Below are 57,671 nucleotides of genomic sequence, written 5' to 3'. Positions count from 1 at the left end.
ATAATAGTATATTATTAATGCTGCCATTAACAATGTTTTGCCTGTTCCTGTTGCAAGATTAAATAGCAAACTTGTTGGTACGTAATCGCCTTTATGTTCTTTAATAGCCTCTGCTGTTAAGAAATTTTCTAATGCTACTCGTTGCCAATCAAACAGCTCATATCTTAAATTATCTGTAATAAATTCTGGAACTTTAGATTTTGATAAACCCAAATCAAAAGCATCCATTTTTATGGTTTCGTATAGTGCCTTTATATCTGCCATTATTTATTCTTTTTTTGATTTAGTTTTTTAACCATTTTATCAAAGTCTGATTCTATACTTTGCCTTTTATTAAAGGTATCATATTCTTTAAAAGCTTTGTTTTCCGCTTGCTTTTTAGACTTTTTACCTAAACCGTCCAACACTTTATACTCGTTAAATTCTAGAAATTTATTTACACTGTTTGCCAAACCTTCCATTGTAAACGTATTCTCTCTTTCAATTAAGCCTTCTATATAATCGAAATAGCTTGTTACAGTACGTTCTAATTGTTTTATCTCTTTTTCTTCTAGATAGTTTTTTGCAATGTTGGTATCGCTTTTTAAGATTCTGCCTTCAGGTGCGTTTTTCCAAGTTTTTAAGCCCATTGTAGGCTTTTTACTATCCGCTTTTAAATAAATAATTTCGGCAGCTGTTTTACCTGTTATGGCATAATGAAATTTGTTTTGAACAGTAGCGTAAAACTTTTTTGTAATGGATGAATTTTTATCATAATCTATACTACATTCTGCAAAAATATCTGTTACTTGTTGATATATTCTGCGTTCACTTGCACGGATGGAACGAACACGCTCTAATAACTCTTTAAAATAATCTTTACCAAATAATGTTTTCCCTTGTTTTAATCGTTCATCATCTAAAACAAAGCCTTTTATGATATACTCTCGTAAGGTTTTTGTTGCCCAAATACGAAATTGTGTACCTCTATGGGATTTTACACGATAACCTACAGAAATAATAACATCTAAATTGTAAAAGGTTGTTTCATAATCTTTACCATCATTGGCAGTTGTTCGGAATTTCCGAACAACTTGATCTTCTTGTAGTTCACCCTCTTTAAAAACATTGGTAATATGTTCGCTTATAGTTGATTTAGCCCTATCAAATAAGTCTTGCATTGCTTTTTGTGTAAGCCAAACAGTTTCGTTATTTATTAATACTTGCAGTTTCACCTCACCTTCTGGCGTTGTATATAATAAGAAATTGGATTCTTGAGGAATAAGTTTACTACTCATAATTACTCTTTTATTTGATAGAAATTTTTTGTTAAGGCAATATCTTCTTTTGCAATGTTGTGTCTGCTGTCTTCCATTTCACTAACATTTACATAGAGTTGGTTATTGTCTAGCATTTTGCAGAATATTTCTTTTTGCCTTACTAATGGTAATGCTATAAACTTTTCTTCTTTAGACACTACTTCTTTAAATTCTTTTATTTTTAGATTGTAATGTAAAAAGTAGTTTGAATATAAATCGTTAAACAGCTCCATTAGCTGATTATAGTTATTACAGGCAAGTATTTGGTCTTTTGCATTTTGATTGTTTTTAGCTAGTACGAGATAAGTAAATGAACCACCACCTTGCCAGTTTACTTCTTTACTAATCCCACCTTGCTCACTATCAATAACTTTCTGTAATCTTTCTATTGAAACAGTTTCAACGTAATTCATTTGTTCAACACCTATATATTGCCTGTTCATTTTATGAGATACACAAGCAGTAGTGCCAGAACCTAGATGGAAATCTAAAACAATATCATCTTTATTAGTTGTCATATCAATTATTCTATAAAGTAAGTGTTCAGGCTTCTTTGCGTTGCTAAAATCTACACCTCCTTCTAAATATAAATTGTTTAATTTAAAATCATCCCAAACATCACCTAACAAAATACCTATTTCTTTTTTACCAAAAACTTCTTTTACAACCTTTGATAGTTTTAAACCAAATCTTTTTTGATATACATAATAATTAGGGTTATCTTCATAAATATAAAGACCTCCATCAGCATATTTTGGATCATTTTGAACTCTTTTATCAAATTTAGTTTGAAAAATTTTCTCCGAATTTTCTAAAATAAATTCTTTGAAATTTGCATCTTTTAAATCAAATTTCCAGCCCATTTGTTTTATTTTATCTTTAAGTTTTAAAACCTTACATTCTTTTAAATTGTTTAAATCGCCTTCTATAAATAAATCATAGTATTTATCGTATTTATCAATAGATTTATATTGAGGTCTTAATAAAACATTGTTTTTCTTATAGACTAAAATTTGTTCTTTTACTTTTAAAATAGTTTTAGTAGCGTGTGTCGTTTTAATACCATTTGGATTAATTGTTTTCATCATTATGGTATTAACAAAATTTTGAACACTAAAAACTTCATCCATTAAAACCTTCAAATATGCTTGTTCATTATCATCACAATGAATAAAAATTAAACCATCGTCCTTTAACATACTTTTGCTAACAATTAAACGATTATACATAAATGTTAACCAGGTTGAATGATTGAAATTATCATTATATTTAAATTCATCATTACCTGTGTTATAAGGTGGGTCAATGTAAATCAGCTTTACTTTGCCTTTAAATTCTTCTTTTAGGCTGTGTAGTGCTAATAGGTTATTTCCTTTGATAATTAAATTATCTGTAATGGTATCTGCTGGTAAACCCCGTTTTTTGTTAATGGATGCATCTCTAGTAAAGCTTTTAGGTTTGCTTTCACCATTAGCACCATACTTTGTAATGTTGGTAAATGCTTTAGGTTCTAACAAACGGTCTATTTCATCTTTTGCAACTATATTGTTAAAGAATATTTCTTTGCGTTTGGTTTGTTTTTCGTTGTATTGTTGTGGCTTATAGCCTTTTTTAGCATCTGTTTTACTGACTTCTTCATCGTACTCAAAATAGGTATCTAAACCTTCTTCTGTGCTTTGCCCGCCTTCTAAAACACAATCTTTGTAAGGGAAGTCTAATACTACATCTGTATTATCTTTTATAAATTTACCCCCTACAGATAAACCAATACGATTTATATAATTGGTAAAACTGTTATCTATTTTATTTTGCTCTAAAAAGAATTTAAACTCACTGGCTTTAAACACATACACCTCTTTAATTTTAATAAAGAATTGTGTTCTAGAACGTTCATCTTGCAATAAAAGCTCAATTAGTTTTTCGTCTAAATCATCGGTAAAACTTTTTACTTTATTACCCATTAACTCGCCTTCATCGTCCACAAATCGAGCGTCTTGTTTTAGTAAATTTTCTAGGTGTTGTTTGTATGTATTATTAGCCATTTATTTTGATGTTTTTTGATTGTATTTAACTTCTTTTTCAGCCACTTTTAGGATTTCTAGCTTTTGGTCTTCATCACTAATTACTTGATATACTTTGTCTGCCAACCAATATTTTATCATTTCAGATTCACTGACATTAAATAATTCAGATAGTTTAGGTAGGTGATTGCGACTTGCGCTTTTTTCATTACGCTCTATTTTACTAATAAAAGCCGTATCTACTTCAAGGAAAGCAGCTACTTCTCGTTGCAGTAACCCTTTGTTTTCACGTATATTTTTTATGTATTCTCCGAACATAGCATAAGCTCTTTATAAGACTTGTCCAATTTAGGTCTTTTTAAATTATTAATAAAACATTTTTAGATTTATTTATTTTAGAGATTGAGGGATTTGAGGGAAATAAGGAAACTGACTAATTATTGTCCTCACTTCTCTTATTTCCCTCACTTTCTTCTTTCGATGGATTGTAGTAATTACCTTGAGATTCCCTAACTAAAAAGTTTGTTTTACATAGGCTTGTAATGTAGCGTTCTGCTGTTTTTTGAGTAATATTTAGTTTAGTTGCAAAACTAATATAGTCTTGTGTAGTAAAACGTAATGGTAAACTTTCAATAAATTGCTCTCTTTTGTTTTTGTAATTAATAGCTGTTTTATCTTCTGGTAAACTAGAATACACTTTACTACTGTGTTTAATTAATGCTTTTACCATTGTTAGTGTTGTTTGAAAATCTTCATCAGAACAATACAAAGGATTTGAAACATCTCCTGTTTCTAATATTCGCAAAACGGTCAAAATCATACTAATTCTAAACGCTATAATACCCATTCTTTTAATTGATGAATTGTACTCTAATGGATTTACATTTAGATAGTATAAATTAATTTTTGAAAAAAATTGATTAAATACTTCTTGTTGTTCTTCGGTATATGAAAACTGTATTTCCGTATTTGTAATTAATTGCCTGTATAACTCATAAAATTGATTACCTAAATTATCAAAATAATCATTTAAGCCTTTTTTAGTATCAATAGCAAATACATTTTTCCAATTGGTACTTGTTGGCATTTGATAAAACATAAAGCGACTGAATAAGCCATTTTCAGCATTTGGCATTAACGCCAAAACTTGTTTTGGTGTGCCTGTTAAAGCACAAGATAAACAAGGCTCTTCAATCTCTACATACTCTCTATCTGTTCTGCGAAAATATTTTATTGTTTCGTGATGAAACGCATTTCTAAAACCATCAGAATAATCTCCGTAATCTGTTTTAAAGTTTTTAGCCAATGTATCTGCTTCGGTTTCAAATATTAGTCCTCTACCTTTACTATCGTGTAATAATTGAAACATACCAGTTGAGCTATTATTTGCAGGAATAAACAACATTCTAATTGGTGGTTTTGGTGGTTTCTTTAGGTTTTCATCTTTGGCTTTATTCTTATTGTATTGTGCTAATTCTGCATCATATTCGGCTTCCATTAGTTTAGCTTCTTCACGCATAGTTTTGTGAATTTTATATACTAATCGCTTACAAAATTTTAGTTTCCCTTTTCCTGAAGCTGCTGCCGCTGTTATAAATAAATACAAATTAGAATACACTTTATCACCATCATAGATACCATATATTTTAGGCAAACAAGCACTTATAGCTGTTATTGCACCCAATATCATTATATCTTTTTCTTGGTCTGTTTTAGTATATTTAATTACGTGTTGAAGGAATTGAGGTAGTTGAGGAATTAAGGAAGTTGAGAATGTTGGACTATCTGAATACTCTTCTTTTAGTAATTGTCCTTTTACTGTTAACGTTTCTTCTTCAGTAGGTTGTTTGTATGGCTTTATGTTACATTGATGTGCCATATAGTAAAATGTAGAAATGTTTACTCCAGATCCTTTTGCTTTTAAACAGCTCGTGAATTGTTTATCGCATTCTTGATAATTGTATTTTATATAAAACCTACTAATTCTGTGATAATAATCTCTTCCTGATTCTCCGTATTCTTCTGAAATGGCAAAACCTAAATTTCGCCAAGTTTCATAATTGCCTGTAATATCAGTTGCTGTTTGCTCTATTTCAGAGATGTATGCTTCAATATTATTAGTTACTTGATTGGTTTGACTTATAGGATGTACTGTTTCTTTTGGTTTTTTAGTAACTTCAAAAGTATCTGCATTAGGATTGATAAAACAATCTCCATCATAAGACACAAAGCATAAACGACAAATATCACTACCAGAGGTATCAATACCTATATTTAAGGCTTGCTCATAATAATCTACAACTTGTTTGTAGGCTTCTTTATGGTGCTCTTTCGCTGTATTTACTTTTACGATTATTTTTATGCCTTTACCACTAGGACTAACAAATGACGCATAGGTATAAGGTGCTAAACGTGTGGTATTTCTAACGTCTTCTAATTGAGAAACAGACAATTTATCAATATCTAAAATTACATATTGACTATAGGTTTCGACTTTGTCGATACTCCTACCATTGTTGAAAGTTCCTGATACTGTAAAAGCAATTAATTGCTTTTTGAGTTGATCTGCTGCTTCTTTATTATCATTCGACAATAAGGCTCGTATATTGCTTATTTCAGCTTTATAAGCACCTATTTTAATATCATTAAGGATTTTTTCTAAAGGCTTATCCTCAACCTTATTTACAAAGTCTCTAAAGACTGATACGACAGCTTGCATAAGTCCTAGATATTTGTGGTGTAATCTCTTTTATTAGGCTTAAAAGCTTTTTTATAGTTTTTATCTAACAGCTTTTGCACATCGCTCATTCTATAATAGATTTTTGAACCTATTTGTGAAAATGACACAATACCATCATCGCGCCAAGTTTGGGCTGTACGCTTGCTAATATTCATTAGCTGTAAAAATTCTTGATTGTCTAAAAAAGTGTCCTCTGGCGACTTTTGGTTTTCTTCTAGTTTTTTGTTTAGAACATCTAAACGATTTACTAATTCTTTGTACTGTTGTACGCTTAAAATAATTGCTTCCATTTGATAAAAATTTTATGATTATGAAACAAAGGTTGGCATAAAAAGAGGTTAAAAACACTTTAGAAACAAGGGTTTAGAGTAAGGTGTAGAGTGTAGAGTGGTATAAAAAAACAGTTAACCTAAATAAGATTAACTGCTGTTTTTGAATAAAATAATTTAAAATTCTCCTTTAAGTGTAGAGTGTTATTTTAGTTATTTTAGTGTTTTTAATGCAGAATCGATGTTTTTTGAAGTAGCAGGAACTTTTTGAGTTCTTAATTTAGTGCGGTTATATTGCTCTCCGTTTTCTTGAATAAAACAGTTAATAGTTACTGCCCACTGCTGTTGCTTTAAATCTGCAACAAGTTTTAATTCATTATGTAATTGCTTAATGAAATATGAAAGTTCGCTAATATTACCTGTCCAAGTAATTGGATTCTCAATAGCTTCTCCACTAAACACTTTTCTAAAATCTTTTAAGTCTGTATCTGATGCAATTAATTTTTTTCTAATTAAAGAGTCTTTTAGTCCTGTTAAGTTAGATTGACCAGTAAGATTATTAATGTAGGTAAATGATTGATATTTCGATTTTGATTTCGATTTTGGTTTCTCAATTACTTCTTGTTTTTTACCACTACCAATTAAACCATTTTTAAAGTCTTGTAATACATTTTCAACTGCATCTTTAAATAATAGAAAATGACTGGTGTAATGTTTCCAAACGTGTATTACATACTTATTATCATATTCATTTGCCTTATACTCCATTTGGTTTGGATGCCAATAAGTGTCGTGATAAATTCTTTTAAATGCTTCTACTCGTTTTTCTGGTGTGTGTGTTTTAAATTGATTTACCGATAATGTTAGGTATTTATTAATTTCAAAGTCGTTTAAAGGCTTTATTTTTTCATAAATAGACTTTAAAAATATATTGTATAAATCACCAGAAATATATGTATCAAAATACTTGGGGTCAAAAGTATAGGTTTGCCAAAGTTCATCAATTTTGGTTTTATACTCTACTGCTTCATTAGCTAAACGTTTTTCTAATTCTTCCACTAATAACAATTCTTTGAAGTCGTTGTATTGAAATTGGTTGTTTATCATTTCATTAGTATTTACTTCATCGTTAAGTGATTCTAAATATTCTTTTAATTTATCTAAATACTGCATAAAGAAAGATGCTACAAAAGCTGATGAATAATTTGATTTACCAACTTCGTAAACATTAAAATCACTCAACAATAACCTATCTCTTAAAATATTATCATACTCTAGAACAACCTCTTTTGGTTTTGAAAAATTTAAAATATTTTTAAGTCTTTTTACAACAGTCTTTGATGTATCACTATTAAAAAAGTCTTGTATTAATTTAATCTCTTTATTTAATGCTTCCTTTTTGACGTCATCTTCTAATTCATCAAAATCATTTATTGCATTTCTTATTTCAAAATCAATACGTTCATTAAAAAGCTTTTTTTGATGATTTTCAATTTTTTCTATTTGTTCAAACTCTAATTTTAGCTTATATATTTCAGCCCAATGATCTGTTCTTTTATTTCTCCTTAATTCATTAAAAGTTACAGTACAATTCAACCATTTATCTATGTATTCTTTTTTATAGTCGGTTGTAAAAACAATTTCTTGTAAGTAAGTTATTTCTGGCTTTTCAAATATTAAAAAAACGTCATACAATAAAATATCTTGGATATAACTTATTATCGCTGCAAAATATTTATTTAGTGTTGTTGATAATTCTTGTGATTTTAATTTAGAAATATTTAAGTCGTCATTATTTTTTTGTAGACTTTCATCTATTGAAGCCGAAATAAAAGCTAAACCTAATGAAGAAACTTGACTTTGAAGAATTAATGATTCTGTTGGTACAATAATATCTTCATCTAATACCGAATTTATAATACTTAATAATTTGTTATAAATTATTTTAGCTTCAATTTTTGATATTTGTTTCTTCTCTTTTTTATCAAAAGGTGTAATCTTATACCCAACAGATATATAACTTTTGACTGATTCAGCAAAAATACTTAAGTTACTATAGCTTGAAAACAAAAGGTCTTGTGCTTGTTTTAAGCTCCTATCTAATTCAGATTTACTATTTTTTTCGTTCACAACGACATTATTTAAAATCTTCACTTCTTGAAGTGTACTTTTAAAACTATCAAAAACAATTTCTTTCATAAATTAATTGATATATTTATCTACTGCATTATCTAACTCACTACTAATAATTTTTGCATAAACTTGTGTAATACCAATATCTGAATGGTCCATAAGTTTAGAAACGTGTTCTATACGCATACCATTATTTAATGCCCTGGTAGCAAATGTATGTCTGCTAATATGAAAACTTAAATTAAAAGGCAGTTCTAAACGTTTGCCCATTTTTCTTAAATACATATTGCTTAATGCTATGGCTCTTCCGGTTATTAAATTTCTATGTTCTTTATCTGTAAAATAGGTTTTATCAATATTTGCAAAAGGGAAAATTATATCTTCTTGCTTCTGGTCTTTTTGTTGATACTTCTCTAAAATCTCAACTGCTTTTTGACCTATTCTAACACTATGCTGTCTGTTTGTTTTTCTGATTATCTTTGTAATTCTTCCGTTTTTTTTATCGTAATTTTTCCATTTTAGCTCTAACATATCCCCAAACCTTAAACCACCTGCAAAAACTGAAAAAATAAACATATCTTTTATAATCTGTGCTTTATCCTTATTTGAAACTTCTAAATCCATAAAGTCCTGAAACTGTTCAGAAGATAAATAGCGTTTTGTACTCTTATCTTTTTTTACTGTGAATTTGTTAAATGGAAATAAATCCAAAGGTATTAAATCTTCTTTTTGCGCTTCCTTAAACATTATCTTCATAATCTTTAAAGAGAAATTTATAGTCGTATTATTATTACCTAATGTAGAACTGCAATAAGATGCAAAATCTTTTAAGGTTGTAACTGTAATATCTTCAAACATCAATTCTCTATGACCTACAAACTTTTCAAACTTCTTTAAATAGGTTTTGTAATTCTTATACGTTGAATATGCTAAAGTGTCTTTTCGCTTTTCGCAAAGATTATCAGAGTAGTCAAAAAAGTTCGTTAAGGGTTTACCCTTAATGGCCTCTTTTAGTTTTCTTGCTGTTGTAGATTGGTTTCTTCTTTCTAGGTCTGCAATTTCTCCTTTTGCATCTGCTACCTTTTGAGAAATGTAAGCGTTTAGCCTTGTAGAATTACTGTGATTCTTTTTTACTTTTTGCTTATCTTCATCCCATTCATTAGGCTTTAATTTTAGACTTAAAGAAATGAATTTAGTTTTGCGGTCTTTGATAACTCTTAAATAAAGAGGTGCTTCTCCTGCTTTATCTATCTTGTTATTTCTTAAAATTAGTTTTATTGAAGACATAAAGTACTGGTTTTAAAGGTGTGCAAAGCGGTGCAACCGAGTACTAAGGTACAACAATAGGTACAACAAAGCAAGCATTTTACTGCATTTTGTTGCATTATCTTACTTTAGTAAAAACCTGTAAAGCACTGTATTTAAAGGATTTTAATGTATTTAAGTGTAAAATAGTAAAGTACCTATATAACACCGTGTATAATTAATTACTTGGTTCTAGTATACTTACGGAAATTCCTTCGGAATTTTCACGAGTTCGTATATGTTTGCTAACTTAGTTGCCTAACCACGCAACTTTCCATATACAAACACGTTGCCACCAATTTAAAAAAAACGAAATGAATAAAATTTTAGCAATAGGAATCCTATTAATAACGACTCAAAATTTAATTGCTCAAACTGCGCTAGAACTGAACTCTAAAGGAATTGAACTTGCGAAAAAAGGAAAAATAGATAAAGCATTCTCAATTTTTGAAAAGGCAATAAAACTTTATCCCGATTCGCCAGGACCATATTCGAATCGAGGAAACGTATACCGAATGAGAAAACAATATGAATTAGCTATATCTGACTATTCCAAATCTTTAGAATTAAACCCTGACAATTTAAGTGTCCTTTATGCAAGAGCGAACACCTATATGGATAATGCAAATTTTGAAATGGCAATATCTGACTATTCGAAAATAATTGAAGAAAAGCCTTCTTTCTCTGATATTTACTTTGATAGAGCCTACGCAAATATAAGGTTAGAAAAGTATGAGAATGCGAAAACAGATTTAGAATCACAATTAGAAAGAACACCAAAAGATTTCAAATCATTAGCTAATCTGATAAACATAAAAAAGAAATTAGAATTGTTTGATGAGGCATTAGTGGATTATCAAAAAATAGTGACTGAATTTCCAAATCAGCCAAACCTTCATATTCTTTATAACAATTGGGCAAGTCTTTATAGAAAAATTGAGAAACCAAAAGAAGCATTATCAAAAATTAATAAAGCTTTGAAGTTGAAAAAGAACTATGATATTGGACTTTTCAATCGAGCGGGCATTTATTTAGAACTTGGCGAGGAAAAAGTTGCTTGTAAAGATTTTAAGAAAGCACTTAAGTTAGACCTTGAAAAAAATGAGCATTTTGAAGCCGATGAAGATTTTGATAAACTTAAAAAATTATGTGAATAAAAAATGGTGCCAACAATGGCTATAAGTAATTGCTTATTCTAGCCTATTTGCAAAAATCCTTACAGATTTTCTATTCGGTTTTTATTTGCTAAATTAGGTACTTAAACACGCAACAAACCATATATAAACACAACATTAACTAAAAAAAATAATAAAAATGAAAAAAACACTTTTACTTATCTTATTAGTATTACCAATGACTATTATCGCTCAATCAAAATTTAATGCGGAAGCTTATGGAACATCTTTAATGGTTAAAAACGATGCAGGACTTGCCTTTGGAGCAGGATTAGGTTACCAAGCAACAAGCCGTATAAATTTAATTGTTGGTTTTATGAATGGTACTATAGATAGTGATTTAATAAACGATGATTACACTATTCATAAATACTATTTTAACGTGGATTATAGGTTTAATTCAGAAGATTCAAAATTTGGAATAGCCTCAATAATGGGTTTTTCTTATATGGACTTCGATGATAAATTAAATTTAGATGATGGAAGTGGATTTGGTATGGATTTAGGTGCAAGAGCATTTATTTCTCAAACTGATAATTATGAATATGGATTTAGGCTTATTTCAACTTACAATAGCGAATCACCTGGTGCTATATTAGAAGCTGGATTATATTTTAAATATAAATTTTAAAAAAGCATATAAAAATTAAATAGTTTAAGTTTTTTTTAAATATTGACTAATTAACTAATGGCAAAAATCTTTAGGGCATTTCGTAACAAAATGGTAAAAGAAAGTAGATTTCGTAAGTATTTAATATACGCAATGGGAGAGATTATACTTGTTGTTATTGGTATCTTAATTGCGCTTTCTATTAATAAATTAAATAATTCATACCAAAACTCTAAAAAAGAAATAATTATACTATCTGAAATTAGAGAAAATTTAGTGGCTGATACTATTCAAATTAATAGAATTGCAAAATTCCATAAAACCAAGAAAAAAGAAATTTATAGTATTTTACACCTTATTTCTCAAAATAAACCTTCAGAAGAAAACAGGAATACACTTTTAAAATACTTTACAACAGGAACCATTTTTGAAATTAAAGAATTTCATTCAAAAAGTGTAGGTTACGCTAATTTGATTAATTCTGGAAACATAGAACTTATAAAAGAAAGAAAGTTAAGAAACCTAATAACTCAGTATTATTTAAGTACCTCTAAAAATATTGGCGCAATGGAGGTTGCTAAAAATAATACAAGACAGTTTAAAGAATATATTATTCCAAAAACAATAAGTAATTGGTCTCTTAAAAAACTTACAGGACTTGACTTTGAATTAGAGAACCAAGAATACGTTGTTGGTCTTAATAATGATAAAAAAGCGATTAGTAGTTTAATGCAAATGTCTATGCAAATTGATTTTTCAGGAAGTGTATTGTCAGAATTTCAAAAAAACATAAAGGATTTAATAAATAGGATTGATTTAAAAATAAAAACAACAGATAAATAACTACTACTAACAACATATATAATCTATTACTAGTGAGAGCCTACTTGCAAAAATCTTCAAGGATTTTCTATTCGGTTCATTTTTGCTCAATGAGTTGCTTAACCACCAAACTAACTATACACAAAACTTTAAAATCAAGCTAAGCAGCCAATAAAGTACTCTCCATTGGTTCTATCTAACTTAATAGAACATAGCACACCTATACCCTATTTTCAACTAGGACTATGGCTTAAAACTCTTCAAATAAAAACTACACAACTTCTCTTTTTCAGTTTTCCTCTATAAATAAAACAAGAAATTCCCTATATTGTTTACGCTATTAATTAATCAACTTTCTAAAACTTTAAATTTATTTTTAAATCTTTCAATTAATAACTACTTTAACATAAAGTATTATTTAACAACTCATTACATAAAATAAAGCGTTGATAATACACGTATATAAATAAGTTGTGCTTCATTATAACCAACCAGTAACCCATGATAAAATTCTTTAGATTATCAAAACAAAATTTTGAAAAACAAAATCGAATGTCCTGTGAACATTTGGTTGATATAACAGCTTGCAGAAGATTTAAAACCTTAAAACATGATTAAGTTCTTCAGACACATAAGACAACGACTACTCCTAGAAAATAAGTTCGGAAAATATCTAACATATGCTATCGGAGAAATAATTCTTGTCGTTATCGGAATTTTGATTGCGCTTCAAATTAATAATTGGAATGAAGAAAAAAAAGAAAATATAGCTTTACAACACAGCCTATTGATCATAAAAGGTAATATTAAAAGTGATTTAGTATTGCTTGATTCGTTAAAGACACTAAGAGAAAAATGGATACCTAATTATAAAAAAGAACAACTAACATTCTTTAATAATAAATTTAATCCAGCAACTACCATGATGGCTGTCCGATGTTTTGACGCAATTTTATTTAAAGCAAACACAAGCGGATTTGATGCTTTAGAAAAATCACCTTCTCTAAGCTTAATTAATGGTAGCCATTTACATAAATTACTGCTGGAGCAAAAAGCAGCCATAGAAACTCTTTTAATTACTGAAAACGAAACGAATAAAACCATAGACGATTTAGAAGCTAGAATGTCATATGTAAGCGATTTAAATATAGGATACGCTCTGCTTAGTATGGATGAGAATAAATTAAAAGAAGCTAATCTTACTAGGACAGAAACAATAACCTTTTTAAATAAAACACATAGCTCTATCCTGTATAGAAACATTATAGCAAAGGCATCTGTGCGTGACATAACAATTCTTCCACAGTATAATGTCTTAATAAATATTAATAAAAAGGTAATTACTGAAATTGATAAATTAACAAAAGAAGTATTTTAAGTGATTTGACAAAAAATAACGAAACCATATACAAACACGTTGTGCTTTATTATAACCAACCAATAACCCATGATAAAAATCTATAGATTATCGAAACATAATTTTGAAAAGCAAAACCGAATGTCCTGTGGTCATTTGGTTGAGATAGCAGCTTGCAGAAGATTTAATACCCTAAAGCATGATTAAGCTCTTCAGATACATAAGACAACGACTACTCTTAGAAAATAAGTTCGGAAAATATCTAACATACGCTATCGGAGAAATAATTCTTGTCGTTATTGGTATTTTGATTGCGCTTTCAATCAATAATTATAATGACAACAGACAACAACGGAAAATAGAACAGGCTTATCTGTTGTCTCTTCAATCTGAATTTAAAACAAACTTAGAAAAAATAAACAATTGTCTCACCGAAAATCATAATCAAGTCAAAGCAGTTGAGAATATGCTGGCTTTATTTGATGATAATCTTCGTGACACCACAAGTGAAAAAGAAACATCAGATATTATATATTCCGTTTTTAAAGGAGTAGTAACTTATATTCCTTCAAAAGGAGTAGTAACTGATATTATTAGTTCTGGAAACTTAAATTTAATTCAAAATGAAAAACTAAGGCAAAAAATTGCATCTTTTGAGAGTTCATTGGATTTTTTAAAAATACAAGAAGTTTCTACTCACGAAATGAAAAAAGAACTACAAAAACAATTAAATGAAAATGGAAGTGTACGAAAAGTATTAATTAATAAAGGTTTTAATTTTGAACATCAATCGATTTCCGATACTGCAAGCAATAAAAAAGTTTTTGGTTTAATTAAATTTGAAAACACTCTTTTAGATTACTATTTAACAATTAATGCAACCAATGGATCAAGGTTTTTTGGTGGAATAAAAGAGCAAATAGAACAAATTTTAGTTGAGCTTGATTCAGAAATAATAAAATAACGAAAACACAACAAGGTGTATAATTCATTGCTAATAATAGCGTTGTGCTTCATTTTAACCAACTAATAACCAATGATAAAATTCTTCAGATACATAAGACAACGACTACTCTCAGAAAATAAATTCAGTAAATACTTACTGTACGCTATAGGCGAAATTGTGCTTGTTATTATTGGTATTCTTATCGCGCTTCAAATAAATAATAAAAACGAACAGCGAAAAACCGAAAATAAAATTGTTTCTATTTTAAAAGAAGTACAACATGATTTAGGACTAGATATTCAAAAATCGGACGAACTAATGGCCTATTATAAAACAAAAGATTCAATCATCAACTTAATACAAACAGATAAACTAACCTATGATGATTATAAAAATGATCCTCAAAATACTTTAAAATATACTATTATGAACGCTTTTCATATGAAAATTCATGCAAATGGATATACTAACCTCATAGAAAATGTTGATAATGTTCCTAAAAAGCTAAAAGCAGTTATTGAGCCATTAAACGATATATATATTTATAACAAATACGAAATAGATAAGTTCGATAATCGAATGGACTTTATTACAGATAGAGTGATGGACGGGTTAGCCAAAAGTAAAGATTGGTATTACAGATTAGATCAGCCTCAATTAGAAGATGAGATGATTAATTTTTTCCTAAACGACCCTTACTATAAAAACGATGCAGATCTATATCAAAATGCTAGCTGGGTGAATTTGGCATATCATGTTACTGTATTTAGAGAAAACGCAATTAATGCATACAAACAAATTAACGCACTTATTGAAAGTAATGAACCGCTTCCCGATTTTATACCACATAATTTAGTGCATCTCACCACAGCACAACTAAATGAATATGTGGGTACTTTTAAAATTGTAAAGATTGAAGGTTATGATGGCCCAATTCCAGATTTAAACTACAAAATTCAGATACAAGACAATAACCTAGTAGGTGTTATGAATGAAGATCTTGAAGATATGGATTATTTCTATTTTGAAACAGTAGATAAGATATTTGGTCAGGCTGATATTTATCTTAAAGGAGAGTTTGTAAGAGATAGTTTAAATGAGATTACATCTTTAATTATTATGAAAAACGAAATAGTTTTTTACTTAAATAAACTTTAAAGAAATTAATAACGATAGGCTAACATGGCATAAATAAAAATTGCTATTTCCTGCTTAACTAATGTTAGTTGTATTTTTGTTACGTTTAATTTTCCTGCTGAAAATGCTAGCGTTCAAACACGCAACGAACCATCTACTAAATAATAAAAACCTAGTTAAGTAAGGCGTTCTACTTAGCTTAACATATCACAGTAACACACTATACAACAATCCTATACCCTATTTTTAATTAGGCGTATTATTTAAATAAAAAAGAAACACAACAGCTCATTTTTTAGTTTTCATTTATAAATAAAATAAGTAATTTATTATATTAGTTGCGCTATTAATTAATCGACTTTCTAAAACCTTGATATTTTTTTTAGATTGTTACAATTAATAACAGTTTAGTGTAAGGCTATACTAGAAATACAGCTTGAATTATACACGTTGTACATTACTATTATAAACAGCTAACCAATGATAAGATGCTTTAGATTATCGAAACAAAATTTTGTAAAACAAAATAGAATGTCCTCTGAACATTTGTTTGAGATAGCCGCTTACAGAAGATTTAAAACCCTAAAACATGATTAAGTTCTTCAGACACATAAGACAACGACTACTCTCAGAAAATAAGTTCGGAAAATATCTGAAATATGCTATCGGAGAAATTATACTTGTGGTTATAGGTATTGTTATTGCGCTTCAAATCAATAATTGGAATGAGCATAGGAAGAGTAATACCACTTTAAAGAACTACTATAATCAAATATTAAGAGACTTAGCTAAAGACAACAATCGCATCTATTCTGATTTATACTATTTAGAATCAAATTTTGCACTACATAAAGAATTTGTAGAAAACCTACCAACGCAAAAGAGCCCAAAAGCGATTATAATGAGTTCTGAACAACTTAAATACACGACTACTGCATACGAAAAGTTCAATGCCAGTACAATTGAAACCTTACAAGAAACAGGCGACATCAAGCTTATACCTACAAATATTAGAAATAAACTTATTGCATTAAAAAATGATCAAGACATTCTATTTAAAGCAAGTAATGATAGGTATGAAAACTTTTTAAATGAAATAAGCAGAGCAACAGCCTTAGGATATAATCCCGATCTTCTTCAATTTGAAGGCAAAAATAAAATACCAGAGCAACTCTATGAAGATTTAAAAATAGAAGATAACTATTCAAAAATAGCTTTAATAGTAGTAGCATCTTATTTTGCAAAAAATATTGGTGAACAAGATGATTTTAGAATGTTAAAATCTATACAAGAAGATGCAAATAGCCTATTTACAATGATTAATGAAGAATTGGGTAATCCCTATAAAGATATTGAAAGAGTATGGAGCGATTTCAAAACATTCAACACATTGATCTATAAGCGAAAATCAGCTGATGAAATAATTGCGATAATTAAAGAACAAGACAGAGAAAATCCAGATTATGATATATCAGAACCATATATAAACCGTTTAGGTTATTATTATTTAAATACAGTAAAGCAGCAAGAAGATGCCTTAAAAGTTTTTAAACTCAATATAGATTTGTATCCAGAATCTTGGAATCCTTATGATAGCTATGGAGAATGCTTATTGCGTATGGGAGATAAAGAACGTGCAATTAAATACTATAAGAAGTCTTTAGTGCTAAATCCAGAGAATGAGAACGCTATTAAAGTACTTTCAGAACTAACAGTAAAAAATTAAAAGATTAACCACAACTAAAAAGCGTAAAATTAAAACGAAATTGACATACAAAGCATTTTTTTTAATTGGATTAGTTTTTTTTCTAATGGGTCAGATTATTTTGTCTAAAGGAAATGATTTTGTGTATGCTCAAGAACCTATTGATTTTGCACATTGGTTTTTGTTAATTGGAGTGGTATTACTAATTCCTCAAGTGATTTCTTTTCCTAAAAAAATCTTTAGTTTAATTGGTATTCCTTTAACTTTAATAGGGATTACATGTATTATTGGTATGTGTGTATTAGACTTTATATAGTGGAGTTTTCCAAACCAAGAAATGCGTAGTGAATTCACTAATCATATTTCGAAAGTTCCATCCATCTGGAAACCTTTTATGACTATAGGACCAAGCTCTAAAATTTTCAATCTTGGTTTATTGATTTTAAGCTTTAATTACTTGCAAAACAATAAAACAGGAATAGTAATTATATTAATAGCTAATCTTATTTTGTGGCATATCATACCATTACCCTTTCGACTCATTTTAGGATATGCCATAACTTTAATTGGGTTTAGTCTAATTTTTGTTAGAAGTATAAATAAAAAGGTACTACAATAATATTTGTAACATTTAATACCTTAACAGCACTAATACTATTGGTGACTGTATCTACATTATATTAATGATAGAATTAAACACCAAAAAATTAAATAATAAAACCTTTATGAAAACAAATAACAAATTAGCTTTTGGAATTGCTATAGGAGTTGCCATTGGTACTGCTGTTGGTGTTGCAACTCGTAATCTAGGATTATGGCTTAGTGTAGGTATTGCTATTGGAGCCGGAATTGGCACCACACTTAATAAAAAAAATAAAACAGAAGAAAATGATAATTCTTAATACCTTAAAATAACTGTTGCTAACAACGTGTAAAAATTATTGCTAGCGCTCTCCTACTTCCCTAAATCCTCACGTATTTCCTATTCGGTACTTTTTTGCTAAATTGGGTGCTAAATTACGCCACAAAGAAACCATAACTCAAGAAAATTCAGATTAAATATTATGAAATTGAAAAGTTACCTTATTGCATTAATTCTATTTATTTTTAGTATTAATACATTTTCACAAAACGAAATCCCTACAATTGATACCATTGTATTTAATGATGGAACTATTAAAAAAGGTAAACTAAAAATTAATAATTCGCAAACCATAGAATTTAATGGTAAAGTAAAATTATGTAATGAAAATAACAATAAAGATTGTATTACCTATAAAATATCTGATATTGATAGTATCACACAAGCACCACCTGAATTAATTGTAAATCAACTTAAAGAGATTAACAGTAAAAACCCTTCTAAAACTTACCAGAAAATTCTTGAAAAAAGTGATGATCCTGATGAATTTAAAATTGAAACTTATATAAATCGTTATAAGGTCATTTATAATGAAAATGAAGATAAAGGTGGTTTAGCCAAATTAAAATATTCAGGAAAAAATGTTGACTTTTATTATTATGCCAAACCTGGAAAGAGTGGAGGAAAAACGTATTTAACCAAACCAAATTCTAATAAAATAATATTTAGCTTTAATAGTACACAAACTTCTAATAAATTTAGTCTAAAACAACTATCAGAATATTTTAAAGATTGTGACATATTTATTAAAAAAAGTACTGAAAAAAATGCGCACAAAAAGTATAAAATGAAATATTTTTATAAGCTCTCAGATGCGTGTTCAAACTAATGAATGTATATACAGAGAGTGTGTGTGAAATAAAAAAACAAGCTAAGTAGCCAATAAAGTATTCTTTAGTCATTTTATGTAACTTAATAGAACATAGCAAACCTACACCCTATTTCAACTAGACATAGTATTTAAAAACTATTAAAATAAAAAGCAACCCAACTTCTATTTTATTAGTTTTCCAATTTATATAAAATTGAGAAATTTTCTATATTAGTCTCGCTATTAATTCATCGACTTACTAAAACCTTTATATATTTTAGATGCTTTCAATTAATAACTGCTTTAGTATAAAACACCTTTATACAAACGATAATAGAAATAAAGGGTTGATTATACACGTATATAAATAAGTTGTAGCCAATATAAGAAACGCCTATGGGAACTTGGGGAACAGGAATTTCTTCAAATGATATTTACGAAGATATTAACTATGAATTCTTTGAATTATATAATCAAGGAATGGAAGTCTCTGCGATTACCGAAAAGTTAATTAAGGAAAATAAGGAACTGATTGATTCTCACGAAGACCAAAATAACTTTTGGATAACTATCGCAAAATCTCAATGGGAATGTAAATCACTTGACCCAAAAGTTCTTAATCGAATTAAAGATATTGTCGAATCTGGAAAGGATATTGAATTGTGGAAAGAACTTGACGCTTCAACATCTGATTTGACTAAAAGGAAAAAAGTTTTAGATAGTTTTTTAGAGAAAATATCGACCGAAAAAAAGACATCTCGAAAACGAAAGGTAAAAAAAACACGAAATGCAATTTTTGAAAAAGGCGATTGTTTGGCTTTTAAATTAAATGATGGAGATTATTGTGGAGTTTTTGTTTTAGAATCAGAAAAGGAAACAGAATTCGGACTGAATTTAATTGTTGTAACTGACATTAAACAATCAGAAAAACCAACTGAAAAAGATTTCGAAAACGCAAAACTATTATTTAGACTTGAACAACAAATAAACAAAGAGTATAAACCAAAGGAACAAATTAGTTGGTATTATGCTCAACATTTCAAAAAGTCGGAAACGGAATTTGAAAAAATTGGACAATTAAAAGTTAATAAAGATTATTTTTCAAATAAAGATTATCAAAGTTTTTCGAATTGGGACAATCTGAAATTATTTCAAGACGAATTCTATTCTGACTTTGAAAATAATAAGTGTAAAAACAAAGTTAAATTGAGTAGCTTAAGGAAAAAATACTGGCTACAACAACGTATATAATCCATTGCTAGTACTAGCCTACTTACGAAAATCCTCGCGGATTTTCTATTCGGTTTTTATTTGCTAAATTACGTGCTAAACCACGCAACGTATCATATACAAAACCGTTGTGTGCAATTAAAACAAACTTTATGAAAACAAAATTATTTATATCGCTGATGCTTATTTTAGCATCTTGTGGAGCATCTAAAATCACTAACTCTAAACCTATTTTTACTCATATCAATTTATACCAATATGGAAAAATTGAACTCGGAGATGATATAAATAAATTTAATAATCTTATAGAAACAAAAGAAAACCGAATATATCTAAAAGAAAATGTTTTTGGTCGATCGAACTCTATTGAATTAATAAGTAATGCTAATAATGAGCTTACAGAATTTATATTTGATTATGGAAACAATATCTCTCTTGAATCAAAAATCACAGAATATAATTATTTAGGAGTTCCAAAAAGAAAAGACAGCAAAGCAATTTGGAACGATAAAAAAACTGAATTTTCAATTTATCAATTGAATGGAAGTGTCTTCTCAAAAATGAAAAAAATAAACTAATAACTGCACACAATAACGTGTATAATTAATGGCTAGTAAGAGCTTACTTACGAAAATCCTCGCGGATTTTCTATTCGGTTTTTATTTGCTAAATTAGTGACTTATACACGCAACTATTCTTATACAAACACATTACCTGCAAGCTGTCTCAGATTTAAAATCTAAATAAATGATTGAAAAAAACATAGAATTTATAAAAAAGACAATTGAAGAAAAGATACCAATTCATAAATTTTTAGGTCTGGAATTATTGGTACTTGAAAAAGGATTTGTAAAAGTAAGTGTTCCGTTTAGAGATGAAGTCGTTGGAGACATAAGAAGAAATAGATGGCATGGCGGAATAATTGCCACAATAATGGATTCTGTAGGAGGTATAGCAGGTGGAACTCACTTTACATCCTTAAAAGATAAATTAGCTACAATTGATTTAAGAATAGATTATCTAAAAGGAGCAGAAGCATTACCCATAATCGTAGAAGGAAAAATCGTTAGGTTAGGTAATAGAATACTTGTAACAAAAATGAAAGCCTTCCAAAAAAATGAATTAATAGCAGAAGGCAAAGGCGTTTATAATTTTATAAGAATTGATAATTCAGATAAATAACAAAATTGAAATGCCAGAAGATAACAGCGTATATAATTTATTGCTTGGTTCTTATCTACTTTCCAGGATTCCTATAGGATTTTATATGGATAGTTTTTGTTTACTAATTTAGTTACTGAAACACGCAACGAAATCTGAATCCAAAAATTAGAGTATATAAAAATCACATCGGAATTATTTAATTAATTCCAAGTATTCTATTAAAGTTTTTTAATTCGCACTTATAAAATTGAATAAATTTTTGTTTGAATGATTTTAGAAAATTGCGCATATTGTAAAGTATTTAAGTGTAATTATAAGACGAAAAAGTATTGAATTAGTTACAATTATTATTTGAATTATTAATTAAAATCGAATTGTGTGTGGAATAAAACAAGTTTCGGAATTGTTCACTCAAACGGAATTGAAAAATAACGTGGAATATTCTATTCGGTTAGTATTTGCTAAATATAGTTGCTAAACCACATACCTAAACATAAACCAAACGTTGCACAACATACAACAAACCTACAACCTATTTTCAACTAGACATAGTATTTAAAAACTATTAAAATAAAAAGCAACCCAACTTCTATTTTATTAGTTTTCCATTTTATATTAAATAGAGAAATTTTCTATATTAGTCTCGCTATTAATTCATCGACTTACTAAAACCTTTATATATTTTAGATGCTTTCAATTAATAACTGCTTTAGTATAAAACACCTTTATACAAACTATAATAGAAATAAAGGGTTGATTATACACGTATATAAATAAGTTAGCCACAAGTTAACCAGACCAACGAAAATTAGTAATAAATTCAAATTTTTAGATTTTTAATGAACGAATTTCAATCCGAAAATATAACTGAAACCGAAAAATGAAATTCCTGATTAACAAACCGCATCTGATTTTTTTGCTTTCGATTCCAATAATAATCCTATTCGGAATATTAGACAGAAACGAAATGTTGGATATAAATGTTCACGATACTTATTTCGTTTTTAGCCAAATTGATTTAACTATTCTGATTTCAATTCTTTTCGGAATAATCGGAATTGGATATTGGATGATGCTAAAAGCCAACAGAAAGCTATCCAAATGGCTGAATTTGATTCACATTACGCTGACTTTTGGCGGAATTTTACTCATATGGATTTTAGCGCAACTTTTCCGAGAATCAATAATGGAATATAATTTCAATAATAATCTGACTTTTGGAATTTATTTAATAGCTTTAATTGCAATTTTCGGGCAGTTAATTTATCCGATAAATATAATAAGCGGAATAATTAAAAAACGGAATAAAACCAGTGGCTAACAACGTATATAAAAAATTGCTGGTTTTATCTAAATCAAAAGGTCGTTGTACGTTTGCTACATCTGATTTTCCTTCGGAAAATCCTCGCACACAAACACGCAACTTTCCATATACAATCACGTTAACCACTCAAACCAAAAAGTATTCAACTTTTGAAAATCTGTGTAAGGAATTGATACTACTTCCACCCGACCTTTGTCTTATAATTTTAATCTTAAAAAAATAGACAAAATGAATATAAATCAATTTGGTAAAAAAGGTTGGACACCTGACAGAATAGACAATTTGAATGGCAAGACATTCGTAGTCACTGGAACTACAAGCGGAACAGGATTTGAAGCAGCTAAAATATTGCTATCAAAAGGTGCAAAAGTAGTAATGCTTAATAGAAACTCAAAAAAAGCAGAAGACACCATCGCAACATTAAAACAAGAATTGGGTAAAAACATTGAAGTAATTAATATTCAAATGGACTTATCCAAACAAACCTCTGTAAAAAAAGCAGCAGAAGAAGTTATAAAAACAGTTCCTCAAATTGATGCACTTATTTGCAATGCAGCAATTGCCCAAGTACCTAAACAAACGCTAACTGTAGACGGTTGGGAAAGTCAAATGGGAACGAATTATTATGGAAATTGGACATTGCAAGCTTTATTGTTCCCACTTATTGAGAAATCCAAAGGACGAATTGTAACGGTAGGGAGTTTGGGATATGATATGGGAATTAAAACCATCAAATTTGATGATTTGAATTGGGATAAAGATTACACGCCTAATAATGCCTACAGCCAAAGTAAACTCGCACAGATAATGTCAATTTACGAATTACAAGATAGATTGAAAGAAGCAGGAAATACAGATGTTAAAGCCTATGCGTGTCATCCTGGTTCTTCAAGAACCAACTTGATAAATACGAGTGGTAGTTTTATGATGAAATTCATCTTTAATATAATGAAATTATCGCCATTAACGCAGTCAGCTGAAAAAGGTGCTTATCCACAATTAATGTGTGCAACAGAACCACATTTAGACCAAAGCGGTTTTTATGGACCAACAGGAAGAAGCAATTGGACAGGTCCAGTTGGAGCACATAAAATAGAACCGCACGCTAAAGATAAAAATGTAGCAAAACGACTATGGGAACTTTCAGAAAAAGAGACAGGTGTAAAATGGAATATATAAATTTGTATTATGGAGCACTTTAAAACATTATCATCTTATCTAGAATATTTAGAATTACCGAGACCTGAACATCCAATGTTGAGTGTTTTCAACTCAAAAGGAGATGGTTATTTACCTTGTCCAAGAGAAAGTTCGCCACCAATAACTAATGATTGTTATTCTATAAGTTTTAAAAAATATGTGGAGGGAGATTTAAACTACGGACGAACAAAATATGATTTTACCAATGGAGCATTAATTTTTATTGCACCAAGGCAAATTCTACAATGGGATAGTAGCGTGGTTTTTGAGCGAAAAGGCTTTTCAATAAACTTCCACGAAGATTTTTTGAAAGGAACAGATTTAGCACAACAAATAAAAAAATATGGTTTCTTTTCCTATTCAGTAAATGAAGCATTACATCTTTCGCCAAAAGAAGAAAGGCAAATAGAATCGATAGTTGAAAATATTGAAATAGAATATCAGAACAACCAAGATGAGTTTAGTAAAGAAATTATCATTTCTCAATTAAGTACGCTTTTTAAGTATGCCAATCGATTTTATGAAAGACAGTTTTTGAATAGAAAAGAATTATCAAATAACTTGCTGGAGCGATTTAATCTTCAATTGTATGAATATTTTGAATTAGGTCTACTACAAGAAAAAGGTATTCCAAGCATAGAACAAATAGCTAATAAAATGTCCGTTTCTCAACGCTATTTAAGTGATACACTAAAAAAAGAAACAGGAAAAACGACTACCGAACATTTACACTTGCGTTTAATTGATGAAGCAAAGAATATTTTATTGAAACCGAATAAAAGTATTTCGGAAGTAGCTTATGAGTTGGGATTTGAATATCCCCAATATTTCTCAAGATTATTTAAAAAGAAAGAAGGTATAAGCCCAACGGAATACAGACAAAAATATAAATTGAATTAAATTATGGATATATTAAAAACAGCAACAGATTGGGCAAAATCCGAACTATTCTCAACCCCATTTTTCATTCTTTTCGGATTTGTATTTATATCAGCAAGCATCGGATTTTGGCAACTTGGAAAAACAGATATAGCAAGAGCATACATAATTCCGACTTCGGTAGCAGGTGTTTTGCTTTTGACAATAGGACTAGGGTTATTCTTTACCAATAAATCAAGAATTAAAGAATTTGAAACTGCATATAATAAAGATGCTACGGTATTTGTAGAATCAGAAATTACAAGAGCAGAAAGCACTTTAAAAGAATATAAAACAGTAGTATTTAAGGCTATTCCTATTATAATCATTGTAGCTGCTTTGTTAATTATATTTATAGATAGTCCAACTTGGAGAGCAATTAGCATCACAACGATTGCAATGCTAATAGTTATTTTATTAATAGACGGAACTGCACACTCAAGAATTGAAAACTATAAAAAGCAATTGGAATTAGTGAAAGAATAAGAAGCAATCAACTTGAATTGAAAAGTGAAATCAAAAAATAACTACACACAACAAGGTATATAAAAATAGCGGTTTAAGTGCTTCATCAAAAATGAATTTCATAAATTTAGGGTCAGTTATAATCCGAAAAGTTAGTGTTTTGAAACCCACGCAACTACTCATAGCCGAGACCGTTAGGCAACATACGAAACAAATCTCACGAATATTAATTAAAATGAACTTTCAAACACTTACAAAAAATAACTTCGAATTGTCAATTAAATGAAACAACTAACTATTATATTTTTACTAGTAACTATAACTGCAACATCACAGGAACAAACTGACTATTTAAAAATAGTAGACACTTTGATTAATAAAACTAGTGATTATTACATCTTTTCTGACAAAGCGAATGAAATTAAAGCTAAACTATTATCTCTTTCAGATAATTCTTTTAAAAATTTGTCTAAAAAACAATTTGCAGACACTATTACTGCCATCTTTAGAGAAAAGAGTAATGACAAACACTTTGCCCTGCTCTACAGACCTGATTTTTTAAATAATACGGAATCCAAAAAGGAGCAACAGCAAAAATTTAATGAAATTAATAGAAAATGGAATTTTGGTTTTGAATCTGTGGAAAGACTTAAAGGCAATATTGGATACATAAATTACTCTGGTTTTGCAGAATCTAATTCTTCCAGAGAGACATTAGCTGCTGCTATGAATTTTGTTTCTAATACTAATTCCTTAATTATTGATTTAAGGAATAATCAGGGAGGAGATGGGCCAATGATGTTGCTGTTTTGCAGTTATTTCATTGAAAATAAACAAGTGTTAAGTAAAACCTACTTTAGACAAAGTAATAAAACCGTTAAGAATAAAACTAAATCTAAAGTTCTTGGTAAGAAATATTTGAATAAGCCAATCTATATATTGACAAATAAAAATACTTTTTCAGCGGCAGAAGCATTAAGTTATAATCTTCAGCAAAAAGGGATTGCTAAAATAATTGGTGAAACAACAGCTGGTGCTGCTAACCCTATAGAATTGTTCGTGATAAGTAACGATTTCCTATTTTTTGTACCTACTGGTAATGAAACTAATTTAACAAGTAATAAAAACTGGGAACATATTGGTGTAATCCCTGATTATGCAATATCACAAGAAAATGCGTTAGAAAAAGCACAATTATTGGCTCTGAAAAATATTTTGAAAAGGAATATAAAAGCAGAGATAACCAATGAAGAAATTGAAAAAAGAATAATAGAATTGACAGAAAAACTGAAGTAATAGCAAAAGCACGTTGCTAAACACCATACATAACTCATAACCAAATCAGTTACTTGATCGAAGTTAAGGTGTTTTTGGAAAGTCGCCAAATTTTTAAATTTGATGATTTCCAAAGAAAAAGAGGAATAGTAAAATTTAAAAATCTGGCTTGTACTTAATCCGAATATTTATCGCTAATTTACACGCTAAGAGCCATATACAAGACCGTTGCCAACAAACTGACCAAAAACCTCTGAATTGAAAATTAAACAGAATTATTTAAAAGGAAAATCCGTTTTCATAGTTTCATTACTCGTAATCGGAATTACAATTCTGACTGTTTATTTAACTGGAATAAATTACAATCGAAGTCTGACTTCAAATCTATACTTGTCTTTAGGAATTATAGCAATATCGCTATTCTTATTTATGACTTATGGACTTTATAAAGGAATTGGATTGATTGACAATTTTCCAAAATATAGGAATTTTAAACGTGGTGATATAATGGGAAATGCTTCACCAACTTTCGACACACCTTCAATTGAAGTTGGTGATGGAATTGGTGGATTAATCTTATCAATTATCTTGTGGATCATAATGACAATTTTGATAATTCTATTACTAGTCGTTTTGGAAGCCGTTTTTTGGTTTTCGCTTTTTATTATTTTAGCAATGTTGTATTGGATTTTTTTCAGGGCATTAAAATTCGTTTTTAATAAATCAAAAGACACAAGAGGAGATATTGGAATTTCAGCAGTTTACTCGCTAACTTATACTCTACTCTATGTTGGTTGGATTTTCGGAATCGTTTATCTGACTGAAATAATGAAATAAAGCCAATTGGCAACACCATATAAAATAATTGCTTAATTAGTACTTAACCAAAGGTCGTTGCAGTTTTGTTACGTCTGATTTTCATTCAGAAAATCCTCGCACACAAAACCGAAACTATTCTTTTACAAACCCGTTGTGCAAAATATGAGAAAAACGATAATATTCATATTTGGAGTTATAATTATACAATTGAGTTTCTCTTGTAAATCTCAATATTCTGCGACTGAACTGAACAAAAGTTTCACGGCAGAACAGATAGCTGATTTGAATAAAATAACAGAATTTTTCAAGTCAGAAATGTGTTTACATATGGATTCCGACTTCAAAACTTGTTACGAACGAACACCTCACGAATATTTAGAAGCTACTGGAAATGGGTTTTGGAAAAATATTGACTTTGAGAAACAAAAAGAGTTATATAATGAAATATCAAAATCAACTTTTAATGAAATTTGGATGTTTTGCGAATCAACCTACTATCCAAGTGAAACAAAAGCAAAAGACCTTTGTGCCGTCACAAAAGGTAAATACATAAAATATTTAGTAGAATTAGGAAAAACTAATCAGAGAATTGCTAAATATGCGGAAAAAATTCAAGGAAGTGGCGATTTTAATGGATTTGATATCCAATATTGGCAAGTGCTAAAAAGCAAAAAATATTTTGACTTGAATGACCCGAATATCCAATTAATATTAGCTATTCATTATTTATCTTTAAATGACCAAGCAACAAGAAATGCGGATTTAATAGAACAAGCAATCCCGAAATTAAAATAAAATACGATGCACAACAACGTATATAAAAAATTGCTATTTTGTGCTAAATTCAATTGTCGTTGCACGTTTGTTACGTCTGATTTTACTGCGGAAAATCCTCGCACACAAAACCGAAACTATTCTTATACAAACCCGTTGCAACAAGCTGAAAAAACCATCAGCTAAGAATATTTTTCAACTACAGAATCACCCCATTCTGCAATAGATTGAATTAACGGAATTAAAGTTTTACCCAAATCAGTTAGTGAATATTCAACTTTTAAAGGTGGTTTGGAGGTATAAACCTTTCTTTTTATTATTCCATCCTCTTCCAAAGTCTTTAACTGTAAGCTTAAAGTGCGTTCCGTTACAGATGGCATTTCTTTTCTTAATTCATTATAACGCAAAGTCTTTCCAATCAAGTGGTATAAAATTACTGTTTTCCACTTTCCACCAATAATTCCCATTGTAAGACTTGCACAGCAAGGGTATTCTCTTCCATTAAATTTATGCATAAAACACTTTATTAATTACACTTTATAAATACAAAAGTATAATACTATATTTAATTATACAACTATACTTTTTATAGTTATTTTTTCATCTCACAACATTCTAACATACAGTATGTTACATATAGTTATTTATACTATCATTTTTGACCGTTATTTTAAGATTTAATAACTATACTTAATTTTGTCACTATAAAAATGATAGTTAATTAAAACAACAACAAATGAACTTAAAAGAAACTCTTAACTGGAGATACACAACCAAAGAATTTGATCCAAGTAAAAAAATATCTAAATCAGATATGAAGGAAGTGAAAAATTTATTAAGAATGAGTCCATCAAGCGTCAACTTACAACCTTGGCATTTTATAATTGCTGAAACCAAAGAAGGAAAAGAAAGAATGGCAAAAGGAACACAAGGATTTTTTCATTTTAACGAACCAAAAGTATTAAATGCATCAGCTGTTGTTCTGTTTTGTTCCAAAATTGATGCTGATGAAAAGTATTTTCAACATATTGCAGATACAGAAGATAAAAACGGGAGATTTCCGAATGAAGATATTAAAAACGGATTTTTAGGTGCTGTAAAAGCATTTGCAGGAATTCATAAATTTGATTTAAAAGACTTGAATCATTGGATGGAAAAGCAAGTATATTTAAACATAGGAAGCTTTTTATTAGGAGTTGCAACTCTTGGAATTGATGCTACACCAATGGAAGGTATTGATGTAAAAGCGTTAGACGAAGAATTTGGGTTAAGAGAAAAAGGCTATACTTCTTTAGTAGCTGTTTCTCTAGGTTATAGAGCAACTTCTGATTTTAACTCTACCGAAAAAACACCAAAATCTAGATTGCCAGAAAGTGAAATAATAACAACAATATAAAAAAAAGAAAATGATGAAATCAATCACTTATTTAATCTTAATTCTAGGGTTTCTTGTTTCGTGCAACAATTCGAAGTCAGAAGAAAAAACAACAGAAAATACTGTTTCCGAATCTATAGAAAACCCAACCAATAAAATTGGTTTAAGTGCTGATATCATTTGGGAACAAATGAACCCAGCACGAGGAGATAAAAGTCCTCTGGCTGGAACAATTTGGGGAAATAGAAAAGCCGAAATTCCAACAGGATATATAGGGAAATTTGTAGATGGATTTTCATCGCCTCCACACATTCATAATGTAACATATCGTGCAATTGTAATGAAAGGGTTAATACATAATGACGACCCAGAAGCCGAAAATATGTGGATGCCTGTAGGCTCATTTTGGACACAACCTGCTGGAGAATCGCATATTACTTCTGCCAAAGGAGAAGGAACAATGGCTTATATCGAAATCGATAACGGACCATATTTAGTAAAACCAACAACGGAATCTTTTGATAATGGCGAACGTCCAATTAATATGGACGCTTCTAATATTGTTTGGCTTGACAACACCCAAACAAATTGGATTGTAACAAATAATCAATCCAAAATCAGTTTTTTATGGAAAAATGCAGCTAATATTCGTGGCGTTTTGGTGAAACTACCTAAAAATTTTAAAGGGAACATTCACAGTAACGGAAGTGTTTTTTATGGAGTTATTATAGATGGGAATGTTGATTATAAAATGCCTAATGCCAATGCTTCAACCAACTTAGACGCTGGAAGTTATTTTGAATCCACTGGAAATAGTATTCACCAAATTTCAACAAGGGAAGAAGCTTTAATTTACATCAGAACAAATGATAGTATTAAAATTGATTAACAATGAAAAAAATATTAATCACAGGAAGTACAGATGGAATTGGTAAGCTAACAGCAATCAAACTTGCCAAAGAAGGTCACCAACTACTTTTACACGGAAGAAATGCTGAGAAGTTGAAAAATACCATTTCAGAAATTAAAGAAAAAACTTTCAATGATAAGGTAAGTGGTTTTGTATCTGATTTTTCAGATTCTAATAGTGTTAAAAAAATGATTGCAGAGATATCAAGTGAATTTTCATCTATTGATATTTTAATAAATAATGCAGGAGTGCTTAAAAGTAAAATACAAAAAAATCAAGATAATTTAGATTTACGATTTGCCGTAAATTATTTTGCTCCTTACCTACTTACAAACGGATTGTTACCAGTTATTAAAAATAGTAATTCGCCCAGAGTCATTAATTTAAGTTCGGCAGCACAATCTACAGTTTCTATGGGTGCTTTAGCAGGCACAGAAGAAATTTCAAACAATGCCGCCTATTCTCAAAGTAAATTAGCTTTAACTATGTGGAGTTTTAATTTTGCAAAAGAAAACGCAAATATTGTAACCATAGCAGTAAATCCTGGTTCCTTATTAAACACGCGTATGGCAAATGAAGCCTATGGACAACATTGGTCTCCTGCCGAAAAGGGAGCTGATATATTATATGAATTAGCCCTTTCTACAAATCACAACAAGAATTCAGGTAAGTACTTCGATAATGACAAAGGTGTTTTTTCTGAAGCACATAATGACGCATACAATCAAATGAAAATCAATGAATTACTTGCTCAAACAAACCAAATTTTAAATTATGACAATTAACAATACACTTGAGCAAGCGCGTTCACTAACACTACCCTCTAGAGAAGCCTCCTTAAACCGTGAACCTTCTGTGTCACATTTTTGGAAAAGCAACAGAGCATTACTAGAAAGTGCTTGGGTAGAATGGGAAATAAAAAACAAAGGCGATTTATTAGTTCCTGATGAAACTTTGCTTGACCCACGCTTACGAAGAGCAATTAAAGATGCTTGGGAAAATCCAGAAAAAGAAAATGCTGTTGCCGATTTATGGGAAGAAATTATTCCAGGAGTTTATACCGCACAATTTTTTGATGTTGAACGCTTGGCAGAGTTTCGTAATTATTTAGAAGCTGTGGCAAATTCACAAATTCCGAAACGTGCACCTTACGGCATACAATTAAATCGTTATGGAGTTATGCTCGACCCACGTTCCGAAGGACATCTTGCAGCACCTTATTTTCAAGCTTTTTATAACGATATGATGAATCGCTATATGCGACCAATTGCACGCTTGTTATTGGGCACTTACGGCTACGATAGCCAAACTTTTGGTTTTTCTATTCAATACAATCCTGATAAGGATAAGGACTTGCACGCACATACCGATGCTTCATCTGCTACTCTAAATATCAATATCAACTTACCTGACGAGCCTTTTACAGGTTCACAAGTTGATTTTCATGATAAAACCACAGGAAGAACTGTCCAAACTAGTTTTGAGCCTGGAAAAGCTATCATTCATAGAGGTAATGTGCCACATGCAACACATCCAATAACCAGTGGTCAGCGCAGCAACTTAGTTGTATGGTTATATGGAGACCGTATGCAAATACCGCAAGGAGGAGCTAATAGTTATGGTAATTTTGCTAAATCGGCAGATAAAGTTGAATCAGAAAACATTACCGCTCGCCAACGTTGGAGTGTCCCAAACGAACCCAAAGACACCTATGCTCCATTTTAAAATAACTTGAAAACTAATTTTATTAAAAAAAATCATCTATACATCAAAAGAGTGAATTAAATAAAGCACTTGCCTACAACGTATATAAAAAATAGCAGTTAAGAGCAAAACTTAAAGTTTAGTTCTTTTCTGCTATCTTTGTTTTAAACTGAAAATTAGTACACATAAATCTGCTACTTTTTATATACAAGACCGTTGGCAATAATACTTTTAAAAGAACTTCAATAATGAAAAAAATCAGATTAGTAATTTTGTTAATTCTTATTTCAAATTTATTATCAGCTCAGAATGAATCTAAAATTACTCAATTTGATAAAGCATTAAATCAATTTATTAATGTAAGAGATTTTTGTATTTCAAAAGATGGGAATGAAGCATTCTTTACTGTACAAAGCCCTAATCAAGAAATTTCACAACTTGCTTATATTAAAAAGAAAAAAAATGGTTGGTCAAAACCAGAATTATTACCTTTTTGTGACTCATATATGTATTTAGAGCCTTTTTTATCATATGATAATAATCGACTGTTTTTTGTATCTAATAGACCTTTAAATGATTCTATTAATAAAAAAAAGGATTTTGATATTTGGTATGTTGAAAGAGATAACAAAGATGAGCTGTGGTCAAAACCTAAAAACATTGGAAAACCAATTAATTCAGAATTAGACGAGTTTTATCCTTCTGTCAGTAAAAATGGAAATATATATTTTACAATGGTATCGCCTGACGGTTTTGGAAAAGATGACATTTATTATTGTGAATGGAAAGGTGATAAATATTCAAACCCTATTTTATTAGATAAAAACATTAACAGTTCCGGCTATGAGTTTAATGCTTTTATTTCAGAAAAAGAAGATTTCATAATCTATTCAAAATATAATGAAAAAGATGGTCAAGGAAGTGGGGATTTATATATTTCGAAGAAGGATACAAAAGGAAACTGGAAAAGTGCTGTAAATCTAGGAATTCCGGTGAACACAAAGTATATGGAATATTGCCCATTTTATGATGAACAAAACCAAATTTTATATTTTACAAGCAAAAGAAATAATATACATTCAAGAAATTTCGATACTATTTCAGAATTTAGAAAATATATTAATGAAAGTAATAATGGATTAAGTAAAATATATAAGACTTCACTTAAAATAAAATAGTACTATTGCCAACAATGCATAAAAAGAATTGCGGTTTAGCGCTTAATCAAAGGTAGTGGCGTGTTTGCTACATCTGAACTTACTAAATAAATTCCTCGCAAGCTAACCCGCAACTATTCTTACACTAATCCGTTTGCAACAAGCTGAAAAAACATCGGGCTTCAAACAAAAACTCGAATTCATTTTTATATATTGAGAATTATAGATATGTTTGCTTTATGAATTTGAAAATAGCAACAGAAATTGGTAAATGTTTATCGAACCAAATCAGATTTCAGATATTGGAATGGTTGAAAGAACCAGAGAAACACTTTCCACCACACGAAACATTAAAGCATTTTAATGATGGTGTTTGCGTTACTTATATTCAAGAAAAAACGAAACTATCTCAATCGACTATTTCAACATATTTGACCAATATGGAAAAATGTGGACTTTTAATAGCAACAAGACACGGAAAATGGTCGTATTTAAAAAGGAACGAAGAGACTATTAAACAGTTTACGGATTTTCTAAAATAAAAAAATTTGACAATACATATCGACATTTCGCAATATAACAAACTATGACATTATTAATTGACATATTAGGCTGGTCAGGTTCAGGATTGATAATCCTTGCCTATACCCTAACTCTAATCGAAAACAAAAAATATTTGGACTATGGAAAGTATTTAAACTTGCTTGGAGGACTTTTAATTGCCATAAACTGTTATTACTACAATGCTATTCCACCATTTGCAACTAATTTACTTTGGAGTGTCATTGCAACTTTAACGATATATAAGTCAAGAAAAAAAAGAGAAATGCAACAAGACTAAATGTTTAACTTAAAAATAAAACAATGAAAATTTTAATAATTGGAGGAAACGGAACAATAGGAAAAACCGTTGTTTCACATTTTAAAGAAAAGAACGAAATAATAATTGCTGGGCGCACCAATGGAGACGTAACTGTTGACATTGCTGATAGTAGTTCGATACAATCAATGTTTGAAAAGATTGGAAAAGTGGACGCTATAATTTGTATCGCTGGAGAAGCAAAATGGGACGATTTCAATAAACTTTCTGAAGACGATTATTATATCGGACTGAAAAGTAAACTAATGGGACAAGTTAATCTTGTACGCATTGGCCAGAATTATTTAAATCCAAATGGTTCGATTACTTTGTCAACAGGAATTTTGGCAGACGACCCAGTTGTAAAAACAACGAGTGCGTCAATGGTAAATGGAGGAATTCATAGTTTTGTACAAGCAGTTGCACTTGAAATTGAAAACGGAATTAGAGTAAATGTTGTTTCTTCTGGAATGGTGGATGATGCTTATGAAAAGTATAAAGACTATTTTCCAGGACACAATCCGATACCAATGAAAAAAGTAATTAACGGATATGTAAGAAGTGTAAACGGAAAAGGAAATGGCGAAATAATTAGAATTTACGAATGAAACAAAGCCAGTTGGTAATACCTTGTATAATTTATTCCTAGTCCTAGCCTACTTGCCAAAATCTTCACAGATTTTCTATTCGGTTTTTATTTGCTAAATTAGGTGCTTACACACGCAACGTATCATATACAAAACCGTTACCTACAATTATGAAAATTCGCATTCTATTAATATTATTGATTCTTATTTCAGCTTGTAAACAAAATAAAAAAGATACTCAAGCGGTAATTATTACTGATAAATCAAAATCTGAATTAAATAATAAAACTGAAATAATTATTCCTGAAAATATCGATTCTGAATTTAAACTTTTTCTTAATTTTTTTAATAAAGATTCTACTTTTCAAATCAGTAGAGTTGATTTTCCAATTAAAATAAAGGATTTCCAAAAAGTTGAATTTGAGTTGAACGAACGAATAGTAAATCAGAGTGAATATGTCCTAAAAAAAATCTCTGTAAATAAGACGTCTGAAAAAGAAGATTTTAGAGAATATGAACAGACTATAATTATCGAAAATGAAAATGCTCTAATCGAAATTAACGGAATTGAAAACGGAATAGCAATTGAATATGAGTTTAAGAAAATCAATGGAAAATGGAAATTAATAACTTGGACTGACCAATCAACATAAAAATAACTGCTGGTAACAATGCAAATATTTTATTGCTAGGTTCTTCCCTACTTGTGAATGTTTGCTAACTTAGTTGCCTAACCATACAAATAACCATACACAAACACGTTAGCATACATTAAGAACGAATAGTAATAACAAGAAAATTTTGAATAGCTAAAAAACTTGAATGGCAGGATTTATATATTTTAAGGAACACGAAATTGTTTTTAATAATAGTCAATTTAGGAATACAATAACTTTCGCAAGTAAAGTTGCCCGAAAAATGGCAACCGAATCTGAAATGGAATATGTAGAAAAAATGGAAAATAATGTTGAAAATTATTGGCCAGGAATGAGTCTTGATATAGAAACTGATTTTCCCGAACTTAATGAGAAAAAATTTTGGACAAAAATATTTTATGAGACAGCAAGAGAAGTTTTTGAAAGAAAAATAGGTGTACAAGATTATTTTTTTTGGCAGACTCAAAGAATATATCAATTATATGGAACAGGAAATGTATTCGAAAAATCTGTTAAAGAAATTGAACCAAAATGGATACCAAACATTCGTGACTTTAGCGAATTTAATGAATGGACAAAAAAGCGAAATGAAGAATAAAAACGTATGCTAACACCATATATAATTTATTCCTAGTCCTAGCCTACTTGCAAAAATCTTCACAGATTTTCTATTCGGTTTTTATTTGCTAAATTAGGTGCTAAACCACACAACAAACCATATACAAACACGTTAGCTAAAATTAATAACGAATGATATTCAAAGGACATTTTGACCCTCTAAAAGCACCTCTTGATTTTAATAAATTAACGATTTTCACAAAATCAGAGAAGCAAAAAGATATTAGAAAAGAATACTTTTATAAAGACTATAAAGTTTCTAAAATTATTGATTATAGAAATGGTATAATTTCCGAATATGAACATTCGGATGATAATTTTGTTGTTAAATTTTATCTATTTGAAGATACAATAAATGAGGCGAAATTTGATTCAATTAAAAAACTCACTTATTCAAATGAGAAAAAAATAAGAGAAGTTCTTATAAATATCGAAAATGAAAAAGAAGTGAAAATTTATACTGGTGAGTTTGAATACTTGGGAGATGATTTATCCTTTGAACGATATACATATGATGATGAAGAAGCATATCGAATAAAACACGAATGGAATAAAACAAAGTCCGTAAATTTAATTACACATCTTGATGAACCTGACAAAGTAAAATATACATTTAATAAGAATGGATTTCTAACCGAATGCTTATACTTTAAATATGAAGGAAGTGTAAAGAAAACACTTTACGAATACAAGGATCAAAGACTATTTAAATTAATTGAATTTCCACATCTAGAATACAAGAAAACTATTTTGGGTAAAATTAAGATTGTTGGTGAAGCTCAATTTATGGATGAAACTGAATATTATTATTGTGAAAATGGCTTATTAGAAAAAGAAATTATAAAAGACTACGAGACCAAAGAATTACAAAATACAATCCATTACGAATACGAAAAATAACTGTGGCTAACACCATATATAATTAATTCCTAGTCCTAGCCTACTTGCAAAAATCTTCACAGATTTTCTATTCGGTAATTAGTTGCTAAATTATATTATAGAAATAAAGAGTTGATTATACACGTATATAAATAAGTTGGTCATTTTGCAAAAACCACAATCAGAAAGTTTGTAATTTAGAGGAATACAAAAAAATAAAAATATGAAGTTTAAAGCAGTTATTTTTGATTTAGATGGTACACTAGTGAATTCACTTCAAGACATTGCAGATTCTATGAATATTGTCCTTAAAAACAATAATTACCCTACTCATAGTTATGACGAACATCAAAGTTTTATTGGTAGCGGAATAAGAAGTCTTGTAAGTAAATCACTTCCATTGACTCATAATAATGAAAAACAAATAGATAGTTGTTTCCATTCAATGATTGAAGTATATCGTGATAATTGTACGCATAAAACAAAACCATATGATGGAATTATCGAATTACTAGACAACTTAAAGTCACGCGATATTAAACTAAGTGTATTATCAAATAAGGCTGATGCACTTACTAAGAAAATAACATCCACTTTATTCCCTAACTATTTTGATCCTGTAATTGGTTTAAGTATGGAAGCACATAAAAAACCAAATCCATTTACAGCAGTAGAAATAAGTAAAACCTTAGGTATAAAACCAGAAGAAATAATGTACATAGGAGATACTGGTATTGATATGCAAACTGCAAATAATGCAAATATGTTTGCAGTAGGTGTATTATGGGGATATAGACCAAAAGAAGAATTGACTTCAAATGGAGCAAAATATTTATTAAAAAATCCTTTAGATTTAATGGAGATATTATGATCAAGGATTAAGTGGGTTGCATAATATAAAATAAAGCACAAATGCCAAACAAGGCATATAAAAAATTGCTAATTCAGTAAAATAGAATGTTTCTTAAGCAAAATAAACTTAAATGTAAATATTAAAAAATTACGTTTTCAAAAAAGCAACTCCCTACACTTCTAGCTACTACACACTACACGACAAAACTACACCCTATTTTCAACTAGGTATATTATTTAATAACCATTAAAATAAAAAGCAACCCAACTTCTATTTTTTTAGTTTCCCGCTTTATGTAAAATACAGAATTTTCTTATATTAGTTGCGCTATTAATTAATCGACTTACTAAAACCTTTATACTTTTTAAATCCATGCAATTAATAGCAGTATTAGTATAACCCACTTTTATAGAACCTATAATAGAAATAAATGGTTGATTATACATGTATATAAATAAGTTAGGCACAAGCACTCACGAAAGCCTAAAAATCGACATAAATAAAAAAAATAATTAAAAAAGTGTAATAAAAATACCTTTTGCTAATCTAAAGAGTAAATCATAAAAACATTTACAATGAAAAAATTAGCAATTCTATTAGTCATCTTTTTTTATCAAATAGCAACTTACTCTCAATCTGAAAAATATTCTTTCAATATCGAAATTAAAGGGCAAGGGAAACCGATAATTTTAATTCCAGGATTAGCATCTTCTGGTAAAGTATGGGAAGAAACAACAGATACATTAGAGAACAATTTTGAATGTCATATTTTGACTTTAGCAGGATTTGCTAATCAAAGTGCAATTTCACTCGAAAAAGGTTACTTACCAATTATTGAAAAAGAAATCATCAAGTATGTTCAGGATGAACTCAATGAAAAACCAATATTAATTGGACATAGTTTGGGTGGTTTTTTATCACTTTCAATTGCAAGTTCTCAAACTAAATTATTGAAAAAGATTATAATTGTTGACTCATATCCTTTTATGTCTTCGGCTTATAACCCAAATGCAACAAAAGAAAATATTCTGCCACAAGCAAAAATGATGAAAGAAATAATGCTATCAACTTCTGACAGTCTATTTATTCAACAACAAAAAATGACGATGCCAACTATGATAACTGATTCCACAAATATTCAGTTAGCGACTAAATGGTCTATACAATCAGACAGAAATACAATGGCACAAGCAATTTATGAACTTATGACAACAGATTTAAGAAATGATATTGAAAAAGTAAAAATACCTATCCTTGTATTTGGAAGTTGGTATGGAGCAAAAGATTACGGAATAACAAAAGAAATAGTTCAAGCAAACTATAAAAATCAATTTTTGAAAGCAGAAAATTGTCAAATCAAAGTTGCGGAAACAGCAAAGCACTTTGTTATGTGGGACGAACCTAAATGGTTTATTAATTCGGTTGAGGCATTTATAAATTATGAAGAATAAAGAACAAAAATTTAAAAAAGTCTATGAGCAATCAAAGGATAAAATTCATAGGCTTTGTTTAGGGTTTATGGGAAATAAAACGGATGCTGATGATTTATTTCAAGAAATTCTTATAAAAGTTTGGAATAATTTAAACACATTTAGAAATGAGAGTAGTATAGATACTTGGATTTACCGAATCACAACAAACACAGCACTCTTAACTCTGAATCGAAAAACCAAATTAAACAAAAAAGAGATAGATTATCAACCCAATATACCTCACTACGAAATTGAGAATTTGAACTCAACTGATAAAGAACAAGAAGTAAAAAAACTCTATAAAGCCATTTCATCACTTAAAGAAATAGATCGAATAATTATAGGATTATTGTTAGAGAATTGTAGTTATGACGAGATTTCCAATATAACTGGATTAAAAACTTCGAATGTTGGAGTTAGAATAAATAGAATTAAAAAAACATTGAGTAAAAAACTCAAATAATTATGGAGAAAGACATTACAAATTGGCAAAACCTTTGGAAAGAAGAAAAGTCAACACCTTTAGATTTAAATAAGTTGATTACTCATTTAAACAAAATTGAAAAAAAAGGAAAATTAGAAAGAATCATTTTACTCGCTGCTGTTCCAGTTACGATAATAGTTTTAGCAACATTACTTCCTATACTCTCAAATATATATTATTTAATATCTATCATCATAATTAGTTTTGGTATGATAATGATACTAATACAATCTTATAGAAGTAAGTATAGCTTAATAAGTAATGATGCTAAATTAAATAATAAAAAATATATAAAAAACATTATTCATAAACTAAAGCAACGAATGTTAACTACATCAAGATATATGTGGTTCTATACATTTTTATTAGTTTTAGGAATAAATATAGGCTACATTGCTATTTTACAAAAATTCAATATATCAATAACTGTAAGGATAATTATTCATCTTGTTTTCACTGTTTTAATGATATGCATAATGTATTATTCAATAGAAAAAAGAAAAAAAGAAAATAATAAAATAATTTTACCATTAATTGACTTTTTAGAAAATTTGAACTAAAAAATTGCCAGTGCCTAACACTGTATATAATTTATTACTTGGTTCTCGCTTACTTACGAAAATCTTTGCGGATTTTCTATTCGGTTGTTATTTGTTAACTTAGTTGCTTAACCACGCAACGAGTCATACACAAAACCATTGTAACACATTTGACCAAATCAACAAAATGAAGAAAAACAAATTAAACATTCTGACTTTTTTACTTCTAATTCCATTCATTGGAATTGGACAAATACCGAAAGGGCATTTTTTAGATGCCGACAAAACGGCTGAAAGAGGATATAAAGTAAAGCCATTTAAACAAGAAAAAGAAGGAATTTATCATTATGCTGTTTTAACCGAATTACCATTTGAAAATGACTGTAATTCTGGACTTTCAGAAAAGGAACAAATCGCTTGTTCTGAACAAAATTTAAGAAACTTCATTTATCCCAACCTAACATCAGGAATAGAATTTAAAGGCAATGTTTATGTTTATTTAACAATTACTGAAGACTCGAAAGTTACAGACGTAACGGTTAGTTCATATCCAAAGTCAGGACCGACAAACAAAATCATAAAAGATGCAATTAATTCTATCGAATTTAGACCTGGAAAGTTTAATGACAAAGTTGTAAAATCAAGACTTTGGACTTCATTCACATTTCCTTCTTCATCTAACGAACTTTTTTCTGTGTCTTTGGCAAAAATGAAAGAAGATGAAAACCCAGAATACGAAGACTACGAAAATCTGATTTTCGATGCAAGTCAGTACATCTTTTCAAATCCTATTTATCCGAATGGAACTGAATTTAAATCAGCAGCTCAAATTGTAGGATTTTGGATGAATAAAGACATTGGAATGGGAATACCAACATTTGGGAAATTCTACAACGCTTTAACTAATGAAAATAAACAACAGTTTCTTTATGCTGTCGCAATGATAAATTACGGATTAGACCAAAAGATAAATCATAACCGAATTTTGGAATGCAAGCCTAAAGACGGACAAAAATATAGTGAACAAGCAGATGTAAAAGAAATTCAACTTGGTGGAACCAAAATCTTGTTGGAATTTATTGGAAAAAAAGAAAATAATGTTCCTATGAATTCAAAAACAAAAAAGTTCTATAAAGCTTACGAAAAAGGAGAACTTGAAAAGCAATTATCTAAATAAAAAACGTGTTACAACAACGTATATAATCCATTGCTAGTACTAGCCTACTTACATAAATTCTATCAGATTTTTTATTCGGTAATTAATTGCTAAATTATATTATAGAAATAAAAGGTTGATTATACATGTATATAAATAAGTTGCCCACAATTTGAAAAAAAAATCGGAAATTGATTGAAAATTTTAGAAATATAGAATATTTAAAATACGGAAACGAAAGACAAAAACTCGCTTTTAACGAAATTAAACGTCATAAAATTTTTGAAATACTCGAAAAATATAATCCGATTCTGACTGGAACTATTCCAATCGAAATTGATTTACCCGAAAGCGATTTAGACATTATTTGTGAATGCGAAAATCACTCTGAATTTAAAAAGTGTTTGACAAAAGAGTTTTCAAAAAAAGAAGATTTTAAAGTTTATTCAAAAAACCAAAACGGAATTGAATCAACTGTTGCGGAATTTAAGACCGAAAATTTTTTGTTTGAGATTTTCGGACAAAATATACCAACCGAAAAGCAAAACGCTTATCGACATATGATTATTGAAAACAGGATTTTAAACCAAAAAGGAATTGACTTTAAACAGAGAATAAAAGAATTAAAATCTGACGGATTAAAAACGGAACCGGCTTTTGCTGAGCTATTAGGTTTAAAAGGAAATCCATATACTGAATTATTAAAATTGGAAATAAAAAACTGTGGGCAATAACGTGTATAATTCATTGCTGGTTATAACCTACTTACAAAAGTCCTCTCAGACTTTCTATCTGTGATTTATTTGCTAACTTTAGTACTTAAACCACGTAACGAGTCATACACAAAACCGTTGTGCTTCATTATCAGAAACCGCTAACCAATGATAAAATTCTTTAGAAAAATTAGACAAAAACTATTAACTAAAAATAAACTGAGTAATTATTTCATTTATGCTATTGGAGAAGTCATTCTTGTTGTAATTGGTATTCTTATTGCCTTGCAATTAAATAATCTTAATGATATAAAAAAAGACAAAGGCGATGAAAAGAAATACCTTGCTAGAATACAATTAGATATTAAGCAGGACTTAGCAGAACTAGAAAGGCTTTTTCAAGGGGATACTATTCGATTAGATGCGTATACTTATTTGGGACGTTATTTGCAGTCAGATTCAATAGCCACAGACCCTATTGTATTAGTCACAAAGTCAGGTAATGCTTTTGGAATCCATTGGTTTGAAGGTAAAAATATAGTTTTTGATGACATGAAATCGTCTGGCAAAACAGGACTCATTACTTCAGATTCTTTAAGAAATAGTATTCAATATTACTACAGATTATTTGATGAAGTAATAAAAGAAGAGAGCGTACACAATAATTCCATCTTAAAATATAATGATAATATTTTTCCTCTTTTCGCAACAGGTTCTGGGTCAGACCTTGAGATGCCAGAAAGGTGGAAAGAAAACTCGTTTGAAAAATCATTTTATAAACTTTATAATTCTATTATAAACCTAAATGATGACCAAAAAAAAATAATTTCCGATAATTTTGGCTTGACAAAAGCCAACATTTTACTGAATCATAAAGTGCGAATGTTACTACACAAAGAAGGACTGAAGACAATTAAGGCTATTGATGCTTATTTAAAACAAGAAAAATAACTACACACAACACCGTATAAAATTAATTGCCTGGTTATAGTCTATTAACAAAAGTCCTCGCATACTTTCTATCTGTGATTTATTTGCTAACTTTAGTACTTAAACACGCAACTTTTCTTACACAAAACCGTTGGCATTCATTTAAACCAAAAAAGAGCGAGACATGTATAAAACCATTATAATTCTTTTCATAATTGTTGTTTCCTCACAAGGTAAATTAATAGGACAACAAAAGAACACCTATATCAAAGCTGGGGTTTTATATGACAGTAAAAGCAATATGCTTCTAAAAAACAAGCTTATACAAATTCAAGGAACAAAAATTATAGCTATTGGTGAATTTGAATCCTTACCTAAAAATAGCGAAGTAATAGATTTAACCAATTACACGGTTCTTCCTGGACTAATTGATGCTCATACACATGTACTTTTTTCTCAAGAGGCTAGTGAAGATTTTGCAGAACACAGCATTCAATCGCTGACAATGGAAAGTGATGCTTTGAGAGCACTTCGTGGCTACAAAAGAGCCAAAACTTATTTAGATGAGGGCATAACAAGTATTAAGGATCTTGGAAACTCTGGTTTATATCTCGATGTAGCCCTTAGAGATGCTATTAACGAAGGAACGATTGAAGGTCCTCGTATTTTTGCCTCTGGTCCAATTTTGGCTGCAAATGGTGGGCAAGTTTATGGTGTACTTCCTAAACATCAAAAAATAATAGATTTAGAATATCGAATTATAACAAGTCCTGAAGACGGTAAAAATGCTGTACGCGAACATGTTAATCAAAATGTAGATGTAATTAAAATTTGCGCAGATAATATTCCAAATAAAACATATTTAACAATAAATGAAATAAAGTCTATTGTGAACACAGCGCACTCATATAATTTAAAAGTCACAGCTCATTGCGTCACAAATCAGTCTGCCTGGAATGCAATTGAGGCTGGTGTTGATGGAATTGAACATGGGTTTAATTTGGCAGATAGTACTTTAGTTAAAATGGCAGAAAAGCAAATCTTTCTGGTACCCACAGAAAATAGTAAATCGTATATGTTTACTTATGCAAAGCTCGCCAAATATAATGACAATGAATTGGATTGGATTGACGGCTATGTTGATAGAATGAAAAAAAGACTCAATAGAGCAATTGAAAAAGGGGTTCCTATAGTGGCTGGTTCTGATAATTATACAGATATAAAAGTATCCCGTGGAAAATCATCCAAAGACATGTTTAGGTGCTATTTAGAAGCAGGAATGAAGCCTTTAGATATACTTCAGTCCAGCACATATATTTCTGCTTTTTATTTAGGAAGAGAAAATGAAATTGGTTATATAAAACCTAAAGCAAATGCAGATATTATAGCTGTAAAAGGAGATGTTATTAATGATTTTATCTCTACAATAGAAAACGTTGTATTCATAATGAAAGATGGAAAAATTTATAATAATAAAATCCATAAAAACTCACCTTAAACAAAAAACGTATGCCAACAATGCATATATTTTATTGCTAGGTTCTAGCCTGCTTACATAAATCCTCACAGATTTTCTATTCGGTTTGTATTTGCTAAATTTAGTTACTAAATCACACAACTAACCATAAACCACACAACATACAACAAACCTACACCCTATTTTCAATTAGGCATAGTATTTAAAATTATTAAAATAAAAAGCAACCCAACTTCTATTTTTTAGTTTTTGGCTTTATATAAAATAGAGAATTTTCTTATATTGCTTGCGCTATTAATTAATCGACTTTCTAAAACCTTTATACTTTTTAAATCGTTGCAATTAATAACTGCTTTAGTAAAAGCATTTTTATACAACCTATAATAAAAATAAAGGGTTGATTATACACGTATATAAATAAGTTGGCAAACATTAAAACCAAAATTATAATGAAAAAAATTACATTAATTATTTTCCTTCTATTATTTACTTTCAACTCTTATAGTCAAGATTTTATAGAACCAACTTTAAAAGAATCTTTTGCTTTGAATAGCCATACAAACAGAGATGTAGCTTATTTTTCAGTTATTGACGGCAATGAAAATATTATTTCAATAGCAACCACAGAAAGAGATTCATCATTTACAGATATATTAACAACCAAATTAGATTCTAATTTAAATCAATTATGGCAAAAACGATTTTCTTTAGAAAATGATTTATCCTATGATATACCACTAAATTCTTTTTTAGATACCAATAATAACATTTATATTACAGGAAGAAGTGCTACTAAGCAGTCCTCTCAAAACGGGTTACTGTTTGTAATAAAGTATGATACAGAAGGTAATGAATTATGGCATTTAAACATAGATGACTATAACGATTCAGAAAGTGATGATTATTTTTATCAAAATTCATTTTTAGATGACAATGGTTTATTGCATATCGTTCATGCTAAATCTAATGAAACAAATACTGCAGCAAAGTTTCATTTTTATACAATTAGTGAAAGCGGAAATATTATCACAAGCTTCTACAGGGAAGACATCATTGACTACTACACTAATAATTTTACGGGAATAACTTATGAAATTTTCTATAAAAACGATGAGTATTATATGAGATACAGAAGACACAACCTAACTTCTAGTCCTTCCTTTTATGAACATTTTATAAAAAAAATTAATAATACTACCATAGAAACTTATCCTCTAAACTCTTTTATAGATTTAAATGATACTGACCTTTTTTATAAAGGAATAATCGAAGTTGATTCTAATTCCAATATCTACTTAACATATCCATTAGAAAATTCTAATAAATTTAAATTACTAAAACTTGATAATGCTGGAAACTTAAGCTTTAACATAGAATCACCAGATAATTATGATAAAGATACTTTTGCTGTTAATATAAACTCAAATGGTAATTTGTCATTCTTGTGCAACAGTAAATTATCTACTTCGTCCGAAAGTAAAACACTAAACTTATTAGAGTATGATAATTCTGGAAATATAATTACTGATTTAAGTGCTAGTTCAACTTTTATTAATGGATTAAAATATTATTCTGAAAATTCTATACTTGTTTATTCAAATGGTAATTTTAAACTTTTCGACCAATCATTAAATCTTACTAATGAATTTTTAGGTTCATATAATAATTTTAATGATTTCAATTTAATTAACAATTCAAATATAGCTATCTCAAGAACTACATTTTCTCAAATGTACCCTGGTTCAGACTTCTCAACCCAACAAGATTTAGAAATACAAAAAATAGATACTAACCAAATATTAAATACTTATAGTTATTCGGGTGAAGGAACATCTAAAGCTTTTAAACAAAAAATAATCATAGATAATCTAGATAATTATATTGTTGCATCTGAAGAAAAATTAGGCCCAGACAATTGGTCTATTGGAGGTTCAAGAGCACCGGTAACAAAAACAATTTATAAATACAACTCGGATTTAACTTTATTATGGGCTCTAGAATTGGATAATTTTATAGTAAATACACATTCGAGTAATGAAAGAATTTATGTTATAGATAATGAAAATAATTTGTTTATAAATTCAATGATAAATGTTAATAGTCACGAACTTATAAAAATTTCACCTAGTGGAGTAATTCTTTACCAAGTGCCTAGTGTTCGGAGTATTAATATGTATTTAGATCAAAATAATAATATAAACTTATCGACTTCCGTCGATAACGATATTACATATGACGATGACACCATTATTTATACTATAAATAATGATGATGGTAGTTTATTGAATGCCCAAACTTTTGAAGGTTTAAACTTTCTTGATTCTTATATATCCTCAAATGGAGATTCATATATCTATATGTACACAGGTAGTAACTCTTATAACGACACTTCGCCAAAATTGAATATATATAAAAATTTTAATTTAGAATTTGAAACAAATTTAGCTATTACAGGTACTTATGGCGGAATATCATCTTATTCTGTTGACGATAATGGTAACATAAATTTTTCTTCTTCTTGGGGACAAATCAACGCAAAAATTCATAGAATAACCTTAAACAATACATATAATTATATAACTTTAAGTAATAAAATAAAACAAGTAATTAGTACACCTAATAACAATATATTTACACTAAACGATGATGGATATATAAAAATATATGACAATAATTTGAATTTATTATCAACCTCAATTGATGCATATTATAATCAACCTTATTTACGTAAAGTTGGCAATCATATTTTTTTTAATACGTATTTCGATAATATTGTAAAGGTATTTGATGAAAACGCTGTTGAAATTAGTGAGTTCAAATTACCCAGTTCATTATCGTTTATTTACGCTTCAACAGACTCAATCAATAATTTAATCCTTACTGGTCAAAATGGATATCAGATATCTACGAATCATGAGTATAGTTGGGCTAGAGGATTTATACATAAATACAATTTTTCTAGTTTTAATTTAAGTGTAAATGATAATAATATACTTGATGATTCTTTAAGCATTTTTCCTAATCCAACAAATTCAATAATAACAATAAATTCCGTCAAAAATTCAATTTTTAAAGTTTCAATTTATGACATAAATGGTAGATTCTTATTTCAAACTAATAATTCTTCAATTGACATTTCTGACTTACCATCATCAATATATTTATTAAAAATTGTTTTAGATAACGGAAATATAATAAACAGAAAAATAGTTAAGAAATAACGATTTGCCAACACCCTGTATAATTCATTGCTGGTTATAGCCTACTTACGAAAGTCCTCGCGGACTTTCTATCTGTGATTTATTCGCTAACTTTAGTGCTTAAACACGCAACGAAATCATACACAAACACGTTAAAGAAAACATCCTCCAGCTTTCCAAAGAATCTTTAAAACAATTATCTTTATTGCCTAAAAGAAACGCTCCACCTTTGTGGTAATAAAAACTAATGCTCTATGAAAAAAATAATAACTACACCAAACGCTCCTGCTCCTATTGGGCCATACAATCAAGCAGTACTTTCAGGAAACACACTATATACTTCCGGACAAATTGCGCTACACCCTGAAACAGGAGAATTGGTTATAGACGATATTAAAACCGAAACCAAACAAGTTATGGAAAACATGAAAGCAGTTCTTGCTGCTGCAGACATGACTTTTGAAAACGTGATTAAAACCTCTATTTTTATTAGTGATATGCACAACTTTGCCCAAATAAACGAAGTATATGGTCAGTATTTTGATAACGACTCTGCTCCTGCTAGAGAAACGGTGGAAGTTGCTAATCTTCCAAAATTTGTAAATGTAGAAATTAGCTGTATTGCTGTAAAATAGTCCACCTGTTTTAAATAAAACAGCCAATGATAATACTTCAATATTTCTAAAACATAGAAATAATATGGTTTTGCCTTAATAAAATAACACTATATATGTAGTCTTTTTGTTAAGGCAAAACGATTTAAAATCCCTCTTGTTTTGCCTTCAATTAAAATTTTAAGCTTCTAAAAAACGCGCACCTTTTTTTATAAACTGCTATAAAAACGGTAAAATAAGTTCCTAAATAATAGCGAAATACTAGTATCTTCTAAAAAAATAAACGCATCTAAAACACTTCAACACAGAGTTTTAAATACACAATCAAGTACAACACTTTTTTTTTGGCACGATGCTTGTAATTTAGTTTACAAGTTCAAATTTAAAAACTAGTATCATGAAACATATACTCGCACTTTTTACAGCAATCTTATTTACTACGTTTACTGTAAACGCAAATACAAGCACTACGCTAGACAATACTAACAGCAATACAGCTGCAAGAGGATATGGTAATTCCTTCATTTTTGTAGAGCAAGGTGTTGAATTTTCAATTTTTCCAGATGGTCAATTTGATTTTTATATGATGAATTACGGACCAAACGTAAACGTAAATATAAATCATGGCAATACTAGTATTAGTTTTAACTCTGGTTATAATTATGATGCTTATGTACAATATGATGCCTATGGTGCTATTGTACAAATTGAACACGTGCCTGTTTTTTATGATTATTATGGTCGTGTAAGTCAGATAGGAAACGTATTTATTAACTACAACAATTTTGGTTTAGTAGCTCGTGTTGGTGGCTTATATGTACACTATAATAGATATAATCGTTTTTCGCATTACACAGGTTTTATAAATGTGTACAACCGTTTTTATGTATACAGACCATGGCATGCAAACTTTAGAATACCACATTTTAACCATTGTGTTGTATTTAACAGACCTTACAGACAACATTACAAACCTATTAGATATAAATACACAAGACCATTTGTAAACAACCACAGACGTACTACTGCTGTTGCTAACCGAAGAGGAAACACCATTACAAGAAGCAGCGCATTAGCTACTAGAGGAAATAATAGAGCTAGAAATACAGTAACTGCTAAAAGCATTAGATCTAGAAACAGATCTGCTACTGTACAACGAAACAATAGCACAAGAACTACTAATGTTACCAGATCTAATTCCGCTAGAACAAGAGTACAAACAAACAGACAACAAACAAGAAATAATAATGTAACTAGCACTAGAGCAAAAAGTAACAGAACATCAGTTGCTACAAAAAATAGAACCTCTACTACTCCTAGAGTAACCAGTTCTACAAGAAACAGAAATACAGTTGCTGCTAATACCTCTAGATCTAACAGACAAGTTGCAAGTACAACTTCTAGATCTAACAGACAGGTTGCTAGTACCACAAGAAGTAATAACTCTAATAAAACTTCATCAAGAAGCAATAGTAGAAGATAAAATTTGGTTAGTTAGTTAAAAACCCTAATCTAGTTTGCCTAAAAGCAACTGGTTAGGGTTTTTCTTATTTACAGTACAAAGCTTCAAAAGTATTAGGAGTATTCGTAATAAAAATACGATACCATAAATTACTTAATCTTCAATATTTTTTTAATTAGTGAGGTTATTTCTTCAGATAAAGATAACTTCAACACAGCAAAAGCATACAATAAAGCTACCAAGACACTTTTTAAGGCGATATTAATAATAGGGTGAAAAGGAAATTCCCAGAAATAAAAACTAAAACACAACAAGCTAATAATGCCTAAAGTGTAAACGGTTTTTAGGGTAAATGGGTGCATTTTAAATTTTAAATGTACATACCACATTTTTAACGTGTCATAAGCTAAAAAGGTAATCAAACTTGCTATTGCTGCTCCATCTATTCCGTATTTAGGTATAAGCATATAATTTAATGCTATAGCCAAGAAAACAATACAAAAACCAAAGGTTAGTATAATTCTATAATAATCCGAATTAAAAATAATAGCATTATTGTTTCCTAATAAGTTATCTATCAATTTTACAATAGATATTATAATTACTATAAATAATCCTTTACTATACTCCGGATTTAATAGTGCGTATAATCCGTTAATATTAATCACAATTAGCACAAAAATAAAACCGCCTATAATAAACAAGTTAATAGAACTCTTTTTGTACAGTTGTGCTAAACTTTTATAATCTTTATTGTTTAAATAAGAAGCTGTTAAAGGGTTTACAATTTGCTGCATTGCTCTTGAAGGCACTACAATTACAGTAGCAATAAAAATAGCTACACTGTAATAAGCAATGTTTTCTATTTCTATTAACTCTCCTATCATAAACTTGTCTAAATCTAACAATACCATAGAAACAGATCCTGCTATAATAATAAGGAAACTGTATTTTAAAACCGTTAAATAGTCAAAAGATTTAGAGATGGTTATTTTAGGAAAACGTATGCTAAAAGCATACACCATCATGATAAATACACGTATAACGTATATGCTAGTTACTGCGTAAATAAAATAGTCTACAGTAAGTAATTTAAAATACACAGCAAAAAGCAAAAGCATAGTACCTACTCTATGAAAAGCTTCTCGCATAAAATTACCAAATACCGATTTAAAGTGAATTTTACTCCATGAAAAAAAGATTTCAAAGTATGCAAAAGCAACAGCCAATACATACATTAAACCAGTATAATCTTTTATAATTTCATTTTCTTTTGCCAGCCAATTAGAAATACTTTCATAAAAAAAGGAACCTAGCAAACCTGCAGGTATAATAAACAACAAAGGCAGAAACAACATAAAGGTTAAAAAGTTGTTTTGTAGTCTTCTTGTTTTATAAGAAGAATAGAACTTTATTAAAGTATTGTTTACTCCAAAAATAAGAATGGGCATCATTAAGTTTGCTGTAGAAAGTACAAAAACGACTAAACCAAAGTAGTCTGCAGACAAAAATGCCGTATATAAAAATAGCGTATTAATTGCTCCTATACCAAAACCAATGTAGGTAATAATGGTGTTTTTTATAGATTGTGAAGCAATTATTCCCATAAGATATTATAAATTTTAATTCTTGTGAAGCAACTTATATTTTTAAGTAATTTAATAAAATGTATTAATGATTAAAGGAAACAGAATGAATTACATCTGCCAACTTTCTTGTTAATTCTTTTCTGCTATACTTTTGCAAACCTATAGCATGAGAGCGTAATTTCTGTTCTTGAAAAGCTGTAAAATGTTTTAATAGAATGTTTTTTAATTGGTCATAATCCTGATAACTAAAATAATTACCTGTATTGGTTTCTACTATAATTTTTTCAACATCAGAACCTTTAGGCCCCAATGCAACAATAGGTCTGTTAGATACCATATACTCAAATAGTTTTCCAGGAATAATACATTTTGTTTCTTCAGAATCTATTTCAATCAACAACAATACTTGTGACTCTTTCTGAAACTTAATAGCTTCATTATGTGAAACATAACCAACATAACATAAATAATCACTTAACCTATACAGTTTTATACTTTTAAGAATATTTTCGCTTACAGCACCAACTAATTTTAATTCAAAATGCTTAGCAAATTCTTCATTTTCTTCGGTTAATTCCTGTAATACATTCCATAAAACTTCTGGGTTTCTTTTTGCTAATAACGACCCAATATGTGCCAAACTAAACTTGGTATCTAAAGAAACTGCTTCTGTTTTTTCTACATCATAACCATTAGTAATAACCGTTATTGGCTGATTTGTTTTTTCTTGAAACTCTTGTTTTGTTACACTACTAGTTACAATAATTTGATCTGCTGTTTGTAAAACTTCACGCTCTAAGCGAATGTGTTTTTGCTTTGCTTTTTGGGTTAGCTTTAGCTCTTTATGGTAACCTATGGTTGTCCATGGATCTCTAAAATCTGCAATCCACTTTACTCCTAGTTTTCTTTTCAATTGCATACCTATTAAATGCAAACTATGCGGAGGACCAGTGGTAATAACAGTATCTATATTAAAATCTTGAATATAAGTAGACAGGTATTTTACTGAAGGCTTCACCCAACTTTTTCTTGCATCTGGAATAAAAAAGTTACCACGTATAAGTAAAAGCAAACGCTCCATTAAGCTTTGCTTTTTAGCTTCGGTAATCAAGCCTTTACTAATAGATTTGGTGTTCTTTTTAGAAAGAAAAGAAGCAAACTTATAAGGTTCACTAATGGGTTGCTTAATAATAGTTACCTCCTTAGAAACTTCATCTACTAGCGTTTCATCTACTAATGGATAATTAGGATTAGATGGAATATAAACTATTGGCGCAACGTTAAACTCTGGTAAATACTTAACAAATTTTAGCCAACGTTGTACTCCTGGTCCTCCTGCTGGAGGCCAATAATAACTTATAATAAGTACCTTTTTTTTATCCATTACTTTATTCTTGCCAAAGCAAAAATCTTATAAATTGAAACGAAATGTAGCTTCCTGATAAAACAGGAATACCAATTATTTTTTCTTGAAACCAAAATATAATCCACCAACAAGTAGCAATGCAAAAAGTATAGAGCTTGCAAGCGCTATGCTGCTTCCTGTTTGTATTACTTGAGGTTCAAATTTAAATTCTATAGTGTGTTCGCCTGCTGGAATTTCCATGCCACGTAATACGTAATCTACGCGATAATGCGCTTCTGGTTTTCCGTTAATATATGCTTGCCAACCCTTACCATAATAGATTTCAGAAAATACAGCAAATCCAGGATTAGTATTTTTAGACTGGTATTTTATATAGTTTGGTTGGTATTCTTTTAAAGTAATAGTAGCTAAAGAATCTACAGTATAATTCGCTTTTAAAGCTGCTACATTTTTAATATACTTTTCGTCAGATAAATTATCGGAAAGCACAGCAACTGTTTTAGTATCTAAACTATCTAAAGCTATAATTTCTGCATTGGCACTTTCTTTTCTTTCTATATTTCCTACAAACCAAGCATTACCATTAGCATCTGTATTGGTAAACGGAAATATTTTTCCTTCCTCTTCTGCTATAATATACTTTGTGTTTAACATGTTTAATACATTCATATTATTTCTAGCAATATGAAAGTCGTAAAGCTCGTTATAGCGTTTTAGTTTTGCGGCATGATAACCACCAAGAGAATTATGAAAATAAGAAGCTCTAGCAGTAGCATCTGTAATATCAAAAACTCTAAAATGTGTTGTATCTTTAAGAATTTGTATATCTGCTGCATTGGCTTGATATGGTTTTTTTACTTGTAAAGCCGAAACAAAATTGTCGTTGTTTACATAGCGTCTATCTACCGAAACTAAATCGAAAAGAATCAATACTGCAAAAGCTACAACAACTACGTTTTCTGATAGTTTTTTCTTTAAAAACATAAATATTGCTTCTGCCGAAAGTAAGACTAATACAAGCGTTCGCAAGATGTCTGCTGTAAACATAGATTTTCTATCATCACGTAAAGCATCCATAAATTGCTGTCCGTAACTTTGTTTAAAATAACCATCATTAACACCTGCAAAATTAAAAGCAGATTTAGAAAGCAACAACAAAACAGCTAATCCTGCTGTTATAGCTACTGTATATATTAATGCTTTTAGCTTTTCTTCGTCTTTTACATAATGATTAAACAAGCGCGATAAACCAAAGATTGCTAAAACAGGAATACATAATTCTAAAATTACCTGAATAGAACTTACTGCTCTAAACTTGTTGTAAAACGGAACATAATCAATAAAGAAGTCGGTTAAAAAGCCTAAGTTTTTTCCGTAAGAAAGTAATAAAGACAAAATAGTACCACCAACAAGCCACCATTTTAATCTTCCTTTTACTAAAAACAATGCAAAAACAAACAAGAATATTACCACTGCACCAACATAAGCTGGAGCTTCTACTATAGGTTGATTTCCCCAATACGTAGGTGTTTGTTTGGCATACTCTTTAGCTTGTAATGCAGGAACACCTTGACGTATAAAAAACTCGTAAGAAGCAGAGTCTTTACCAACATCTTCATGGTTTCCTCCTCCTACTATTCTAGAGATATATAAATTAAGGCTTTCAAAAAAACCATAACTATATTCCGTAATATATTCTTTGCTTAATCCAGAACTTGCTTCTTTTGGTGAACCATCAGGATTAATGGTTAATTCGCTTTTACTTCTAGTACTTTCGTTTGCATACTCTTTAGTAGCCATAATACTTGTGGCATTTAATCCTAAAGCAAGAATGACAGCAATTACTAATACACCAACAGATTTAAAATAATGAGGCAACAGTTTTTTGTTATAAGCATCTACTAAGTAAGCAATTCCTAAAACAAGAACTAATAGCATTAAATAATAGGTCATTTGCGGATGGTTAGCCACCAACTGCAAGGCCATTGCTACTGTGGTTAGTAAAAACCCAAAAATGTATTTGCGTTTAAAAGTGAGAATAATTCCGCTTAAAACTAAAGGCATATAAGCAATAGCATGGGCTTTACTGTTATGGCCAACACCAAGAATTATAATAAGATAGGTAGAAAAACCAAAGGCTAAAGCACCAAGAGCTGCCAGTTTAAAATCTACTTTTAAAACCAATAAAAGAAGGTAAAAACCTGCAAAATATAAGAATAAGTAATCTGCTGGTCTTGGTAAAAAGCGTAAAGCTAAATCTAATTTTTTAATATAGTTATGCGGATATCTTGCACCTAATTGATACGTTGGCATACCACCAAAGGCACTGTTGGTCCAATAGGTTTCTTCTCCTGTTTCTGCTTTAAAATCGGTTTGTTGTTTAGACATACCAATATATTGCTTAATATCACTTTGGTAAATCTCTTTTCCTTTTAAAACAGGACTAAAATAAGCAAGGGAAAGTATGATAAAACCAACAAAAACAAGAAAATGAGGAAGTACTTTTTTTATAGAAAATTGCATGGAATAAATAGATCAATAAGTATGAAAAATAACTATAATTTTTGAAACTTAATACGTTTACATGAGGCTAATTATTTTTAACTTTAATAATTAGTGATTGTTAATAGAATTCTTTTTTACTACTAATATAGAGGTAGAAGTACTATACTTACTCTACTTCTTCATAGTCTACATATTCTCCTACATCTTTACTAGAAGTCTTGCTTTCTGGCATTTTATCAATAGTAATCTCCCCTTCATTTTTAGGTTTTTCAGGTTTTTTATAGCCACCAAATTGATCGCCAAAACGTTGTTCGGCCTTTTTAGTTAAAAACTTTAATAAAATAGGAGCAAAAATTCTAGATAAAATCTTAATTCCATAATAAATTAATAAAATTATTAAGATAACTTTTACAACTCCTGTAACAGATGCTAATTGCAACATAAAATCATTTTTATACAAAAATACAATTCTTAAATCTTAATTTATGGTTTAAATCCTTAAAAAATATTTAAAATCTATATATTTGAGCCCAAAAAAAACTACAAATATGAAGTTCTTTAAATTCTATTTAGCTATTTTTTCTTTTACAGTATCCTTTTCTGGTTACTCACAATACACAGATGTTATAAACTCTAACAGACCTGGTGTTTCTAAAAGTGCATTTTCTGTAGGTACCAACGTAATTCAATTTGAAGTTGGTCCTTATATGTTAAATGAAAATCACACTCCTTTAAATCGTGAAGATAAAAGTTATGGTGTCGATTTTACCGCTAGATATGGCTTACTTTGGGAACCTTTAGAACTTAATATTGAAGGTACGTACCAATCTACAAAAAGAACATTTACAAATACTGTGGCTAATGAAGAGTCTTTAAGCAACTTTAAAACATTAACCATTGGTGCTAAATATTTGGTGTATGATCCTTATAAAAAAGCAGGCGAAGACAAACCAAACTTATTCAGCTGGAATGCAAACCATAGTTTTAAATGGAAATCTTTAATTCCTGCAGTAGCAGTGTATGTTGGTGCAAATTATGACGCTAAAGACAACCCGTTTACAGCTTATGGTGTAGAAGGTTTTAGTCCTAAAATAATGATTGCAACACAAAATAATTTCACTGGTGGTTGGGTATATGTAATGAACTTTGTAAAAGATAGAATTGGTACAGACCAATCTGATTTTTCATACATATTAACACTTACTAAATCTATTAATGCACAATGGGTAGTATTTGGTGAAGCACAAGGAATAAGTAGCGATTTTTATGCCGATAATTTAATTCGATTTGGTGGTGCATATTTATGGAGTAGAAACTTTCAGTTAGATACTGCTTTAACCCTAAACACTAAAGACACGCCTTCTGTATTTGGTGTAACTATTGGTGCATCTTACAGATTAGATTTTCACCAAGACAAAGAAATTGATAATGGTACCGAGTTAGGAAATGGTAAAAAGAGCAAAAAGAAAAAAAATAAAAACAAGAAAGAGTCAAGAAAATCTAATAAAAATAATAGACAAAAGTATGAACAGAATTTTGACGACTAATAAAGAACTATAGATTTTCATGATTACTATAAAACAAGTACATACCAAGAAAGAATTTAAAGCATTCGTTAAATTTCCTTTCTCACTATATAAAGATTCAAAATACTGGGTTCCTCCTATTATTAGTCAAGAATTAAAAACCTTTGATAAAAAAGAAAACCCTGTTTTTAACGATGCAGATGCTTATTTTTTTCTTGCTTATAAAGGCAATGAAATTGTAGGTCGTGTTGCTGCCATTATTAACTGGCTAGAAGTAAATAACCAAAACATAAAGAAAATGCGTTTTGGTTGGTTTGACTTTATTGATGATTTAGAAGTATCTAAAGCCTTATTAGATAAAGTTACAGAAATTGGTAAGCAAAACAATTTAGAATACACTGAAGGTCCTGTAGGATTCTCTAATTTAGATAAAGTTGGGGTTTTAACAGAAGGGTTTGATGTTATTGGTACCATGATTACGTGGTACAACCATCCATACTACGTAAAGCATTTAGAAAACCTTAATTACAAACCCGAAAAAGAATGGATAGAAAGCCATTTTCCGTTTAGTAATATAAACCCAGAAAGTTTTTCAAAAGCAAATGCTTTAATACAAAAAC

Annotated in this window: 57 protein-coding genes (2 of these 57 cut by a window edge); 44 read left to right on the top strand and 13 right to left on the bottom strand. The window is 29.4% G+C overall.

Annotated elements, in window-relative coordinates:
- From ACFSSB_RS03445 to ACFSSB_RS03410, 8 genes are all read right to left on the bottom strand, one after another.
- On the bottom strand, positions 1-264 hold the beginning of the coding sequence (locus ACFSSB_RS03445) for a DEAD/DEAH box helicase family protein (protein WP_379900991.1). Its footprint begins 2,565 nt before the window's first position; only the first 264 of its 2,829 coding nucleotides appear in the window; its start codon is at positions 262-264; its stop codon lies off the left edge, out of view.
- Complete coding sequence (locus ACFSSB_RS03440; RefSeq protein WP_379900989.1) at positions 264-1,277, bottom strand: virulence RhuM family protein; 1,014 nt, start codon at positions 1,275-1,277, stop codon at positions 264-266. The genes ACFSSB_RS03445 and ACFSSB_RS03440 overlap by 1 nt, the downstream gene beginning before the upstream one ends.
- A 2-nt stretch (positions 1,278-1,279) precedes the next feature.
- Positions 1,280-3,340, bottom strand: a complete 2,061-nt coding sequence (locus ACFSSB_RS03435) for a site-specific DNA-methyltransferase (protein WP_379900987.1) — start codon at positions 3,338-3,340, stop codon at positions 1,280-1,282.
- Positions 3,341-3,637 carry a helix-turn-helix domain-containing protein gene (locus ACFSSB_RS03430; protein WP_379900985.1) on the bottom strand — a complete coding sequence of 99 codons (297 nt, stop codon included), beginning with the start codon at positions 3,635-3,637 and terminating at the stop codon, positions 3,341-3,343. It abuts the gene before it with no gap.
- 115 nt (positions 3,638-3,752) lie between these two features.
- Positions 3,753-6,038 (bottom strand): DUF3987 domain-containing protein, encoded by a 2,286-nt coding sequence (locus ACFSSB_RS03425; protein WP_379900983.1) that lies wholly within the window; start codon positions 6,036-6,038, stop codon positions 3,753-3,755.
- Positions 6,039-6,043: 5 nt separating this feature from the next.
- Complete coding sequence (locus tag ACFSSB_RS03420; RefSeq protein WP_379900981.1) at positions 6,044-6,349, bottom strand: helix-turn-helix domain-containing protein; 306 nt, start codon at positions 6,347-6,349, stop codon at positions 6,044-6,046.
- Between the two features lie 192 nt (positions 6,350-6,541).
- Positions 6,542-8,527 (bottom strand): hypothetical protein, encoded by a 1,986-nt coding sequence (locus ACFSSB_RS03415; RefSeq protein ID WP_379900979.1) that lies wholly within the window; start codon positions 8,525-8,527, stop codon positions 6,542-6,544.
- A 3-nt stretch (positions 8,528-8,530) separates the two neighbouring features.
- Positions 8,531-9,748, bottom strand: a complete 1,218-nt coding sequence (locus tag ACFSSB_RS03410; RefSeq protein WP_379900977.1) for a tyrosine-type recombinase/integrase — start codon at positions 9,746-9,748, stop codon at positions 8,531-8,533.
- 332 nt (positions 9,749-10,080) lie between these two features.
- Here ACFSSB_RS03410 and ACFSSB_RS03405 point away from each other — a divergent pair, with 332 nt between their 5' ends.
- The 20 genes from ACFSSB_RS03405 to ACFSSB_RS03310 all read left to right on the top strand — a co-directional run bounded on the left by ACFSSB_RS03405 (position 10,081) and on the right by ACFSSB_RS03310 (position 28,441).
- A complete protein-coding gene (locus ACFSSB_RS03405) occupies positions 10,081-10,923 on the top strand; it encodes a tetratricopeptide repeat protein (RefSeq protein WP_379900975.1) in 843 nt (280 codons plus the stop codon).
- A 157-nt stretch (positions 10,924-11,080) separates the two neighbouring features.
- Positions 11,081-11,572, top strand: a complete 492-nt coding sequence (locus ACFSSB_RS03400) for a hypothetical protein (RefSeq protein ID WP_379900973.1) — start codon at positions 11,081-11,083, stop codon at positions 11,570-11,572.
- A gap of 57 nt (positions 11,573-11,629) precedes the next feature.
- Positions 11,630-12,394 carry a DUF6090 family protein gene (locus ACFSSB_RS03395; RefSeq protein WP_379900971.1) on the top strand — a complete coding sequence of 255 codons (765 nt, stop codon included), beginning with the start codon at positions 11,630-11,632 and terminating at the stop codon, positions 12,392-12,394.
- 589 nt (positions 12,395-12,983) lie between these two features.
- Positions 12,984-13,751 carry a DUF6090 family protein gene (locus ACFSSB_RS03390; protein ID WP_379900969.1) on the top strand — a complete coding sequence of 256 codons (768 nt, stop codon included), beginning with the start codon at positions 12,984-12,986 and terminating at the stop codon, positions 13,749-13,751.
- A 178-nt stretch (positions 13,752-13,929) separates the two neighbouring features.
- Positions 13,930-14,694 (top strand): DUF6090 family protein, encoded by a 765-nt coding sequence (locus tag ACFSSB_RS03385; protein ID WP_379900967.1) that lies wholly within the window; start codon positions 13,930-13,932, stop codon positions 14,692-14,694.
- A 72-nt stretch (positions 14,695-14,766) separates the two neighbouring features.
- Positions 14,767-15,834: a DUF6090 family protein gene (locus ACFSSB_RS03380; RefSeq protein WP_379900965.1), complete on the top strand. Its 1,068-nt coding sequence runs from the start codon at positions 14,767-14,769 to the stop codon at positions 15,832-15,834.
- A gap of 568 nt (positions 15,835-16,402) precedes the next feature.
- Positions 16,403-17,539, top strand: coding sequence for a tetratricopeptide repeat protein (locus ACFSSB_RS03375; RefSeq protein ID WP_379900963.1), 1,137 nt, complete (start codon positions 16,403-16,405; stop codon positions 17,537-17,539).
- 85 nt (positions 17,540-17,624) lie between these two features.
- Positions 17,625-17,834, top strand: a complete 210-nt coding sequence (locus ACFSSB_RS03370) for a hypothetical protein (protein WP_379900961.1) — start codon at positions 17,625-17,627, stop codon at positions 17,832-17,834.
- Between the two features lie 409 nt (positions 17,835-18,243).
- Positions 18,244-18,420 (top strand): hypothetical protein, encoded by a 177-nt coding sequence (locus ACFSSB_RS03365; protein WP_379900959.1) that lies wholly within the window; start codon positions 18,244-18,246, stop codon positions 18,418-18,420.
- A gap of 162 nt (positions 18,421-18,582) precedes the next feature.
- Entirely contained in the window at positions 18,583-19,269 is a 687-nt protein-coding gene (locus tag ACFSSB_RS03360) for a hypothetical protein (protein ID WP_379900957.1), read from the top strand.
- A gap of 378 nt (positions 19,270-19,647) precedes the next feature.
- On the top strand, positions 19,648-20,502 hold the full coding sequence (locus ACFSSB_RS03355) for a hypothetical protein (protein WP_379900955.1): 855 nt from the start codon (positions 19,648-19,650) through the stop codon (positions 20,500-20,502).
- 131 nt (positions 20,503-20,633) lie between these two features.
- Complete coding sequence (locus tag ACFSSB_RS03350; protein WP_379900953.1) at positions 20,634-21,059, top strand: hypothetical protein; 426 nt, start codon at positions 20,634-20,636, stop codon at positions 21,057-21,059.
- A 169-nt stretch (positions 21,060-21,228) separates the two neighbouring features.
- Positions 21,229-21,663, top strand: a complete 435-nt coding sequence (locus ACFSSB_RS03345) for a hotdog fold thioesterase (protein ID WP_379900951.1) — start codon at positions 21,229-21,231, stop codon at positions 21,661-21,663.
- An 862-nt stretch (positions 21,664-22,525) separates the two neighbouring features.
- A complete protein-coding gene (locus ACFSSB_RS03340; RefSeq protein ID WP_379900949.1) occupies positions 22,526-22,966 on the top strand; it encodes a hypothetical protein in 441 nt (146 codons plus the stop codon).
- Positions 22,967-23,197: 231 nt separating this feature from the next.
- Entirely contained in the window at positions 23,198-24,148 is a 951-nt protein-coding gene (locus tag ACFSSB_RS03335) for an SDR family oxidoreductase (protein ID WP_379900947.1), read from the top strand.
- 9 nt (positions 24,149-24,157) lie between these two features.
- A complete protein-coding gene (locus tag ACFSSB_RS03330) occupies positions 24,158-25,069 on the top strand; it encodes a helix-turn-helix domain-containing protein (RefSeq protein WP_379900945.1) in 912 nt (303 codons plus the stop codon).
- A 3-nt stretch (positions 25,070-25,072) separates the two neighbouring features.
- The gene (locus tag ACFSSB_RS03325; RefSeq protein ID WP_379900943.1) at positions 25,073-25,573 is read left to right on the top strand and encodes a hypothetical protein; all 501 of its coding nucleotides are present in this window, start codon (positions 25,073-25,075) and stop codon (positions 25,571-25,573) included.
- A 261-nt stretch (positions 25,574-25,834) separates the two neighbouring features.
- Complete coding sequence (locus ACFSSB_RS03320; RefSeq protein ID WP_379900941.1) at positions 25,835-26,848, top strand: S41 family peptidase; 1,014 nt, start codon at positions 25,835-25,837, stop codon at positions 26,846-26,848.
- Positions 26,849-27,085: 237 nt separating this feature from the next.
- Positions 27,086-27,664 (top strand): hypothetical protein, encoded by a 579-nt coding sequence (locus ACFSSB_RS03315; RefSeq protein ID WP_379900939.1) that lies wholly within the window; start codon positions 27,086-27,088, stop codon positions 27,662-27,664.
- Between the two features lie 144 nt (positions 27,665-27,808).
- Positions 27,809-28,441 (top strand): hypothetical protein, encoded by a 633-nt coding sequence (locus ACFSSB_RS03310; RefSeq protein WP_379900937.1) that lies wholly within the window; start codon positions 27,809-27,811, stop codon positions 28,439-28,441.
- A gap of 161 nt (positions 28,442-28,602) precedes the next feature.
- On the opposite strand, the gene ACFSSB_RS03305 is transcribed toward ACFSSB_RS03310, so the two are convergent.
- Positions 28,603-28,935, bottom strand: coding sequence for a winged helix-turn-helix transcriptional regulator (locus tag ACFSSB_RS03305; RefSeq protein ID WP_379900935.1), 333 nt, complete (start codon positions 28,933-28,935; stop codon positions 28,603-28,605).
- Between the two features lie 221 nt (positions 28,936-29,156).
- On the opposite strand from ACFSSB_RS03305, the gene nfsB reads away from it, so the two are divergent.
- The 22 genes from nfsB (at position 29,157) to ACFSSB_RS03195 (ending at position 50,086) form a co-directional block, all read left to right on the top strand.
- A complete protein-coding gene (gene nfsB, locus ACFSSB_RS03300) occupies positions 29,157-29,816 on the top strand; it encodes an oxygen-insensitive NAD(P)H nitroreductase (protein ID WP_379900933.1) in 660 nt (219 codons plus the stop codon).
- Between the two features lie 10 nt (positions 29,817-29,826).
- Positions 29,827-30,684 (top strand): DUF4437 domain-containing protein, encoded by an 858-nt coding sequence (locus ACFSSB_RS03295; RefSeq protein ID WP_379900931.1) that lies wholly within the window; start codon positions 29,827-29,829, stop codon positions 30,682-30,684.
- A 2-nt stretch (positions 30,685-30,686) separates the two neighbouring features.
- Entirely contained in the window at positions 30,687-31,490 is an 804-nt protein-coding gene (locus tag ACFSSB_RS03290) for an SDR family NAD(P)-dependent oxidoreductase (RefSeq protein ID WP_379900929.1), read from the top strand.
- A 70-nt stretch (positions 31,491-31,560) separates the two neighbouring features.
- On the top strand, positions 31,561-32,430 hold the full coding sequence (locus ACFSSB_RS03285) for a 2OG-Fe(II) oxygenase (protein ID WP_379900927.1): 870 nt from the start codon (positions 31,561-31,563) through the stop codon (positions 32,428-32,430).
- Positions 32,431-32,657: 227 nt separating this feature from the next.
- Positions 32,658-33,587, top strand: a complete 930-nt coding sequence (locus ACFSSB_RS03280; RefSeq protein ID WP_379900925.1) for a hypothetical protein — start codon at positions 32,658-32,660, stop codon at positions 33,585-33,587.
- A 218-nt stretch (positions 33,588-33,805) separates the two neighbouring features.
- A complete protein-coding gene (locus ACFSSB_RS03275; protein ID WP_379900923.1) occupies positions 33,806-34,108 on the top strand; it encodes an ArsR/SmtB family transcription factor in 303 nt (100 codons plus the stop codon).
- 44 nt (positions 34,109-34,152) lie between these two features.
- Positions 34,153-34,407 (top strand): hypothetical protein, encoded by a 255-nt coding sequence (locus tag ACFSSB_RS03270; protein ID WP_379900921.1) that lies wholly within the window; start codon positions 34,153-34,155, stop codon positions 34,405-34,407.
- 23 nt (positions 34,408-34,430) lie between these two features.
- Positions 34,431-35,033 (top strand): short chain dehydrogenase, encoded by a 603-nt coding sequence (locus ACFSSB_RS03265; RefSeq protein ID WP_379900919.1) that lies wholly within the window; start codon positions 34,431-34,433, stop codon positions 35,031-35,033.
- 149 nt (positions 35,034-35,182) lie between these two features.
- The gene (locus ACFSSB_RS03260) at positions 35,183-35,665 is read left to right on the top strand and encodes a hypothetical protein (RefSeq protein ID WP_379900917.1); all 483 of its coding nucleotides are present in this window, start codon (positions 35,183-35,185) and stop codon (positions 35,663-35,665) included.
- Positions 35,666-35,834: 169 nt separating this feature from the next.
- The gene (locus ACFSSB_RS03255; protein ID WP_379900915.1) at positions 35,835-36,266 is read left to right on the top strand and encodes a hypothetical protein; all 432 of its coding nucleotides are present in this window, start codon (positions 35,835-35,837) and stop codon (positions 36,264-36,266) included.
- A 152-nt stretch (positions 36,267-36,418) separates the two neighbouring features.
- The gene (locus ACFSSB_RS03250; protein WP_379900913.1) at positions 36,419-37,186 is read left to right on the top strand and encodes a hypothetical protein; all 768 of its coding nucleotides are present in this window, start codon (positions 36,419-36,421) and stop codon (positions 37,184-37,186) included.
- Positions 37,187-37,388: 202 nt separating this feature from the next.
- A complete protein-coding gene (locus tag ACFSSB_RS03245) occupies positions 37,389-38,036 on the top strand; it encodes an HAD family hydrolase (protein WP_379900911.1) in 648 nt (215 codons plus the stop codon).
- A gap of 557 nt (positions 38,037-38,593) precedes the next feature.
- On the top strand, positions 38,594-39,469 hold the full coding sequence (locus ACFSSB_RS03240) for an alpha/beta fold hydrolase (protein WP_379900909.1): 876 nt from the start codon (positions 38,594-38,596) through the stop codon (positions 39,467-39,469).
- Entirely contained in the window at positions 39,459-39,953 is a 495-nt protein-coding gene (locus tag ACFSSB_RS03235) for an RNA polymerase sigma factor (RefSeq protein ID WP_379900907.1), read from the top strand. The genes ACFSSB_RS03240 and ACFSSB_RS03235 overlap by 11 nt, the downstream gene beginning before the upstream one ends.
- Before the next feature lie 2 nt (positions 39,954-39,955).
- Entirely contained in the window at positions 39,956-40,534 is a 579-nt protein-coding gene (locus ACFSSB_RS03230) for a hypothetical protein (RefSeq protein WP_379900905.1), read from the top strand.
- Positions 40,535-40,700: 166 nt separating this feature from the next.
- Positions 40,701-41,690: an energy transducer TonB gene (locus ACFSSB_RS03225; protein WP_379900903.1), complete on the top strand. Its 990-nt coding sequence runs from the start codon at positions 40,701-40,703 to the stop codon at positions 41,688-41,690.
- A gap of 170 nt (positions 41,691-41,860) precedes the next feature.
- Positions 41,861-42,403, top strand: coding sequence for a DUF4269 domain-containing protein (locus ACFSSB_RS03220; RefSeq protein ID WP_379900900.1), 543 nt, complete (start codon positions 41,861-41,863; stop codon positions 42,401-42,403).
- Positions 42,404-42,550: 147 nt separating this feature from the next.
- The gene (locus ACFSSB_RS03215) at positions 42,551-43,333 is read left to right on the top strand and encodes a DUF6090 family protein (RefSeq protein ID WP_379900897.1); all 783 of its coding nucleotides are present in this window, start codon (positions 42,551-42,553) and stop codon (positions 43,331-43,333) included.
- Between the two features lie 163 nt (positions 43,334-43,496).
- Positions 43,497-44,810 (top strand): amidohydrolase family protein, encoded by a 1,314-nt coding sequence (locus ACFSSB_RS03210; RefSeq protein ID WP_379900894.1) that lies wholly within the window; start codon positions 43,497-43,499, stop codon positions 44,808-44,810.
- Positions 44,811-45,238: 428 nt separating this feature from the next.
- On the top strand, positions 45,239-48,010 hold the full coding sequence (locus ACFSSB_RS03205; RefSeq protein ID WP_379900892.1) for a T9SS type A sorting domain-containing protein: 2,772 nt from the start codon (positions 45,239-45,241) through the stop codon (positions 48,008-48,010).
- Positions 48,011-48,243: 233 nt separating this feature from the next.
- A complete protein-coding gene (locus ACFSSB_RS03200) occupies positions 48,244-48,624 on the top strand; it encodes a RidA family protein (RefSeq protein WP_379900890.1) in 381 nt (126 codons plus the stop codon).
- A gap of 376 nt (positions 48,625-49,000) precedes the next feature.
- Complete coding sequence (locus ACFSSB_RS03195; RefSeq protein ID WP_379900888.1) at positions 49,001-50,086, top strand: hypothetical protein; 1,086 nt, start codon at positions 49,001-49,003, stop codon at positions 50,084-50,086.
- A 128-nt stretch (positions 50,087-50,214) separates the two neighbouring features.
- Here ACFSSB_RS03195 and ACFSSB_RS03190 read toward each other — a convergent pair whose 3' ends face one another.
- The 4 genes from ACFSSB_RS03190 to ACFSSB_RS03175 all read right to left on the bottom strand — a co-directional run bounded on the left by ACFSSB_RS03190 (position 50,215) and on the right by ACFSSB_RS03175 (position 55,967).
- Positions 50,215-51,672 carry a polysaccharide biosynthesis C-terminal domain-containing protein gene (locus tag ACFSSB_RS03190; protein WP_379900886.1) on the bottom strand — a complete coding sequence of 486 codons (1,458 nt, stop codon included), beginning with the start codon at positions 51,670-51,672 and terminating at the stop codon, positions 50,215-50,217.
- 64 nt (positions 51,673-51,736) lie between these two features.
- Positions 51,737-53,038, bottom strand: coding sequence for a glycosyltransferase family 4 protein (locus ACFSSB_RS03185; RefSeq protein ID WP_379900884.1), 1,302 nt, complete (start codon positions 53,036-53,038; stop codon positions 51,737-51,739).
- 75 nt (positions 53,039-53,113) lie between these two features.
- Positions 53,114-55,543 carry a YfhO family protein gene (locus ACFSSB_RS03180; protein WP_379900881.1) on the bottom strand — a complete coding sequence of 810 codons (2,430 nt, stop codon included), beginning with the start codon at positions 55,541-55,543 and terminating at the stop codon, positions 53,114-53,116.
- Between the two features lie 148 nt (positions 55,544-55,691).
- Positions 55,692-55,967, bottom strand: coding sequence for a DUF4834 family protein (locus ACFSSB_RS03175; protein WP_379900878.1), 276 nt, complete (start codon positions 55,965-55,967; stop codon positions 55,692-55,694).
- Positions 55,968-56,073: 106 nt separating this feature from the next.
- Here ACFSSB_RS03175 and ACFSSB_RS03170 point away from each other — a divergent pair, with 106 nt between their 5' ends.
- Both ACFSSB_RS03170 and ACFSSB_RS03165 read left to right on the top strand, forming a co-directional pair.
- Positions 56,074-57,072 (top strand): transporter, encoded by a 999-nt coding sequence (locus ACFSSB_RS03170; protein ID WP_379900875.1) that lies wholly within the window; start codon positions 56,074-56,076, stop codon positions 57,070-57,072.
- Between the two features lie 19 nt (positions 57,073-57,091).
- Positions 57,092-57,671 carry the 5' portion of a GTP cyclohydrolase gene (locus tag ACFSSB_RS03165; protein ID WP_379900872.1) on the top strand. 542 nt of this gene lie beyond the right edge of the window, so only the first 580 of its 1,122 coding nucleotides appear in the window; the start codon lies at positions 57,092-57,094; its stop codon lies off the right edge, out of view.

Origin of the sequence: Lacinutrix gracilariae (assembly GCF_042684485.1) — a bacterium.
Classification (GTDB): Bacteria; Bacteroidota; Bacteroidia; order Flavobacteriales; family Flavobacteriaceae; genus Oceanihabitans; species Oceanihabitans gracilariae.
This window is presented reverse-complemented; position numbering and strand designations above follow the sequence as displayed.

Bases quoted from the DNA above. Each gene is read 5' to 3' on its own strand.
- ACFSSB_RS03325 (WP_379900943.1), top strand. From the start codon at position 25,073: ATGGATATATTAAAAACAGCAACAGATTGGGCAAAATCCGAACTATTC.
- ACFSSB_RS03395 (WP_379900971.1), top strand. From the start codon at position 11,630: ATGGCAAAAATCTTTAGGGCATTTCGTAACAAAATGGTAAAAGAAAGT.
- ACFSSB_RS03275 (WP_379900923.1), top strand. From the start codon at position 33,806: ATGAATTTGAAAATAGCAACAGAAATTGGTAAATGTTTATCGAACCAA.
- ACFSSB_RS03340 (WP_379900949.1), top strand. From the start codon at position 22,526: ATGAAATTCCTGATTAACAAACCGCATCTGATTTTTTTGCTTTCGATT.
- ACFSSB_RS03215 (WP_379900897.1), top strand. From the start codon at position 42,551: ATGATAAAATTCTTTAGAAAAATTAGACAAAAACTATTAACTAAAAAT.
- ACFSSB_RS03250 (WP_379900913.1), top strand. From the start codon at position 36,419: ATGATATTCAAAGGACATTTTGACCCTCTAAAAGCACCTCTTGATTTT.
- nfsB (WP_379900933.1), top strand. From the start codon at position 29,157: ATGAACTTAAAAGAAACTCTTAACTGGAGATACACAACCAAAGAATTT.
- ACFSSB_RS03200 (WP_379900890.1), top strand. From the start codon at position 48,244: ATGAAAAAAATAATAACTACACCAAACGCTCCTGCTCCTATTGGGCCA.
- ACFSSB_RS03205 (WP_379900892.1), top strand. From the start codon at position 45,239: ATGAAAAAAATTACATTAATTATTTTCCTTCTATTATTTACTTTCAAC.
- ACFSSB_RS03400 (WP_379900973.1), top strand. From the start codon at position 11,081: ATGAAAAAAACACTTTTACTTATCTTATTAGTATTACCAATGACTATT.
- ACFSSB_RS03440 (WP_379900989.1), bottom strand. From the start codon at position 1,277: ATGAGTAGTAAACTTATTCCTCAAGAATCCAATTTCTTATTATATACA.
- ACFSSB_RS03330 (WP_379900945.1), top strand. From the start codon at position 24,158: ATGGAGCACTTTAAAACATTATCATCTTATCTAGAATATTTAGAATTA.
- ACFSSB_RS03370 (WP_379900961.1), top strand. From the start codon at position 17,625: ATGGGTCAGATTATTTTGTCTAAAGGAAATGATTTTGTGTATGCTCAA.
- ACFSSB_RS03240 (WP_379900909.1), top strand. From the start codon at position 38,594: ATGAAAAAATTAGCAATTCTATTAGTCATCTTTTTTTATCAAATAGCA.
- ACFSSB_RS03380 (WP_379900965.1), top strand. From the start codon at position 14,767: ATGATAAAATTCTTCAGATACATAAGACAACGACTACTCTCAGAAAAT.
- ACFSSB_RS03390 (WP_379900969.1), top strand. From the start codon at position 12,984: ATGATTAAGTTCTTCAGACACATAAGACAACGACTACTCCTAGAAAAT.
- ACFSSB_RS03335 (WP_379900947.1), top strand. From the start codon at position 23,198: ATGAATATAAATCAATTTGGTAAAAAAGGTTGGACACCTGACAGAATA.
- ACFSSB_RS03430 (WP_379900985.1), bottom strand. From the start codon at position 3,637: ATGTTCGGAGAATACATAAAAAATATACGTGAAAACAAAGGGTTACTG.
- ACFSSB_RS03280 (WP_379900925.1), top strand. From the start codon at position 32,658: ATGAAAAAAATCAGATTAGTAATTTTGTTAATTCTTATTTCAAATTTA.
- ACFSSB_RS03435 (WP_379900987.1), bottom strand. From the start codon at position 3,340: ATGGCTAATAATACATACAAACAACACCTAGAAAATTTACTAAAACAA.
- ACFSSB_RS03210 (WP_379900894.1), top strand. From the start codon at position 43,497: ATGTATAAAACCATTATAATTCTTTTCATAATTGTTGTTTCCTCACAA.
- ACFSSB_RS03255 (WP_379900915.1), top strand. From the start codon at position 35,835: ATGGCAGGATTTATATATTTTAAGGAACACGAAATTGTTTTTAATAAT.
- ACFSSB_RS03355 (WP_379900955.1), top strand. From the start codon at position 19,648: ATGGGAACTTGGGGAACAGGAATTTCTTCAAATGATATTTACGAAGAT.
- ACFSSB_RS03225 (WP_379900903.1), top strand. From the start codon at position 40,701: ATGAAGAAAAACAAATTAAACATTCTGACTTTTTTACTTCTAATTCCA.
- ACFSSB_RS03410 (WP_379900977.1), bottom strand. From the start codon at position 9,748: ATGTCTTCAATAAAACTAATTTTAAGAAATAACAAGATAGATAAAGCA.
- ACFSSB_RS03170 (WP_379900875.1), top strand. From the start codon at position 56,074: ATGAAGTTCTTTAAATTCTATTTAGCTATTTTTTCTTTTACAGTATCC.
- ACFSSB_RS03190 (WP_379900886.1), bottom strand. From the start codon at position 51,672: ATGGGAATAATTGCTTCACAATCTATAAAAAACACCATTATTACCTAC.
- ACFSSB_RS03305 (WP_379900935.1), bottom strand. From the start codon at position 28,935: ATGCATAAATTTAATGGAAGAGAATACCCTTGCTGTGCAAGTCTTACA.
- ACFSSB_RS03420 (WP_379900981.1), bottom strand. From the start codon at position 6,349: ATGGAAGCAATTATTTTAAGCGTACAACAGTACAAAGAATTAGTAAAT.
- ACFSSB_RS03245 (WP_379900911.1), top strand. From the start codon at position 37,389: ATGAAGTTTAAAGCAGTTATTTTTGATTTAGATGGTACACTAGTGAAT.
- ACFSSB_RS03345 (WP_379900951.1), top strand. From the start codon at position 21,229: ATGATTGAAAAAAACATAGAATTTATAAAAAAGACAATTGAAGAAAAG.
- ACFSSB_RS03290 (WP_379900929.1), top strand. From the start codon at position 30,687: ATGAAAAAAATATTAATCACAGGAAGTACAGATGGAATTGGTAAGCTA.
- ACFSSB_RS03260 (WP_379900917.1), top strand. From the start codon at position 35,183: ATGAAAATTCGCATTCTATTAATATTATTGATTCTTATTTCAGCTTGT.
- ACFSSB_RS03360 (WP_379900957.1), top strand. From the start codon at position 18,583: ATGAAATTGAAAAGTTACCTTATTGCATTAATTCTATTTATTTTTAGT.
- ACFSSB_RS03195 (WP_379900888.1), top strand. From the start codon at position 49,001: ATGAAACATATACTCGCACTTTTTACAGCAATCTTATTTACTACGTTT.
- ACFSSB_RS03425 (WP_379900983.1), bottom strand. From the start codon at position 6,038: ATGCAAGCTGTCGTATCAGTCTTTAGAGACTTTGTAAATAAGGTTGAG.
- ACFSSB_RS03175 (WP_379900878.1), bottom strand. From the start codon at position 55,967: ATGTTGCAATTAGCATCTGTTACAGGAGTTGTAAAAGTTATCTTAATA.
- ACFSSB_RS03365 (WP_379900959.1), top strand. From the start codon at position 18,244: ATGAAAACAAATAACAAATTAGCTTTTGGAATTGCTATAGGAGTTGCC.
- ACFSSB_RS03375 (WP_379900963.1), top strand. From the start codon at position 16,403: ATGATTAAGTTCTTCAGACACATAAGACAACGACTACTCTCAGAAAAT.
- ACFSSB_RS03230 (WP_379900905.1), top strand. From the start codon at position 39,956: ATGGAGAAAGACATTACAAATTGGCAAAACCTTTGGAAAGAAGAAAAG.
- ACFSSB_RS03270 (WP_379900921.1), top strand. From the start codon at position 34,153: ATGACATTATTAATTGACATATTAGGCTGGTCAGGTTCAGGATTGATA.
- ACFSSB_RS03320 (WP_379900941.1), top strand. From the start codon at position 25,835: ATGAAACAACTAACTATTATATTTTTACTAGTAACTATAACTGCAACA.
- ACFSSB_RS03295 (WP_379900931.1), top strand. From the start codon at position 29,827: ATGATGAAATCAATCACTTATTTAATCTTAATTCTAGGGTTTCTTGTT.
- ACFSSB_RS03310 (WP_379900937.1), top strand. From the start codon at position 27,809: ATGAGAAAAACGATAATATTCATATTTGGAGTTATAATTATACAATTG.
- ACFSSB_RS03180 (WP_379900881.1), bottom strand. From the start codon at position 55,543: ATGCAATTTTCTATAAAAAAAGTACTTCCTCATTTTCTTGTTTTTGTT.
- ACFSSB_RS03405 (WP_379900975.1), top strand. From the start codon at position 10,081: ATGAATAAAATTTTAGCAATAGGAATCCTATTAATAACGACTCAAAAT.
- ACFSSB_RS03235 (WP_379900907.1), top strand. From the start codon at position 39,459: ATGAAGAATAAAGAACAAAAATTTAAAAAAGTCTATGAGCAATCAAAG.
- ACFSSB_RS03385 (WP_379900967.1), top strand. From the start codon at position 13,930: ATGATTAAGCTCTTCAGATACATAAGACAACGACTACTCTTAGAAAAT.
- ACFSSB_RS03415 (WP_379900979.1), bottom strand. From the start codon at position 8,527: ATGAAAGAAATTGTTTTTGATAGTTTTAAAAGTACACTTCAAGAAGTG.
- ACFSSB_RS03265 (WP_379900919.1), top strand. From the start codon at position 34,431: ATGAAAATTTTAATAATTGGAGGAAACGGAACAATAGGAAAAACCGTT.
- ACFSSB_RS03185 (WP_379900884.1), bottom strand. From the start codon at position 53,038: ATGGATAAAAAAAAGGTACTTATTATAAGTTATTATTGGCCTCCAGCA.
- ACFSSB_RS03350 (WP_379900953.1), top strand. From the start codon at position 20,634: ATGAAAACAAAATTATTTATATCGCTGATGCTTATTTTAGCATCTTGT.